This window comes from Ruegeria sp. CDSA079 (genome assembly GCF_059612245.1).
Genome location: NZ_JBXWQF010000021.1, coordinates 1 through 55,114, shown reverse-complemented (window position 1 = coordinate 55,114; position 55,114 = coordinate 1). Strand labels below are relative to the sequence as shown.

62 protein-coding genes (1 of these 62 cut by a window edge) are annotated in these 55,114 nt (G+C 57.0%); 23 read left to right on the top strand and 39 right to left on the bottom strand.

Annotated elements, in window-relative coordinates; translation table 11 throughout:
* Both AC2FJZ_RS18435 and lpxK read left to right on the top strand, forming a co-directional pair.
* On the top strand, nt 1-328 hold the final stretch of the coding sequence (locus tag AC2FJZ_RS18435) for a 3-deoxy-D-manno-octulosonic acid transferase (RefSeq protein WP_496779464.1). It extends 911 nt beyond the left edge of the window; the window shows 328 of its 1,239 coding nt (coding positions 912-1,239); its start codon lies beyond the left edge, outside the window; it ends in the stop codon at nt 326-328.
* Nucleotides 315-1,316 (top strand): tetraacyldisaccharide 4'-kinase, encoded by a 1,002-nt coding sequence (gene lpxK / locus AC2FJZ_RS18430; protein ID WP_496779462.1) that lies wholly within the window; start codon nt 315-317, stop codon nt 1,314-1,316. Before AC2FJZ_RS18435 ends, lpxK begins: the two co-directional genes overlap by 14 nt.
* 36 nt (nt 1,317-1,352) lie before the next feature.
* Here the strand turns inward: lpxK and AC2FJZ_RS18425 are convergent, their stop codons facing one another.
* Nucleotides 1,353-2,015, bottom strand: coding sequence for a DsbA family protein (locus tag AC2FJZ_RS18425; RefSeq protein ID WP_496670077.1), 663 nt, complete (start codon nt 2,013-2,015; stop codon nt 1,353-1,355).
* A gap of 13 nt (nt 2,016-2,028) precedes the next feature.
* Nucleotides 2,029-2,535, bottom strand: coding sequence for a DUF721 domain-containing protein (locus AC2FJZ_RS18420; protein ID WP_050604914.1), 507 nt, complete (start codon nt 2,533-2,535; stop codon nt 2,029-2,031).
* A gap of 81 nt (nt 2,536-2,616) precedes the next feature.
* Here AC2FJZ_RS18420 and mutY point away from each other — a divergent pair, with 81 nt between their 5' ends.
* Nucleotides 2,617-3,672 carry an A/G-specific adenine glycosylase gene (gene mutY / locus AC2FJZ_RS18415; RefSeq protein ID WP_496779460.1) on the top strand — a complete coding sequence of 352 codons (1,056 nt, stop codon included), beginning with the start codon at nt 2,617-2,619 and terminating at the stop codon, nt 3,670-3,672.
* Nucleotides 3,673-3,733: 61 nt separating this feature from the next.
* Complete coding sequence (locus tag AC2FJZ_RS18410; protein ID WP_496779458.1) at nt 3,734-4,870, top strand: alkane 1-monooxygenase; 1,137 nt, start codon at nt 3,734-3,736, stop codon at nt 4,868-4,870.
* Nucleotides 4,871-4,949: 79 nt separating this feature from the next.
* On the opposite strand, the gene AC2FJZ_RS18405 is transcribed toward AC2FJZ_RS18410, so the two are convergent.
* From AC2FJZ_RS18405 to AC2FJZ_RS18390, 4 genes are all read right to left on the bottom strand, one after another.
* A complete protein-coding gene (locus AC2FJZ_RS18405) occupies nt 4,950-6,332 on the bottom strand; it encodes an adenylate/guanylate cyclase domain-containing protein (protein WP_496779456.1) in 1,383 nt (460 codons plus the stop codon).
* Nucleotides 6,333-6,472: 140 nt separating this feature from the next.
* On the bottom strand, nt 6,473-7,573 hold the full coding sequence (locus tag AC2FJZ_RS18400) for a site-specific DNA-methyltransferase (RefSeq protein WP_050604910.1): 1,101 nt from the start codon (nt 7,571-7,573) through the stop codon (nt 6,473-6,475).
* Between the two features lie 107 nt (nt 7,574-7,680).
* A complete protein-coding gene (gene rnhB, locus AC2FJZ_RS18395; protein WP_050604909.1) occupies nt 7,681-8,298 on the bottom strand; it encodes a ribonuclease HII in 618 nt (205 codons plus the stop codon).
* A gap of 109 nt (nt 8,299-8,407) precedes the next feature.
* Entirely contained in the window at nt 8,408-8,866 is a 459-nt protein-coding gene (locus AC2FJZ_RS18390; protein WP_496670082.1) for a hypothetical protein, read from the bottom strand.
* Between the two features lie 176 nt (nt 8,867-9,042).
* Between AC2FJZ_RS18390 and AC2FJZ_RS18385 the strand changes: the two genes are divergently transcribed.
* From AC2FJZ_RS18385 to AC2FJZ_RS18375, 3 genes are all read left to right on the top strand, one after another.
* On the top strand, nt 9,043-9,330 hold the full coding sequence (locus AC2FJZ_RS18385; protein WP_496670083.1) for a hypothetical protein: 288 nt from the start codon (nt 9,043-9,045) through the stop codon (nt 9,328-9,330).
* Nucleotides 9,302-10,003 carry a winged helix-turn-helix domain-containing protein gene (locus AC2FJZ_RS18380; RefSeq protein WP_496670084.1) on the top strand — a complete coding sequence of 234 codons (702 nt, stop codon included), beginning with the start codon at nt 9,302-9,304 and terminating at the stop codon, nt 10,001-10,003. Before AC2FJZ_RS18385 ends, AC2FJZ_RS18380 begins: the two co-directional genes overlap by 29 nt.
* Before the next feature lie 104 nt (nt 10,004-10,107).
* Nucleotides 10,108-11,685, top strand: a complete 1,578-nt coding sequence (locus tag AC2FJZ_RS18375; protein ID WP_496779454.1) for a DUF427 domain-containing protein — start codon at nt 10,108-10,110, stop codon at nt 11,683-11,685.
* An 81-nt stretch (nt 11,686-11,766) separates the two neighbouring features.
* On the opposite strand, the gene AC2FJZ_RS18370 is transcribed toward AC2FJZ_RS18375, so the two are convergent.
* The 6 genes from AC2FJZ_RS18370 to AC2FJZ_RS18345 all read right to left on the bottom strand — a co-directional run bounded on the left by AC2FJZ_RS18370 (nt 11,767) and on the right by AC2FJZ_RS18345 (nt 15,376).
* A complete protein-coding gene (locus tag AC2FJZ_RS18370) occupies nt 11,767-12,561 on the bottom strand; it encodes a DUF1217 domain-containing protein (protein ID WP_496779452.1) in 795 nt (264 codons plus the stop codon).
* Nucleotides 12,558-12,959 carry a flagellar biosynthesis repressor FlbT gene (gene flbT, locus AC2FJZ_RS18365; protein WP_496779450.1) on the bottom strand — a complete coding sequence of 134 codons (402 nt, stop codon included), beginning with the start codon at nt 12,957-12,959 and terminating at the stop codon, nt 12,558-12,560. Before flbT ends, AC2FJZ_RS18370 begins: the two co-directional genes overlap by 4 nt.
* Entirely contained in the window at nt 12,959-13,333 is a 375-nt protein-coding gene (gene flaF / locus AC2FJZ_RS18360; RefSeq protein ID WP_496779448.1) for a flagellar biosynthesis regulator FlaF, read from the bottom strand. The genes flbT and flaF overlap by 1 nt, the downstream gene beginning before the upstream one ends.
* Before the next feature lie 77 nt (nt 13,334-13,410).
* Complete coding sequence (locus AC2FJZ_RS18355; protein WP_496779446.1) at nt 13,411-14,640, bottom strand: flagellin N-terminal helical domain-containing protein; 1,230 nt, start codon at nt 14,638-14,640, stop codon at nt 13,411-13,413.
* Between the two features lie 208 nt (nt 14,641-14,848).
* Nucleotides 14,849-15,208, bottom strand: coding sequence for a flagellar biosynthesis protein FlgN (locus AC2FJZ_RS18350; protein ID WP_496779444.1), 360 nt, complete (start codon nt 15,206-15,208; stop codon nt 14,849-14,851).
* 21 nt (nt 15,209-15,229) lie between these two features.
* On the bottom strand, nt 15,230-15,376 hold the full coding sequence (locus AC2FJZ_RS18345; RefSeq protein ID WP_496779489.1) for a rod-binding protein: 147 nt from the start codon (nt 15,374-15,376) through the stop codon (nt 15,230-15,232).
* Nucleotides 15,377-15,586: 210 nt separating this feature from the next.
* Here AC2FJZ_RS18345 and AC2FJZ_RS18340 point away from each other — a divergent pair, with 210 nt between their 5' ends.
* The 3 genes from AC2FJZ_RS18340 to AC2FJZ_RS18330 are packed head-to-tail and all read left to right on the top strand — an operon-like array spanning nt 15,587 to nt 18,404.
* On the top strand, nt 15,587-16,819 hold the full coding sequence (locus AC2FJZ_RS18340; protein WP_496779442.1) for a flagellar hook-length control protein FliK: 1,233 nt from the start codon (nt 15,587-15,589) through the stop codon (nt 16,817-16,819).
* 3 nt (nt 16,820-16,822) lie between these two features.
* Complete coding sequence (locus AC2FJZ_RS18335; protein ID WP_496779440.1) at nt 16,823-17,485, top strand: flagellar hook capping FlgD N-terminal domain-containing protein; 663 nt, start codon at nt 16,823-16,825, stop codon at nt 17,483-17,485.
* Nucleotides 17,486-17,510: 25 nt separating this feature from the next.
* The gene (locus AC2FJZ_RS18330) at nt 17,511-18,404 is read left to right on the top strand and encodes a phosphotransferase family protein (protein WP_496779438.1); all 894 of its coding nucleotides are present in this window, start codon (nt 17,511-17,513) and stop codon (nt 18,402-18,404) included.
* 9 nt (nt 18,405-18,413) lie between these two features.
* Here the strand turns inward: AC2FJZ_RS18330 and AC2FJZ_RS18325 are convergent, their stop codons facing one another.
* The 5 genes from AC2FJZ_RS18325 to AC2FJZ_RS18305 all read right to left on the bottom strand — a co-directional run bounded on the left by AC2FJZ_RS18325 (nt 18,414) and on the right by AC2FJZ_RS18305 (nt 23,708).
* A complete protein-coding gene (locus AC2FJZ_RS18325) occupies nt 18,414-19,718 on the bottom strand; it encodes an NAD(P)/FAD-dependent oxidoreductase (protein WP_496779436.1) in 1,305 nt (434 codons plus the stop codon).
* Nucleotides 19,715-20,533, bottom strand: a complete 819-nt coding sequence (locus AC2FJZ_RS18320) for an ABC transporter permease (protein WP_050604896.1) — start codon at nt 20,531-20,533, stop codon at nt 19,715-19,717. Before AC2FJZ_RS18320 ends, AC2FJZ_RS18325 begins: the two co-directional genes overlap by 4 nt.
* On the bottom strand, nt 20,530-21,420 hold the full coding sequence (locus AC2FJZ_RS18315; protein WP_050604895.1) for an ABC transporter permease subunit: 891 nt from the start codon (nt 21,418-21,420) through the stop codon (nt 20,530-20,532). The genes AC2FJZ_RS18320 and AC2FJZ_RS18315 overlap by 4 nt, the downstream gene beginning before the upstream one ends.
* Nucleotides 21,420-22,547, bottom strand: a complete 1,128-nt coding sequence (locus tag AC2FJZ_RS18310; RefSeq protein WP_496779434.1) for an ABC transporter ATP-binding protein — start codon at nt 22,545-22,547, stop codon at nt 21,420-21,422. Before AC2FJZ_RS18310 ends, AC2FJZ_RS18315 begins: the two co-directional genes overlap by 1 nt.
* A 75-nt stretch (nt 22,548-22,622) precedes the next feature.
* Entirely contained in the window at nt 22,623-23,708 is a 1,086-nt protein-coding gene (locus AC2FJZ_RS18305) for a polyamine ABC transporter substrate-binding protein (RefSeq protein WP_496779432.1), read from the bottom strand.
* Between the two features lie 140 nt (nt 23,709-23,848).
* Between AC2FJZ_RS18305 and AC2FJZ_RS18300 the strand changes: the two genes are divergently transcribed.
* Nucleotides 23,849-24,532: a GntR family transcriptional regulator gene (locus AC2FJZ_RS18300; protein WP_496779430.1), complete on the top strand. Its 684-nt coding sequence runs from the start codon at nt 23,849-23,851 to the stop codon at nt 24,530-24,532.
* A 75-nt stretch (nt 24,533-24,607) separates the two neighbouring features.
* Nucleotides 24,608-26,005 (top strand): aspartate aminotransferase family protein, encoded by a 1,398-nt coding sequence (locus tag AC2FJZ_RS18295; protein WP_496779428.1) that lies wholly within the window; start codon nt 24,608-24,610, stop codon nt 26,003-26,005.
* A gap of 403 nt (nt 26,006-26,408) precedes the next feature.
* On the opposite strand, the gene AC2FJZ_RS18290 is transcribed toward AC2FJZ_RS18295, so the two are convergent.
* The gene (locus AC2FJZ_RS18290) at nt 26,409-27,725 is read right to left on the bottom strand and encodes a lytic murein transglycosylase (RefSeq protein WP_496779426.1); all 1,317 of its coding nucleotides are present in this window, start codon (nt 27,723-27,725) and stop codon (nt 26,409-26,411) included.
* A 63-nt stretch (nt 27,726-27,788) separates the two neighbouring features.
* Complete coding sequence (locus tag AC2FJZ_RS18285) at nt 27,789-28,502, bottom strand: helix-turn-helix transcriptional regulator (protein ID WP_496779424.1); 714 nt, start codon at nt 28,500-28,502, stop codon at nt 27,789-27,791.
* Between the two features lie 84 nt (nt 28,503-28,586).
* Here AC2FJZ_RS18285 and AC2FJZ_RS18280 point away from each other — a divergent pair, with 84 nt between their 5' ends.
* Both AC2FJZ_RS18280 and AC2FJZ_RS18275 read left to right on the top strand, forming a co-directional pair.
* The gene (locus AC2FJZ_RS18280) at nt 28,587-29,282 is read left to right on the top strand and encodes a glutathione S-transferase family protein (protein ID WP_050604891.1); all 696 of its coding nucleotides are present in this window, start codon (nt 28,587-28,589) and stop codon (nt 29,280-29,282) included.
* Nucleotides 29,279-29,665: a DUF1801 domain-containing protein gene (locus AC2FJZ_RS18275; RefSeq protein ID WP_496779422.1), complete on the top strand. Its 387-nt coding sequence runs from the start codon at nt 29,279-29,281 to the stop codon at nt 29,663-29,665. Before AC2FJZ_RS18280 ends, AC2FJZ_RS18275 begins: the two co-directional genes overlap by 4 nt.
* Here the strand turns inward: AC2FJZ_RS18275 and rnr are convergent.
* The 4 genes from rnr to dapE are packed head-to-tail and all read right to left on the bottom strand — an operon-like array spanning nt 29,656 to nt 34,095.
* Nucleotides 29,656-31,914, bottom strand: a complete 2,259-nt coding sequence (gene rnr / locus AC2FJZ_RS18270; protein WP_496779420.1) for a ribonuclease R — start codon at nt 31,912-31,914, stop codon at nt 29,656-29,658. The genes AC2FJZ_RS18275 and rnr overlap by 10 nt on opposite strands.
* A 47-nt stretch (nt 31,915-31,961) precedes the next feature.
* Complete coding sequence (locus tag AC2FJZ_RS18265; protein WP_496779418.1) at nt 31,962-32,537, bottom strand: TIGR04282 family arsenosugar biosynthesis glycosyltransferase; 576 nt, start codon at nt 32,535-32,537, stop codon at nt 31,962-31,964.
* Nucleotides 32,534-32,959, bottom strand: a complete 426-nt coding sequence (locus tag AC2FJZ_RS18260; protein WP_496779416.1) for a GNAT family N-acetyltransferase — start codon at nt 32,957-32,959, stop codon at nt 32,534-32,536. The genes AC2FJZ_RS18265 and AC2FJZ_RS18260 overlap by 4 nt, the downstream gene beginning before the upstream one ends.
* Complete coding sequence (dapE, locus tag AC2FJZ_RS18255; RefSeq protein ID WP_496670106.1) at nt 32,956-34,095, bottom strand: succinyl-diaminopimelate desuccinylase; 1,140 nt, start codon at nt 34,093-34,095, stop codon at nt 32,956-32,958. Before dapE ends, AC2FJZ_RS18260 begins: the two co-directional genes overlap by 4 nt.
* Nucleotides 34,096-34,305: 210 nt before the next feature.
* On the opposite strand from dapE, the gene AC2FJZ_RS18250 reads away from it, so the two are divergent.
* Entirely contained in the window at nt 34,306-35,364 is a 1,059-nt protein-coding gene (locus AC2FJZ_RS18250; protein WP_050605028.1) for a transporter substrate-binding domain-containing protein, read from the top strand.
* On the opposite strand, the gene AC2FJZ_RS18245 is transcribed toward AC2FJZ_RS18250, so the two are convergent.
* Nucleotides 35,361-35,705: a DUF8846 family protein gene (locus tag AC2FJZ_RS18245; RefSeq protein ID WP_083445326.1), complete on the bottom strand. Its 345-nt coding sequence runs from the start codon at nt 35,703-35,705 to the stop codon at nt 35,361-35,363. The two genes, AC2FJZ_RS18250 and AC2FJZ_RS18245, sit on opposite strands and share 4 nt — an antisense overlap.
* A gap of 116 nt (nt 35,706-35,821) precedes the next feature.
* On the opposite strand from AC2FJZ_RS18245, the gene AC2FJZ_RS18240 reads away from it, so the two are divergent.
* Nucleotides 35,822-36,157, top strand: a complete 336-nt coding sequence (locus tag AC2FJZ_RS18240; RefSeq protein WP_050604885.1) for a cupin domain-containing protein — start codon at nt 35,822-35,824, stop codon at nt 36,155-36,157.
* Between the two features lie 221 nt (nt 36,158-36,378).
* Nucleotides 36,379-36,684, top strand: coding sequence for a hypothetical protein (locus tag AC2FJZ_RS18235; protein WP_496779414.1), 306 nt, complete (start codon nt 36,379-36,381; stop codon nt 36,682-36,684).
* 135 nt (nt 36,685-36,819) lie between these two features.
* Here AC2FJZ_RS18235 and dapD read toward each other — a convergent pair whose 3' ends face one another.
* From dapD to AC2FJZ_RS18220, 3 genes are all read right to left on the bottom strand, one after another.
* Complete coding sequence (gene dapD, locus AC2FJZ_RS18230; protein ID WP_496670108.1) at nt 36,820-37,647, bottom strand: 2,3,4,5-tetrahydropyridine-2,6-dicarboxylate N-succinyltransferase; 828 nt, start codon at nt 37,645-37,647, stop codon at nt 36,820-36,822.
* 108 nt (nt 37,648-37,755) lie between these two features.
* Nucleotides 37,756-38,355 carry a GntR family transcriptional regulator gene (locus AC2FJZ_RS18225; RefSeq protein WP_050606136.1) on the bottom strand — a complete coding sequence of 200 codons (600 nt, stop codon included), beginning with the start codon at nt 38,353-38,355 and terminating at the stop codon, nt 37,756-37,758.
* A 44-nt stretch (nt 38,356-38,399) separates the two neighbouring features.
* Nucleotides 38,400-39,311, bottom strand: coding sequence for a threonine/serine dehydratase (locus AC2FJZ_RS18220; protein WP_496779411.1), 912 nt, complete (start codon nt 39,309-39,311; stop codon nt 38,400-38,402).
* Nucleotides 39,312-39,390: 79 nt separating this feature from the next.
* Here AC2FJZ_RS18220 and AC2FJZ_RS18215 point away from each other — a divergent pair, with 79 nt between their 5' ends.
* Both AC2FJZ_RS18215 and AC2FJZ_RS18210 read left to right on the top strand, forming a co-directional pair.
* Complete coding sequence (locus AC2FJZ_RS18215) at nt 39,391-40,233, top strand: LOG family protein (RefSeq protein ID WP_496779409.1); 843 nt, start codon at nt 39,391-39,393, stop codon at nt 40,231-40,233.
* Nucleotides 40,234-40,236: 3 nt separating this feature from the next.
* On the top strand, nt 40,237-41,334 hold the full coding sequence (locus AC2FJZ_RS18210) for a cystathionine gamma-lyase (protein ID WP_496779407.1): 1,098 nt from the start codon (nt 40,237-40,239) through the stop codon (nt 41,332-41,334).
* Here the strand turns inward: AC2FJZ_RS18210 and AC2FJZ_RS18205 are convergent, their stop codons facing one another.
* Nucleotides 41,335-41,718 (bottom strand): hypothetical protein, encoded by a 384-nt coding sequence (locus AC2FJZ_RS18205; protein WP_050606132.1) that lies wholly within the window; start codon nt 41,716-41,718, stop codon nt 41,335-41,337.
* 160 nt (nt 41,719-41,878) lie between these two features.
* Here AC2FJZ_RS18205 and AC2FJZ_RS18200 point away from each other — a divergent pair, with 160 nt between their 5' ends.
* From AC2FJZ_RS18200 to AC2FJZ_RS18190, 3 genes are all read left to right on the top strand, one after another.
* A complete protein-coding gene (locus AC2FJZ_RS18200; protein WP_496779405.1) occupies nt 41,879-42,799 on the top strand; it encodes a DnaJ C-terminal domain-containing protein in 921 nt (306 codons plus the stop codon).
* Nucleotides 42,796-43,134, top strand: a complete 339-nt coding sequence (locus AC2FJZ_RS18195) for a hypothetical protein (RefSeq protein ID WP_496670114.1) — start codon at nt 42,796-42,798, stop codon at nt 43,132-43,134. Before AC2FJZ_RS18200 ends, AC2FJZ_RS18195 begins: the two co-directional genes overlap by 4 nt.
* Before the next feature lie 63 nt (nt 43,135-43,197).
* The gene (locus tag AC2FJZ_RS18190) at nt 43,198-44,856 is read left to right on the top strand and encodes a U32 family peptidase (protein ID WP_496779404.1); all 1,659 of its coding nucleotides are present in this window, start codon (nt 43,198-43,200) and stop codon (nt 44,854-44,856) included.
* Between the two features lie 6 nt (nt 44,857-44,862).
* Here the strand turns inward: AC2FJZ_RS18190 and AC2FJZ_RS18185 are convergent, their stop codons facing one another.
* The 4 genes from AC2FJZ_RS18185 to AC2FJZ_RS18170 all read right to left on the bottom strand — a co-directional run bounded on the left by AC2FJZ_RS18185 (nt 44,863) and on the right by AC2FJZ_RS18170 (nt 48,022).
* Nucleotides 44,863-45,483 (bottom strand): cytochrome P460 family protein, encoded by a 621-nt coding sequence (locus tag AC2FJZ_RS18185; RefSeq protein WP_496779402.1) that lies wholly within the window; start codon nt 45,481-45,483, stop codon nt 44,863-44,865.
* 305 nt (nt 45,484-45,788) lie between these two features.
* On the bottom strand, nt 45,789-46,976 hold the full coding sequence (rlmN, locus tag AC2FJZ_RS18180) for a dual-specificity RNA methyltransferase RlmN (RefSeq protein WP_496779400.1): 1,188 nt from the start codon (nt 46,974-46,976) through the stop codon (nt 45,789-45,791).
* 175 nt (nt 46,977-47,151) lie between these two features.
* Complete coding sequence (locus AC2FJZ_RS18175) at nt 47,152-47,319, bottom strand: hypothetical protein (RefSeq protein ID WP_172677935.1); 168 nt, start codon at nt 47,317-47,319, stop codon at nt 47,152-47,154.
* Between the two features lie 166 nt (nt 47,320-47,485).
* Nucleotides 47,486-48,022: an invasion associated locus B family protein gene (locus AC2FJZ_RS18170; RefSeq protein WP_496779398.1), complete on the bottom strand. Its 537-nt coding sequence runs from the start codon at nt 48,020-48,022 to the stop codon at nt 47,486-47,488.
* Nucleotides 48,023-48,200: 178 nt separating this feature from the next.
* Between AC2FJZ_RS18170 and AC2FJZ_RS18165 the strand changes: the two genes are divergently transcribed.
* Nucleotides 48,201-49,199, top strand: a complete 999-nt coding sequence (locus AC2FJZ_RS18165; RefSeq protein WP_496779396.1) for an asparaginase — start codon at nt 48,201-48,203, stop codon at nt 49,197-49,199.
* A gap of 5 nt (nt 49,200-49,204) precedes the next feature.
* On the opposite strand, the gene AC2FJZ_RS18160 is transcribed toward AC2FJZ_RS18165, so the two are convergent.
* The 7 genes from AC2FJZ_RS18160 to AC2FJZ_RS18130 all read right to left on the bottom strand — a co-directional run bounded on the left by AC2FJZ_RS18160 (nt 49,205) and on the right by AC2FJZ_RS18130 (nt 54,907).
* Nucleotides 49,205-49,525, bottom strand: coding sequence for a YciI family protein (locus AC2FJZ_RS18160; protein ID WP_050606124.1), 321 nt, complete (start codon nt 49,523-49,525; stop codon nt 49,205-49,207).
* 22 nt (nt 49,526-49,547) lie between these two features.
* Nucleotides 49,548-49,976 (bottom strand): SRPBCC family protein, encoded by a 429-nt coding sequence (locus tag AC2FJZ_RS18155; RefSeq protein ID WP_496670120.1) that lies wholly within the window; start codon nt 49,974-49,976, stop codon nt 49,548-49,550.
* A complete protein-coding gene (locus tag AC2FJZ_RS18150) occupies nt 49,964-50,293 on the bottom strand; it encodes an ArsR/SmtB family transcription factor (RefSeq protein ID WP_496670121.1) in 330 nt (109 codons plus the stop codon). The genes AC2FJZ_RS18155 and AC2FJZ_RS18150 overlap by 13 nt, the downstream gene beginning before the upstream one ends.
* Nucleotides 50,294-50,334: 41 nt before the next feature.
* Nucleotides 50,335-51,213, bottom strand: a complete 879-nt coding sequence (gene serB, locus AC2FJZ_RS18145) for a phosphoserine phosphatase SerB (RefSeq protein ID WP_496779395.1) — start codon at nt 51,211-51,213, stop codon at nt 50,335-50,337.
* Nucleotides 51,214-51,248: 35 nt separating this feature from the next.
* Entirely contained in the window at nt 51,249-51,977 is a 729-nt protein-coding gene (locus AC2FJZ_RS18140) for a metallophosphoesterase (RefSeq protein WP_496779393.1), read from the bottom strand.
* A gap of 121 nt (nt 51,978-52,098) precedes the next feature.
* The gene (serA, locus tag AC2FJZ_RS18135) at nt 52,099-53,694 is read right to left on the bottom strand and encodes a phosphoglycerate dehydrogenase (protein ID WP_496779391.1); all 1,596 of its coding nucleotides are present in this window, start codon (nt 53,692-53,694) and stop codon (nt 52,099-52,101) included.
* A 58-nt stretch (nt 53,695-53,752) separates the two neighbouring features.
* Nucleotides 53,753-54,907 (bottom strand): phosphoserine transaminase, encoded by a 1,155-nt coding sequence (locus AC2FJZ_RS18130; RefSeq protein WP_496779389.1) that lies wholly within the window; start codon nt 54,905-54,907, stop codon nt 53,753-53,755.
* Between the last annotated feature and the right edge of the window lie 207 nt (nt 54,908-55,114).

Genomic DNA, 55,114 nt, shown 5'->3' with positions numbered 1-55,114 from the left:
CTTCTTGGCCAGTTCGTTGGAGCGCGGAGCGGGTGGGCGTGATCCGTCCGAATCGATTGCGTTGGGATCTGCTATCATTCACGGACCGTTTGTACATCGCCATGACGCCTTGTATTCTCAGATACGGCAGGCGGGTGCTGCCAAAGAGGTCAAGACGGCAACCGAGCTGGGCGATGCCCTTGTACAGCTCCTCGCGCCGGATCTTGCTGCTGATATGGCACTGGCAGGATGGCGGATGATAACCGAAGGCGCACCGCAGGCGGATGCCCTGATCGAAATGGTTCAGGATATTCTGGATCAGCGGAGTGCGGAACATGCGGGAACCTGACTTCTGGAACACCTCGCCGGATCAACCGGACCTGAGGGCGCGTCTGCTGGCGCCACTTGGGCATCTTTATGCGGCGGTGACAGCCCGCAGGGTCGCCTCGGAAACCGGGGATAAGCCGGGTGTACCGGTGATCTGCATCGGCAACCTCAATGCCGGTGGGACCGGCAAAACACCCACCGTGATCTGGACCCTAGAACAGCTCAGGAGTGCATGGCACGAACCGCATGTTGTCACACGCGGACATGGGGGGTCTTTGGAAGGCCCGGTGCAGGTCGATCCGGCCAAACACACAGCCGCCGAGGTTGGAGATGAGCCGCTGCTGTTGGCAATGTTCGGCGAAGTCTGGGTGGCCAAGGACCGGGCAGCAGGCGCCCGTGCGGCTGCAGCAGCGGGCGCGACGGTGATCGTTCTGGATGACGGGTTTCAAAACCCATCCGTCGCCAAGGATTTCTCGGTCATCGTTGTCGATGCGCAGCGCGGGTTTGGAAACGGCCTGTGCCTACCCGCTGGCCCCTTGCGTGAACCCGTAAGCGTCGGCCTGCAACGCGCCGATCTGGTTTTGTCACTTGGCGACGAGACCGCGCAAACGGTCTTTGCCGAACAATATAAAGACCAACTGACGATTCCTCATGTCACCGGGGCCATCGAACCATTGCAAACCGGTATGGACTGGGCGGGAACGCAGGCGCTGGCCTTTGCGGGTATCGGGCACCCGGAAAAGTTCTTTCAGACCCTGCGCCGTCTGGGCGTCGATCTGGTGCGGGCCGAAGCACTGGACGATCACCAACCCCTGACCCAGGCCCTGATGACACGGCTGGAAAACGAAGCACGGCAGCTGGGAGCTCAGATGATCACGACCGAGAAAGACGCCGTACGCCTGCCGGCAGCTTTCCGTAACAAAGTGATCACTCTACCGGTCCGGCTTCAGATACCGGAAGGCGATAGGGTAAAAGAGATGCTGCTGCACGCAGCGCCATCGCCAAAATAGGTCCGGTCGACCCACATAAGGCCGACCGGTAAAGAATTAGCTGCCAAGCTCGGCTTCGATCAGCTTTTTGAAATCCGCGTAGGGCTGATTGTCGACCTTCTTGCCGTTCACAATGAAGGAAGGGGTTGCCTGAATACCATCACGTTCAGCGTTTTCCTGATACCATGCGGCCAGCGTGCGTGCCTTGGTGCCATCTTGCAGACATGCTTCAAGCTGGTCGCCATCGACACCGGCCAAACGACCAATCTTACGCAATTCATCAACGATCTCGGCCGGTCCGCCCGCGCGTGTCCATTCGGACTGTTTCTGATAGATTACGTCGGTAATGCCAAAGAATTTTTCGGGTCCGGCGCAGCGGGCAACCATCGATGCCCACAGGCCGTAGCGGTCAAAATACACTTCACGATAGGTGAACTTGACCTTTCCGGTATCGATGAAGTCTTTCTTGAGCTGCTTATACGCGCTCTGATGGAAAGTCGCGCAATGCGGACAGGTGTACGAGGCATATTCGATGATCTCGACCGGCGCGTCCTCAGCCCCCTGCACCATTTCGATGATGGTCGAGGTATCAATATCCGCCTCTTGCGCCTCGGCAGTACTCACCAGCAAGTTGGACGAATTGGAATTTGACAGCGACAGCCAATAGCCGCCTGCGGCTACGGCGACGGCCGCACAGATTACGGTTGCAATACGGCTCATTCTCAGCCCTTTCTCAGCGTTTCTGTTTGGATAGAACGTTGCGCCCCAGACGTTCAAGGGCCGCGCGCAAATCTTCATCATTCACGTCGCGTGACACTTTGTCAGCCTCGGCAACAACGTCAGGTGCAATCTCGGGTTTTGCTTGCTTCGGTTTGTGGTCGAAACTGGCCTGCCCCTCGGCAAATCCGGTCGGAGCGGTCTGGGTGATGCGAACCCGGCTGATGGCGTTGTATCCGTAAACCGCGTTTACCTTGCCGCGCAGTTGCTCTTTCTGCATTTCCAGCATCGGTGCCTGCGGACCTGTGGTCAACACGGTCAGGGTCGCACCAAAGCCGCCCTTGCCATAACCTACATTGACCGGGCGAGCGATGGCAGCGGTGTCCTGACCCACAATCTCGGCCCAATGAGTCAACAACCGCGACACGGCAAAGCCCCGGCTTTCACCGGCGCGCCGGATCTGATCGTTCAGCAAGGACGCGGTGCGTTTGAACCCGCGGGTCGAGGAACGTCTGCGTTGCATCTGGTTTCCCACTCTTACACCGCTATTGTAATAGGCAGACCATCGGGTGCCAGCGAAACCCGACAAGGAGATGAATAAAACTTGCGTGATTCCCCTGAATTCACCGTCAGCGCCGCGCTTTTGGAGTGGTACGACCGCCACGCCCGCGACATGCCATGGCGCGTCGGCCCCGTAGATCGGGCCGTAGGTGTACGCCCTGACCCCTATCAGGTCTGGTTGTCCGAGGTTATGTTGCAGCAAACCACTGTTGCCGCCGTACGCGACTATTTCCTGCGCTTCACAACACGCTGGCCAACAATTCAAACGCTGGCCGCCGCGCAGGATGAACACGTGATGGGGGAATGGGCCGGTCTTGGATACTATGCGCGCGCCCGCAATCTGCTGAAATGCGCCCGTGCAGTTGCGCAAGACCACGATGGCCAGTTCCCTAACACCTATAGCGCTTTGCTGGAACTGCCCGGCATCGGCCCCTATACCGCTGCGGCGATCTCGGCCATTGCGTTTGATCAGCCCGAAACGGTTCTGGATGGCAATGTCGAACGGGTTATGGCCCGCTTTTATGACATTCACGACCCTTTGCCTGGGTCCAAACCGTTGCTGAAAGAAAAGGCCGAGGCTCTGACGCCGTCCACCCGCCCTGGAGATTATGCTCAGGCGGTTATGGATCTGGGGGCCACGATCTGCAGCCCCAAATCTCCGGCCTGCGGCATATGTCCGTTGCGTGACCCCTGTCAGGCCCGCATCGCGGGAACCATGGCGGATCTTCCCCGAAAGACGCCGAAAAAGCCCAAACCCACCCGCCTTGGCCACGTCTATATTGCACGCAGGGCAGACGGGGCCATGGTGCTGGAACGCAGACCGGACAAAGGTCTGCTGGGCGGAATGCTGGGCTGGCCCGGATCACAGTGGAACGATGACCCATCCGAACGCGCGCCCTTCCCGGCACAGTGGACGATCCTGCCGGCCGAGGTGCGCCACACCTTTACGCATTTCCATTTGATCCTCAGAGTTTGGGCCGCCGATATCGAAGATCAAAGCATCCCCCAACACCTGACAGTGCTGGACAAGCACAGTTTCAAACCCAGCGACCTGCCGACGGTGATGCGCAAAGCCTACGATCTGTGGAGAGAACAATGAGATCGCTGTGCATTCTTTCGGGTCGCGGCTAGGCTATGCCCGAAAATTCGGAGCAGAGAAGATGATCGCAACAGGCACATTGTCCCGCTGGCAATCCGCATCCCCTTTCTGGGTGTCTCTGTTGTTGATCCCGTTGATCTGGTTCACAGCATTTGCCGGGGGATGGTGGGTCCTGTTGATCCCCCTTTCGACCTGGTGGGCGTTTGCGGTTCTGGACCGGATCACCGGCCTGAACGAGCAGAATGCGGATCCGGATACAACCGACGATATGCTTCAGTGGTACATCCTGCTGACCAAACTCTGGGTGCCGCTTCAATTCCTGACGCTCTTTGGCCTGATCTGGTATGCAACCCACACCAACCACCTGTCGATGCCCGCAAAGATTGGCCTGTTCTTCGGTATGGGCGTCCTGTCAGGCACAATCGGAATCAACTACAGCCATGAGCTTATGCATCAGAAAAGCCGGGGCGAGCGCTGGCTGGGCGATATCCTTCTCGCCATGGTTCTGTATTCTCATTTCAGGTCCGAACATCTGCTGGTCCATCACCGTTACGTGGGCACCCCGCGCGATCCGGTGACGGCCCGGTACAACGAAGGGTTCCACCGCTTTTATCCACGCGTATTATGGCAATGCCTGGTCTCGGCCTTCAACGCCGAGCGCGATAAACTGGCGCGCAAAGACTGTCCCTGGACGGATCGTGCCAACCCGTTTTGGCGATACTGGACCCTGCAAGGCGCAATGCTGGCGCTGGCAGTACTGATCGGAGGCTGGTCTGGCCTGGCCCTGTTTCTGCTGCAAGCCGGTGTCGCGATCTGGCAGCTTGAACTGGTCAACTACGTCGAACATTACGGCCTGACCCGAAAACACCAGGGCGATGGGCGGTATGAACATGTCTTGCCGCGTCATTCCTGGAATGCGGCACATAAGGCATCAAACTGGTTGCTGATCAATCTTCAGCGCCATTCCGACCATCACTACAAACCCAACCGTCGATTTCCGCTGCTGCAACATCATACCCCAGACTCGGCCCCACAATTGCCGTACGGCTATCCGGTGATGACCGTTGCGGCGATGATCCCTCCACTGTGGCGGCGGGTGATGAACCCACGTGTCCGGGAATGGCGACGCCACTACTACCCTGAGGTCACTGACTGGCATTCCTACAACAAGGCTTTGAACCCGATGCCCAAAGCGTGACCGCAGCGCGCACCAGCGCGCTGCCTGGCCCAACTGTCAGGACGGCATCTTCGATGCTGATCTGATGGGCGGGAGGCCCTCAGTCTTTCATCACCCAGATATTCATCGGAGCCTCTACCCCGCGGACAGGTTGGTTGGGATGGGCAATGAAACCGTCCATCGCATCTGGCGCCGTAGGGTTTTCTTCAGCAACCCGTTCCCGCACAGCATCGCTGACAACGATATTCGCCTGAAACTCGCGCGTCAGCGCCTCTAATTTTGCCGCAACATTGACCGCATCACCAATCACAGCAAATTCCAACCGGTTTGCACCAATGTCCCCTAAAACGACCGAACCGTAATGCACCCCGATCCCGACATGGATTTCAGGTTCACCGGCACGCCGACGATCCAGATTCCAGCGGTCGATCACCTTTATCATCGCACGCGCGCAGCCCAAGGCATTGCTCGCATCCAGGGGCGTTGGCACCGGCGTACCAAAGGTCGCCATCAAACCGTCGCCCAGATACTTGTCCAACGTACCGTGGTGCCGGAACACCTCGGTCTCCATACGGGCGTGGAAACCTCGCAGCACCTCGATCACCTCATAGGGATCACGCCCGGCGGCGTATTTGGTGAAACCGACGATGTCGATGAACAAGACCGCCACGTTCTCTTTACGAACTTGTTTCAGTGGCTCGTCGTTCTGGCTGAGTTCATCCACCACATTGGGCGAAAAATACCGCGACAGGTTGGCCCGTTCCCGTTCCAATCCCGCATTGTTCATCACCAGTTGGTTCAGTCGCCGCATCGAAATGCCCAGAGTCACCGCCACCATGACGAACACGATCACTTGCTGGATGCGTTGAGGGGCCATGAAACTGTTGGGATCCAGCAATTCGGCCACATCCGGATAGCCCTGCAAGGCCTCGGCAACGCTTTCGCTGATTCCCGGAATAGGGGTTGCCACCCACCAGGCAATGATCCAACCCGCCGTCCACATCATCGCGGTCCAGGATCCGATGGCAATGACCGTCCGCCAGGAATAAGCCAGAGTCCCGGCTGCCAGAATGATGAAGAAATACTGGAAGTTGTCGAACCGATATTGCATCGCCAGCGGACGAACATCATCGCTGAACGGGTTAGGCACGATCATCCCAAGCGTCATGATCAGCAAATCGACAAAAATCAAAAACAGCTCGGCCCGGGATTGCCCTACTCGACCGGCACGACGGATCAGCCATCCGTTGCCACAGATCAACAGCAGGATGAAATGATACCAGAGCACGTCCCATTGCGGGTTCAGAAAAATCAACAGCACCCCGGTCAACGCCATCGCAACCCAGCGCGCGCGCACGGCCAGTTCCAACCCTTCCCGCTTGTGCCGCTCTAACGCGGCCTCGGTGTACTTGTTGTCCAGATCGAACGTGTCGGGTTGCGTGAAAAACAGGCTGCGGCGGGGCTGCGCGGTCGTCTCGGTCATGGCCGTGATCTTTCTTGCAGTGTCAGGGTTATCGTCATGCAATCACTGTTGATGCCAAAACAAAAGACCCCGCCGTAGGATCGGCGGGGCAAGGCTTAGTGCCTTGTGTCAGGCCACAGGCACCGGCGGTGTTCGTGAAATCAATTCATCTCGGCCCGGATCTGCTGGCGCAGCACGTCGATGGGCACAGTTTTCCCATCACGCTTGAAGCACCAATATGTCCAGCCGTTACAGGACGGCGCGTTTTCCAGATGCGCGCCCACCTGATGGATCGAGCCTTTGACATTCTGCCCAACCAGCGTGCCATCGGCGCGTACTTTGGCCTTGTGGCGCTGATTCATGGAATACAGCTCTTCGCCCGGGCGCAGCATCCCACGCTCGACCAGCTGGCCAAAGGGTACGCGCGGCTCGGCGCGTTTGCTGGCGCTGACCTCCAGCGCCTCGCGGTCGAACTTACGGACCTTGGCGATGCGTTTCTCGGCAACCTTGCGATAGCTATCTTCGCGCTCGATCCCGATGAATTCTCGGCCCAGCATCTTGGCGACAGCCCCAGTGGTTCCGGTGCCAAAGAACGGGTCTAAAATCACATCGCCCGGATTGGTCGAGCCAATCAACACGCGGTGCAGCAGCGATTCCGGCTTTTGTGTCGGATGCGCCTTGTCGCCGTTTTCGTCCTTTAGACGCTCATGCCCGGTGCAGATCGGCAGCACCCAGTCGCTGCGCATCTGCACGCCTTCGTTCAGCGCTTTCAGAGCCTCGTAATTGAACGTGTATTTCGCGCCTTCGCGTTTACTGGCCCAGATCATCGTCTCATGCGCGTTGGTAAAGCGCTTGCCCCGGAAATTCGGCATTGGGTTCGATTTGCGCCACACAACGTCGTTCAGAATCCAATATCCTGCATCCTGCAATGCCGAACCGACCCGGAATATGTTGTGGTAAGAGCCGATCACCCAGATCGCGCCGTTCGGCTTAAGCAGACGGTGCGCCGCCTTCAACCACGCGCGGGTGAACTGGTCATAAGCCCCAAAGCTGGAAAACTGATCCCAGTGATCATCAACCGCATCCACCTGGCTGTTGTCGGGGCGATGCAACTGACCTTTCAGCTGCAGATTATAGGGCGGATCGGCGAAAATCAGGTCAACCGACGCCTCGGGCAGACTGTTCATCACATCGATGCAGTCCCCGGATAGAATCGTGTTTAAAGGGAGCGCTTTTGCGCTCTTTTTGGTGGTCGTTGTCATATCACTGCCTCAAGTATCCACGGCGCTTTTGCGCTCATTTGGTTGAGACAAGGATGAGTCAAAGACGATTCGCCGTCAATTTCTTTTTTGAATCAGCGACTTGCGATTTACTCTTGATACAAGATATTGTGCACCGGCTTGAACGAACGTCTATGGTGTGGGGTCACGCCAAGATTCTGCAGGGCTTCTTTGTGTTTTTTAGACGGATACCCGGCGTTGGTTTCCCATCCATAACCCGGATGCTGTTGCGCCAAATCCACCATCACCTGATCGCGCCAGTTTTTCGCAAGGATCGAAGCGGCTGCAATCGACACCGAACGGGCATCCCCCTTCACAACGGCCTGCGCCGGGATTTTCATGCCACGCGGAATCATGTTGCCGTCGATCAGCAGGAAATCTGGGGCCGGTGACAGTGCCTCGACCGCGCGCACCATCGCCAGATGCGAGGCCCGCAGGATGTTCATCTCGTCAATCTCGGCAACCGTGGCTTCGGCCACGGCGAATTCGGCGCTGCTGCGAATCTCTGCGTCCAGTGCGGCCCGACGTTTGGCGGTCAGCTTCTTGGAGTCATTCAACCCCTCGGGAATATCATGCGGGTTCAGAATCGCGGCAGCGGCCACAACCGGCCCTGCCAGCGGACCGCGCCCGACCTCATCCACTCCGGCGATACGGATATGGCCCCGCTGCTGCAGCGCCTGCTCAAGTTCGAAATTCGGCATTGTCATTGCACTGGAAAAACGTTTTTCACGCGACACCGCAAGAAAAAAGAGAGGGCGGCCCACACCCCCCTCTTTCTCGCGGCGCTTCTTTGGCACCGCTCCTGCTCAGCCGATGTTACTGATAAACGACGCGGTATCCTTTCTGGCGCAGGCACGCAGGTTCATACGCCCGCTTGACCTTTTTGCCGTTCCAGAAACCAACCTTGCACTCTTTCGGCAGGCTATTGGCATGTTTGTAGTGTTTCTTGAGGCAATTCGGACCCAGCAACAAATGATCCTGTGAATACCCGTTGAATGTACGAAGGCAGCGCTGGGGCAGATCGTATCGCGCCACGCGCGGCGGCAACGGACGCACCGGCTGCGGCTTGTAAGGTTCCGGATTATACGTCTGATGACGTGTTGCCCGATCCTTGTTCTTTTCCTTGTTATAGTAGTGAACTCCGGCGCCGATAATTGCGATGGCCGCCAGACCACCCAGAATGTCCTTGGCATCTGCCGCCTTCGCCTGAGAGGCCGAGACGCCGGTTATTGCAACAGCGGTCGCAATGATCAGAGCGATGAATTTCTTGTGCATGATGCGTGTCCTTCTGATTGTATGGGCGACCGTGTGACAGACCGCGTTCTGATTGCCCTGACACTGGGGGCGAGCGGTCCAGACAAGCAATAACGGCCCGGTGTTATCGGATATCAGAACCCGCAAACCCCTTGGGTTATTGAATATCGCGGCAACTCATGCGCAGGATGCGGCCTATGAAACAGATCATACCTTCTCTGACCTTTGCAGCCCTGATATCGCTTGGCTCTGCCGCGTCTGCGGCGGATTGCTATGCGGATTACAAGGCCAAGAAAGACAACCCGCTGCGTCTGCATTATGGGGTCATTCAGGTCTCGGCCTGCGATAAGGGCAAGGCCCGAACAGAAATCGCCCAGCGCCTGAGCGCGTCAGGCTGGACCCTGCTTGAGGTTCAGTCCATTTTTGGACCGGAAGGGTTGGATCAGAGGAAAGGCAATGCCGGACAATTCTATCTCCGTTTCTGATGCGCGCCGGTCGGGTGTCCGGCTGGTTGTGCTGGGCATAGCCGCCATCGTCGTTATTCTGATCACCGCTGCCGTTTTCCTTTTCTGGACCCTGCCGGACGCCAACGCGTTCAACGCGCGGGTCGAGCGGCTGTTTGTCGAGGCCGACCTGACCTCGCAAACAGAAATCCGGTTGCTTGAGATTCTGGCCCAGTCCGGCACCGCCTTTGCCGACACCTTGTCCAGCTATCGGATGGTCATTTATGTGCTGCTGGTTTTTGCCAGTGCGATGATGATTTCGGCGCTGGTGTTTCTGGTTATGCTGGTGCTGCTGAACCGCCGCATGGCACAGATCGAACGCACCGGCATTCAGGTGACGTCCCTGCTGATCAGCCGCGAGGAAAACACAGTCTACCTCAACAACATGGATTTCAAGCTGACACCCGCAGCCATGGAAACCCTGTCCGTTCTGGCGGAATCCCGGCTTGATGACGAGGTTCTGTCCGGTGCCCAGATCGAGGGCATGATTTCCGGTCGCAATGCCGCCGATTGCGACGAAGCCGCGGGCGCGACGCGGATCAAACGGTTGCGCGATGCGCTTGGAAATCAAATGGTCAGCGAATTATTGGTCAAGAATATCGCAAAAAAAGGCTATATGCTGTCGATCGAAAAAGACGTCATTCAGATGATCTAACTACCCGGCTCCTCGCTCGCGTGCGGTAAATTCTCGTTGCAGCCTCTTGGAATGTTGGATGCGAACGCCCATTCTGAAAACATTGAAGGCAAGGGAGGTCGCTTATGAACGTCCACGCCGCACCAAAAAAAACGAATGGATATGGAATTTCGGTTGAGCCACTCGCCGGCAAAATAGCCATTTACCGCGATGACGTCCTTTTGGCAGAAAGCACCGACGCCAAGGTGATGTATGAAACGCGCCTTCCGCCCACGATTTATGTCCCGCGTGAGGATATTTGCGTTGATCTGAGTTCAGAGACCGCCCTTCAAACCTTTTGTCCGTTCAAGGGCACCGCCACTTATCACGACATCAGCCTGCCCGGCGAAACACTGGCAAGCTCTGTCTGGGCCTATGAAGACGCCCTGCCGGAAAGCAAAGCCATTCAAGGCTGCATCGGGTTTCTGCCGAATGCCTACACCCGAATTGATCTGGGCGACAATCGCCTGCGCGCGCCTGATGACGGCAATATCAGCGGACCGCTGATCGACTGGCTTATGCGTGGTGCGTCAACAGCGACAACACCAGAAACCTTTACCAAAGCACTGGCCGAAAAGATGCTGGAGCATGGTATCGCCATCCAACGCCTGAGTATTCTGGTCTGGTCCCTACACCCTCTGATCGCGGGCAAACACTATATCTGGGAAAAGGATGAAGGCGAGATTCTGACCCACGCTCCGACTTACGAAATCCACGATCACCCAGCCTTCATCAACAGCCCGCTGCGGCACGTTTCGAACGGATTGGGCGGCGTGCGGCAAAGGCTGAACGAAGACAACCCGCAAAACAGCTTCCCGATCATCGAGGATTTACGGGCCAAGGGTGCGACCGACTACGTCGCAATGCCGCTGCCCTTTTCCGATGGACGCACCAATGTTCTGACCCTGACCTGCGATCACCCGGATGGGTTCACCACCGAAAACCTGGGGCTTGTATTCGAGTGTTCATCGGTTATCGCGCGGTACTACGAAGTGTTCATGCAGCGTGAAAACGCGCAGGTTTTACTGGAAACTTACGTGGGAAAACGCACGGGCGCACGTGTGCTTGGGGGTGAAATCCGCCGCGGAGATGGGGATGAGATTGATGCTGCGATCATGTTCTGCGACCTCCGCAATTCGACAAGTCTTGAAGAGAAATTGGGGCGTCACGACTATATCCAGGTGCTGAACGCGTTTTTTGAAACGGTCTCGGGCATCGTTCATGACAATGATGGGGAAGTTTTGAAGTTTATTGGCGACGCTGTATTGGCCGTTTTCCCTGCGTCAGGTGAGAATGCCACTACAGCCCGCAAGAACGCCCAACGTTCGGCAATTCAAATCGTGGAAACTCTGGGGGAACTGCGCAAAGGCGGAACAGATGTGCATTGCGACTGTTCGATCGGGGTTGCGTATGGGCGTGTGACCTATGGCAATGTGGGTTCTCAAGAGCGCCTTGATTTCACAGTCATTGGTCAGGCCGCTAATATTGCCGCGCGCCTTGGAGAGTTTGGGAAGACCAAGGGGCATCGGATTGTCGTGTCTGAAGACATCGAACCGGCCTGCTCCAATGCCCTGCCTTTAGGCGCGGTCGAGCTGCACAATGTGTCTAAACCCGTTGTTTCATTTGCTTTGCGCACCGAAGCGGACGAGATATTGGACAGATGAGGTCCTTGATTGACCAAAGGCACGTCATCCATCCAGAATTTAGAGCCGCCCGTAACCGGCAACATGCAGGCTGCTTACGTTTCAAATAGCTCCAAGCAAGATCAACGCAGTTTGCGCCGGTGAGACTGTGTTCTGCAGTTGGGCGATCTGGCTTCTGGCAAGGTATGTATCGGTTAGTTTTTCGATGGCATCCTGATCTGAAAACTGTGCCAGATCCGCCGACCCGGTCAGCTGAAACATCCTGTCTTTGAATTCGATAAGTTGTTTATCGATATCCAGTTGAGCAAACGACGAGGGCAAACCAAGCGCCGTTTCCATCATGCTACGCAGGGGCGGAAGCCCCATCAGATCTAACCACTTGGTATCTGCGCTCGAGGCACTGTTCGCCAATTCCGCAAGCTCCCGCTGTGCGTAAAGCGAGATACGCATCGTTTCATCCGAGCCGCCAACAGCGATTTCAAAACGCGCGGTCAGATTGGCCTGGGCAATCTCTTCCATGTTGGTTTTCAGCGCTGTTTTCCTGACGGCCCCAGGTCCAAACCCGAACGCGTCAGAGAACTCGCGATACCGTTTGTCCGCCAGACGATTGGACAAGGCGTCATTGGACTGCGTGCCGTCTTCCAGGATCTTCTGGGTAAAAAACCGGTTGTCCAAATCGCCTTCCAACCCAAATGCGCCCAAAGCGACCTGCAACAATCTGCGATCTGAAACCAGTTGTTCGGCGGATTGAACTTTGCCGATGTTCTCCAGAAAATACTTCGTCTCTCTCTCATTCACTGCCGACGATGAATAACTTTGAAACTGCCCCTCATAGGTTCGCTGCAGAAATCGCCAGCCCACGATCCCGCCGGTTGAAATGACAGGTTGGAAAATCATTGCTGATAGGCCATCAACCGTTCCTCTCGCGGCAGAAGTGAGCGCAGAGATTTAAGGCATTTGTAGTAATGTTCTGCCACCAAAGCATCCGTGGCCTCAGACAGAACTCGGCGGCTGTCTGTATCGGTGAAGACCTGACTCAGCTCTTCGACCCGGCGCAGCAGTTGTTGGCGTGCCTGCCCTGGTTCCAAGTCACCCGACAGGACAAGCTGCGCAGCGTAGCAGACCCGCCTTACCGGTGTATTGGCTTCGTCAGGATGGATCGCATCCCGCAACCGCAGAACGTTGGCTTGCGGTGTCATTATGGAAAACCTGCTTCTGCGATCTCCGTTTTCGATCACCACGCCGTTTATCAAAACCCTTTCTTTTGGGGCAAGTTTCAGGACCAGACCACTCATCAGCTTGCCCCCATCTGACGCAAGCCGCGCAGCACTGCAGTGTTGATTTCCAACAGCGGTTCAACAGCGGCACCGTCACGCAAAATGCGGCTGCTGTGTTGTTCTGTAAACTCGGCAAGATAAAAGATACGTGCCCGCAGGTCGTTCGGAAGGGCATTGGCGGAATCTACAACGCCCGTTGCCAGCACACCCCAAAGACGACGGTTTTCATGCACAGCCTGAACGAATCCCGAGAAGTCAGTTGCTTTTTGGGCCGTTGCCGCTTTGAGCCGTCGCGTGATTCTGGAAATCGCTTCATATTCCGTATCGCGAGGTGTTCGGGTGGGCGCGGCGGATTGCGCATAGGGGCGCTGGGCTAGCGTTTGCGGTGTCACTTGAAATCCTTCCAAAAGGCCGTTGTCAGGCGGTCAAGGCCGGGGCACGAAAACCATGCCCCGACCAGCTTTGTGATTTAGCGGAACAGCGACAGGATTGACTGCGGTGCCTGATTGGCGATCGACAGCGACTGGGTTGCCAGCTGCTGCTGTACATGCAGCGCCTGCAGCGCCTGCAGCGCCTGCAGACGCGCCGAGGTCTCTTCCATGTCGGCATCCACCAGTGAGCCGATACCTGATTTGAACGAGTCAGCCAGGTTCGAGATGAACTCTTTCTGGGTCTCGATCCGGCCCTGCGACGACCCGAAAGCAGCCGATGCGTCAATCGAGGTGTCGATCAGCGTTTCGATCGTTGCCAAAGCGGCGGTTGCGCCAGCGCCGGTCGAGACGTCAATACCGGTCAAAGCACCCAGACCACCCGAGCCAGCGTTCACATACTGAGCCGAGAACGAGATGTCGTCGCCGGTCGCATTGGTGACAGACAGGGTGCCTTGAGTGCCGGAATCGTAGTCAACGGTCAGGCCGGTAATCCCCAACTCCTCGATCTTTGCCTTCAGCCCTACGGCAACCAGATCGCCCGTCGTGGTCGCTGCTGCATGGGCTGCGGACACTGTGTACGACACAACCTGATCGTCAATTGCGACAACTACCTTGTCTCCCGCTGCGAAGGCCCCGCTGGATTCATCCGTAACAAGCGCCGTTGCCGATGTCGCACCGTTATCGATGGTCGCGCCTACACGGTCGTTGCCAGTCGACGCTCCGGTCGAACCGTCAAAGACCTGAGCCGCAGTGTAACCACCGGTAGACAAGTCTTGTCCGGTCACGGTGATTGATGATGCCGTGACGTTGCCAAGGTTGTCCCGATCCAGAGAAGCGAGGATCGAGGCAGAACCTGCGGACTCGTCCACCAGATTCAGACCGTTGAACTGCGCCGCACTGACGACCGAGTTGATCTGACCTTTCAGGGCAGTCACGTCGTCGTTGATTTTGCCGCGGTCAACGTTGTCTTCCTGCGCCGCAACGATCTTTTCTTTCATCTGGGTCAGCAAATCGGTCACGGTTTCCGACGCGTTCCGAGACACAGCAACCGTCGATTCACCCAGCGCCAGGCTGTCCTTGATGGCATTGAAGCCTTTGACATCCGATTCCATCACTTTGGAGATCGCCCAAACCGCCGAGTTGTCCTTGGCCGTCGCGACATCCTTACCAGTCGAAATCGCGTTCTGCGTCATCGCCAGGTTCTTGTTCACCGACTTCAGTGTTTGCAGCGCAACCATCGCGCCGTTGTTTGTCAGAATACTGGACATAGTTTCATCCTTTTCGTTCGGGTCGTTTTCGCCCATGTTCAACCCACACGATCTGCGGGCATTGGTGTCTTTCTGACCTGTGCGATGCGCCGCTTGGCAGTTCGCGCCACCTGCTGTTTCCAGGTGCGCCACCACTCTGGAACCAGATCCCCTAACGGAGTGCTAAAACACCCGAACCGGAAACTTCGTATTTGAATCAAACTCCTGGCTATGCTCTTTTTTCCAGCTTCACATTGCTGCGCACGGCAAATACACTTCGCTGTCCGTCCGCGCCATAGGTACTGAATTCCTGCCGAACCCGACGTAGTTCTGCCATGCGGCTGGCCACGGCGCGGATGCCGTCGGCCGCACTGTTTAACAATACCTGATTGCGCTCGACCTTCTGCTGAACCCGAATCAACGCCTCGCTGTCCATCACCTGAAGATCGTTGATCGCGCCGATCAGTTTCTCTTTTTCCGGAACCATATGCGTCAGACGATCTAGGTCGCCCTGTACAAGCGCCGCACGCTCAAGATCCAGAACCTCTTCCAGGGACTTGATCAGCGTTATGTTCGCCTCAGATGTCATTGGCTTTCTCCATCAGTGACTTCAGCAGAATTTCAGACAGCCCCACCCCCCCCCGGACCGAGCTAACTGTTGCGCCTGATGCTGAATAAGAAGCGACGAAAACTGGTCTTCGCCTGCACCACCCCCGAAGCTTTGGCGGGTCTTTCCCAGCCCGGCAGATTTCAACATTTCGCTTAAGAACGCAGCCTCCAATTCAACAGCGGCATCTTTTAGGCGGGTAGGCGTTGGGGGTATTTGCCCCCCTTGTGGATTGGTGGGAATCTGCATGGAATTCTCCGAAATTTGCTTCGAACTTTCCTGATCAAAGGCGAAAGCGGTTAAAATAAACGTAACTTCCTGCGGGCAGAGTTCCGGACAACCACACGGAGCCGGAGCAAAATGCCCAACCCACTTATGCTGGCCACCACACCATCAACAGCCACTGCGAAACCCGCGTCATCCCGACACGAGGCGGAGCAGGCAAGCGATGGAACAAGCTTTGAAGATATCCTGAAACAGGAGGAGAACGCCAAGGATCAACCCGATGCCCAACTGTCCGCCACAGCCCCCGAGATTGAGGACACGGGTGCTGAAACCGAGATTGTAGATGTTGATTCACTCGAAGCGGCCCCGATGGCCGAACCGCTTTCTCTTTCGAAACTGGCCAGCAATCCCGCCGATCTCCCCACGCATGGGGGCGTAGTGCAAATGCCTGAAGGAGAATCGAACCCAACTGCGTCCGCGCAACCCGGTCTTCCAAGTTTATTCGCCAACGCTGCGCCGGAACAGGCGCTTGCTTCGATACCTGTTGATCCAGACACTCACACCGACCCGCACGTGCCCATCGTTGTGCGACCAGTGGAAGGACAATTGCAGGCTGTAATCGCCCGACAGGTTCAACCAACAAAAGTTGCTGAAAATGGTTTGTCGGTGAAGGACGTGACCATGCCTGAAGGCAAAGTGGCCATGCTGGAAAACGGAACAGCCTCAAACAGCGGCAAGAAAGCACCTTGGCCAGAAGCCACACTTGCACCGATCAAGCCGACAGTACCGGATCGTGCACCTCCGGTTGCGCAGCTTCAATTGATGGCAGCCATGGTTGAGAACGAACAGGGGACCCTCGGTCAGGACGTTGAAGCCGTGGCAATCACCAAGGACGAACCATTGCATCAGGCAACACGAGAACCAACACCACAATCGACGCCACCAACTACCGCTGCCCGTGTTGAAATCGCCCGTGCAATCGCCAGTCAACTTGCAATGTCAGTCCAGACGCGCCCGGGATCCGGGGCAATGGAAATCGCTTTGAATCCCGAAGAGCTGGGGCGTGTTTCAATAATTTTAAATGGGCGTGATGATGGAATGCATATGACCATTACGACGGAACGTCCGGAAACTCTGGACCTTATGCGACGCCATTTATCCGTACTTACCGAAGAGTTTCAGAAACTGGGTTACGGTGAGTTTAGCCTTGATCTGGGTACATCCTCCGATGCGGGCACGCACGGGGCCGACACCGATAAGACCGAGGACGGACCTGCCTTCGAACCTCGACAGGGCGAACCAGACCCTCAAACCATTTCACTTCCGCAAACTCCGGGCTCGCTCCGGGGCATCGACATGAGGTTTTGACACATGATTACTCCCGTCACCACCACGCCGACTTCTGGGGCGCAGCAATCCACAGCAGCCTCGCAGACATCGGCAATCACATCGGATTTTGAGACATTTTTGCAGATGCTCACGGCGCAGGCTCAGAATCAGGATCCGTTGGAGCCTATGGACTCGACGCAATATACATCACAGTTGGCACAATTCTCGATGGTGGAACAACAAGTTCAGACCAACGGTCTTTTGTCGAATCTGGCCAGCACGCTGGGCAGCGTCAACCTGAACGAGCTTGCAGGTTGGGTGGGCATGGATGTTCGATCAACATCCGCGTTTCATTTTGACGGCAATCCCAAAACACTGTTTGCCCAACCTGATCCCCAAGCCGACACCACCAAGCTGGTGATCCGTGACAAAAGCGGCACTGTTCTCGACCGGATCACAGTGCCCTCGACAAAATCCGAGTTTGTGTGGGCTGGCGTAACCTCGTCGGGCGATCCGATGAGTGCCGGAAACTACACGGCGACGCTGGAAAACTACAAGGGCGGAGATTTGCTGTCTCAAACACCTGCGGCTGCCTATAACCGCGTCGTTGAGGCGCAAGTTGGGGGCGACACTGTGATGTTGACCTTAAGCGGCGGCCAGGTGATTTCTGCGGGCGATGTAAGCGCCGTCCGAACTGGTGCTTGATCTGCCGCGCAGGACCGTCCAAAGCTTGGCAAATCGACTCGCCAAAAGAAGTGACGAAACCCTGTCCGATCAGCCTTTCCCTCCTCGCGATCTGGTTGACCAACTCCACATTGAAGGGTTGGTCAGCATACACCCGCGGTTTGAAACGCTTTATGGTGGCCGTACCAATAAGGTTTGGAAGGTTCTGGAAGACGACGGCGACAAAGTGCTGAAGCTATACAGCACGGCCCTGCGCAATCCTTTGTTTCGCAACGACGCGGGATTGGAGGCGCAATGCCTCAAGGCCCTCGGGCCAGAAGGGTTCGTGCCGAGGCTGCGCGCCGCAGGCCGCTACAAGGATGCACATTGGGTCTTTTATGACCACGCCCCTGGAACACCCTGGCAGGAAGAAGCCGGCAAGGTTGGTTCGTTGCTGCGCAGGTTGCATGACCTTACGCTTTCCGTTCCGGCTCCCGCTGGATGCAACGGCAGTGAGGATCTAAAAGCCCACGGGCTTCGTATTCTGCAAGGCTGCTCTTCTGAGGCGCGAGACAGGTTGTTGGAACGGCAACCCGTACAAACGGTTGCGCCTGCGGAACAGACATGCCTGATTCATGGCGATCCCGTAGCCGGGAACATTCTGGTTGCAGGGAAAAACCTGACTCTGATCGACTGGCAGTGCCCGGCCCATGGCGACCCAACCGAGGATTTGGCGCTGTTTCTATCTCCGGCCATGCAAAGCCTGTACCGCGGGACGCCTTTGACAAAAGCCGAGGAAAAGCAGTTTTTGAATGCCTACGGGAATCCCGAAATCGCGGCCCGTTATCGACACTTACAACCTTGGTACGCCTGGCGAATGGCAGCCTATTGCCTGTGGCGCGCTGAAAACGGTGCGCCGGATTATGCAGAAGGCTTGAGGCTGGAAATTGCGGCTCTGTAATCCTTGGCCTCACCTTAGATCCGCAAGCGCCATCAGGGCGTAGGCCGGCGGCATGAGCGCGCGACGCCAGCGCCCTAGAGGAAAGCGTTTCGGTGTTTGCGTCATCGGCAAAGGCAATTCAGCGTCCTGCCCCAGAGCAAGCCTAGCAAGGGCGCGCCCGCTGTAGGTTCCCATCGCAACACCGTTTCCGTGATACGCGAAACCCGCAAACACGCCCGGTTGCTCGGGTATTGGCCCGACAAAGGGCGTCAACACACGCGACATACACACCATACCGGACCAGAGATGCGTGGCCTCGACCGCTGACCAGGCCGGAAACATCTTTTTGAAATCCCGCTGAACCTTTGCCCGAATGGATGCTTCTGACTGCACAGAGGACCGCAGCCCGCCCCGCATTCCAAACAAAAACCGCCCATCCGGCATCAAGCGGAAATAATGCAAAAGATTTCGCGTGTCGTAACACATCTGGCCCGAAGTCCATCCCTGCGCCAATTGCTCGCCATGGCTAAGCGGGCGCGTGACCATAATCGTCGACTGGGCAGGCATGTAACGCCCCGACATCCAATCCGGGATGTCTTCGCTGGAATAGCCGTTGGTGCAGACCAGTACCGCTTGTGCGTTGACCCGCCCAGTATGGGTTCTCAACACAAATCTTGACTCGGCTTTTTCGATACCCAGTACCGGACTGTTTTGAAACAGTTGCGCTCCGGAATCTTCTGCTGCTTTGGCAATTCCAAACAAGTACTTACGAGGGTTCAGGCCAAAACCAACGGGATGTGTGTACCCACCGAAAAAGGAACCGCCCATACCGAGCCCAGGTAAGTCAGTGACATCATGCAGCACCCCAATCTCATCTTGATTTCTGCGTAACACATCCATCGCGTGTTTCGAATGCGCCAACCGGGTTTCTCCGCTGGAATGTCTGTCCGCTTCTATCCCATGCTGATCAAGAAGATTGGCGACCAAGTTCACCGCATCTTCTTCCGCTGCGGCATAGGCCCGCGCCGCGGCGCGCCCGTGGCGACGCTCCATCATCGCTGAGCTCAGTTTGGACCCACCAAGACAGCAGAAGCCGCCATTGCGCCCTGACGCACCCCATCCCGGTGGACCGGCCTCGAACACCGCGACGGACGTGGTGTTCTCCGCCAGGTGTAAAGCGGCGGAAACCCCCGTAAATCCGCCGCCAATAATGGCGACGTCAACCTTCAAGTCGCCCTGAAACTTGGGCCAGGTCGGATGGGAAATCGTTTCATCCCACCAACAGCTGTCGCGTGGCGCGTCGCTATAAGCGTAGTCAGGAAATATCCGCTTCATTCGGTGCGCGCTGCGGCCAATTCATCTTGCCGCTGACGCACCATCGCACGTTTGGTCACAAGCGAAGCTGCGATGACCCCAACCGTCACCACGGCAATCATGATCGTAGACAACGCGTTGATTTCCGGACTGACGCCGAGGCGCACCGCCGAGAAGATCTTGATCGGCAAGGTCGTTGCCGACGGCCCCGAGGTGAAGGACGCAATCACCAAATCGTCCAACGACAAGGTGAAGGCCAGCAACCAGCCCGAGATCACCGCGGGTGCGATGATCGGCAGGGTGACAAGGCGGAAGGCTTGCGCGGGTGAGCATCCAAGGTCCAAAGCCGCTTCTTCCAGTGATCGGTCAAAGGTGATGAGGCGCGAGGATACAACAACCGAAACGAAACACATAGAAAAGGTCGTGTGAGCCAGAACGATGGTCAGAATGCCGCGATCCAGACCGATGCCGATAAACAGCAGCAACAGCGAAAGGCCGGTGATCACTTCGGGCATCACCAGCGGTGCGTATATCATGCCTGAAAATAACGTCCGGCCAAAGAACCGCCCGCTGCGGACCAGCACATAGGCGGCGGCTGTTCCTAAAATGGTCGCCAGTGTCGACGAAAAGACCGCGACCCGAATCGTGACCCAGGCGGCATCCAGAAACGCCTCGTTCTGCAGCAGCTCTCCGTACCATTTGGTAGAAAACCCGGCCCAGACCGTGACCAGTTTGCTTTCGTTAAAGCTGAAAATGATCAGGATGATCATCGGGATATACAGGAACGCAAAGCCCAGCGTCAGCGAAACCGTATTGAACCAGCTTAGTCTGTTCATCCCTCGGCCTCCGCTTGTTTCTGCTGGTTGCGCTGGAACAGCACAATCGGAATCACCAGGATCAACAGCAACACGATGGCCACAGCACTGGCCACCGGCCAGTCACGATTCGAGAAGAACTCCTCCCACAGAACCTTGCCGATCATCAGCGTACCCGAACCGCCCAGAAGCGAGGGAATCACAAACTCACCGATCACGGGGATCATCACAAGGAAGCAACCCGCGATGATGCCGGGTTTGGAAAGCGGGATGGTCACGAGCCAGAAGGCTTGCAAACGGGAACAACCCAAATCTTCGGCCGCCTCGATCAGCGACCCGTCCATGCGTTCCAACGCCGAATAGATGGGCAGGATCATGAAGGGCAGATAGGTGTAAACGATGCCGATATAGACAGCGGTCGAGGTGTTCAGGATCGTCAGCGGGGTCGAGATGATACCTGTCCACAGCAAAATCTGGTTCAGGTACCCTTCATTCGACAGAATACCCATCCACGCGTAAACCCGGATTAGAAATGAGGTCCAGAACGGCAGGATCACCAGCATCATCAGTGTTGGTCGCCATTCCTGGGGTGCCCTGGCCATGCCATAGGCAATGGGGTAGCCGACCAGAAGGGTAAAGAAGGTCGAGATCAGAGCGATCTTGACGCTGGACAGATAGGCTTTCCAATACAGGTCATCTTCGGTCAGCCAGACATAGTTCTCAAGATCCAGCTGGCTGAAGAAGTCCTTGATCCCGGCCCAACCGGCAGACAGGTCCAACGTCGGAGTATAGGGCGGAATAGCTAGCGCGGTATCCGACAGCGAAATCTTCAGAACAATGAAGAACGGCACCAGAAACAGTGCCAGCAGCCAGACATAAGGTATGGCGATCAGGACGGCGCGGCGCATCAGTTGGCCAGCAGAACAGCAGCCGTCGCTGTCCAGGACAGCCAGACTGAGTCTTCCCAGGTGAAGGAGCGGCGCGAGATGCGGCGGGTGTTGGCCGTCTGTGCCTTGATGATTGTGCCGTTTGCCAACTCGACGTGATAGGTGGACAGATTGCCCAGATAGGCAATGTCATGAACCTTGCCCTGAACAACGTTGACCGCTTCGGCAGGTCGCTCGGCAGAGATTGTCACTTTCTCGGGGCGGATCGCCAGATGACAGGACTGACCGTTTGCGAATCCGGTTGATGATGAAGCCGTCAAAGGGGCCTGACCTTCGGCCCAGTCAATCTGATAGGCGTCCTCTCCGGATGGTGTGGCCCGACCTTCAATGATGTTCACATCTCCAATGAAATCAGCGACATAAATAGAAGCAGGGTTTTCATAGATCCGATCCGGGGTGGCAACCTGCATCAATTGCCCCTGATCCATCACCGCTACACGGCTGGCGACGGTCATGGCCTCTTCCTGATCGTGGGTAACGATGACGAAGGTGGTGCCGGTCTTCTCCTGAATATCCATCAACTCAAACTGCGTATCCTGACGTAGCTTTTTGTCCAAAGCACCCAGCGGTTCATCAAGCAACAGAAGCTTAGGTGCTTTGGCCAGTGAACGGGCTAGTGCCACACGCTGCCTTTGACCGCCCGAAATCTGGTGTGGTTTGCGGCGGGCAAATTGTTCCAGACGGGTCAGGCGCAGCATCTCTTCAACCCGATCTTCCAGATCGTGCTTGGGAATGTTGTCCCGGCGCAGACCAAAAGCGATGTTTTCCCAGACGCTGAGATGGGGGAAAAGGGCATAGGACTGGAACATCATGTTCACAGCCCGCTTGTTCGGCGGGATCGGGTCGATATCCTGACCGCCCAGCAGGATATGTCCTTCGGTCGGCGTCTCGAATCCGGCAAGCATCCGCATCATCGTTGTCTTGCCGCATCCTGACGGGCCAAGCAGAGCAAAGAACTCACGTTCGAAAATATCCAGCGACAGGTTGTCGATCGCCGTGAACTCGCCAAAGCGCTTGGTCACGTTCTGGAACTGGATCAAGGGTTTCGCCTGTGGGTCATCCCACGGCGTAAAGACGTCAGTATTCAAAGCAGCCCCCGCTTGGTCAGTTTGGACAAGAGTGCGACGGGGCGGTCATCCGACCGCCCCGCGCCGTTAACCGCATCAGGTACCTGACTTGATCTTGGTCCAAAGACGGGTCACGACACGCTGCGTTTTCGCGGGATATGGCGTCGTGATGTACAGGTTCTGCATAGTGGCATCATCCGGGTAAATTGCCGGATCGCCAATCACGTCTTCCTCAAGGAACTCTTGCGAGGCTTTGTTGCCGTTCGCGTAATAGACGTAATTGGACGCAGCAGCCATGTTGTTGGCATCCAGAATGAAATTCAGGAACTTATGCGCGCCTTCCGGATTCGGCGCATCCGCTGGGATCGCCATCTGGTCAAACCACATCAACGAGCCTTCCGCGAACGGATGGTATTCGATGTTTACACCATTTTCAGCTTCGGCTGCGCGGTCCCGCGCCTGAAGGATGTCGCCTGACCAACCCACGGCCACACAAATATCGCCATTCGCCAGCGCGTTGATGTATTCCGAGCTGTGGAACTTCTGGATATGCGGACGAACGCTTATCAGAACGTCTTCGACCTTCTTGATCACATCCGGATCGTGGCTGTCGGGGTCCTCACCAATATACTGCAAAGTCATCGGTATCATTTCGGCTGGCGCATCAAGGAAATGAACACCACACGAAGCCAACTTTTCCATGTTCTCTGGTTTCAGAACCAAGTCCATGCTGTTCAGGGCCACGTCATCCCCCAGGGCTTCTTTCACCTTGTCGACGTTCACGCCGATGCCCGTAGTGCCCCACATGTAGTTAATCGAATAGGCGTTGTTTGGGTCATACCCTGCGGTCCGCTCTTGAATAACGTCCCAAAGGTTACCGGAGTTTGAAAGTTTGGCTGCATCCAGTTCCTGAAACGCGCCAGCCTGAATTTGACGCTGAAGAAATGTCCCCGATGGCACCACCACGTCATATCCGGACCCACCGGCCAGCATCTTAGTTTCCAGAACCTCATTGCTGTCAAACACGTCGTAGATGAGCGTCAGGCCGGTTCCTTCCTCAAACTTTTTTAGCAGCTCTTCGTCGATGTAGTCAGACCAATTATAAACACGCACCTCTTCGGCGAAGGCCGCCGAAGTCCCCAATGCGATGACCGCTGTCATGGTCAGCGTTTTGATTGTCATTTTCTTCTCCCTGCAAATGTACGGCTATTTTCCCGTTTTTTTGGATTTGATCAAGTTTTGCGTTTTCCCTCGATCCAGCGTATGGTTCCACGAGGTCTGTCCCCTGACAAGTCAGGGTTAGTCGAAATGGGAAGAACCAATTGGATTTGATCAAAAATAAGGCATCTTTGTCGTTGGCCGACAGCGGTAAACAACCTGTGCACGAGCAGGTTTACCAAACCCTCAGATCACAGATCCTATTCGGCGAACTCGTCCCAGGACAGCCCGTTACCATCCAGGGATTGACTGATTCGCTGGGTGTCGGAATGACCCCGGTGCGTGAGGCAATCCGTCGACTGATTTCAGACGGAGCTTTGGTGTTCCAAGGCAATCGGCGCGTCAGTGTTCCGCTTTTGAACCCCGGCGATATTCAGCAGATGATATTCGCAAGAATATCAATTGAATCAGAGCTTTCCCGGCGCGCGACCGCAAATTTGCAGGCGGATGATATTGACCATCTCGAAGGTATCGACAAGAATCTGGACCGGATGATCGCCGATGGGGACGTGGGGGGTTACTTACGTTTGAACCAAGCGTTCCATGAAACGTTATATTCCTATGCCAACGCTCCGATTCTCAATGATCTTGCTGAACGATTGTGGTTGCGGTTTGGCCCATCTCTACGTGTTGTGTGCGGTCGTTTTGGGACGCAAAGCCTTCCTGATCGACACAAGGACATCATCACCGCTTTGCGCAATGGAAACGCGGAAAAGGTGGCAAAAGCCACGGCTCAGGATATTGAACAGGGCATGGAACTGATATCCGAGGCCCTCTCATCGACCTAAAACAGATCGATTCGATTGACAGTACAAAATTTGATCATATTGTACCCAACAACTGCTTTTATGGGAGAGTCGCAGATGTCTACCATCACCAACCATATGCCGACCGCCGAATTACAGGCGCTGGATGCGGCCCATCACATACATCCTTTTTCCGCCAATGGCGCGCTGGGTCAGGAAGGGGCGCGCGTGATCACCCGAGCCAAAGGGGTTTACCTGACAGACAGCGAAGGTGAAGAGATCCTGGATGCGATGGCAGGTCTGTGGTGCGTCAATATCGGTTACGGCCGGGATGAACTAGCTGAAGTGGCCGCGCGTCAGATGCGTGAACTGCCCTACTACAACACCTTTTTCAAAACGACCCACGTTCCGGCCATCGCGCTGGCGGCAAAAATTGCCGAGCTGGCGCCAGGCGATTTGAATCACGTTTTCTTTGCTGCGGGCGGGTCCGAGGCCAACGATACCAATATCCGTCTGGTGCGCACCTACTGGGCTGAAAAAGGCCAGCCGGACAAGAACATCATCATCAGCCGCCACAACGCATATCACGGTTCATCGGTCGGGTCAGCGTCGCTGGGTGGTATGGCAGGCATGCACGCTCAGGGTGGCATCCCGATTCCAAACATTCACCACATCAACCAGCCAAATTGGTGGGCGGAAGGTGGGGACATGTCGCCCGAAGAGTTCGGACTGGCCCGCGCACGTGAACTGGAAGAGGCCATTCTGAAACTCGGCGAAGACCGCGTCGCCGCCTTCATCGCTGAACCCGTACAGGGCGCAGGTGGCGTGATCGTCGCGCCGGATACGTATTGGCCGGAAGTCCAACGCATCTGTGACAAGTACGACATCCTGTTGATCGCAGACGAGGTTATCTGCGGATTTGGCCGCACCGGAAACTGGTTTGGCTCGCAAACCGTTGGGATCAAGCCACATATCATGACCATCGCCAAGGGCCTCAGCTCGGGCTATGCGCCTATCGGCGGATCAATCGTGAATGACGAGATTGCCGAAGTGATCGGCGGTACCGAATTCAACCACGGCTACACCTATTCCGGCCATCCGGTCGCCGCTGCCGTGGCGCTGGAGAACCTGCGCATCCTTGAAGAAGAGAAGATCGTTGAACATGTGCGCGACGTTGCCGCCCCTTACCTGAAGGAAAAGTGGGAGGCATTGGCCGATCACCCGCTGGTGGGTGAGGCCAAGGTCGTCGGCATGATGGCCTCGATCGCGCTGACACCAGACAAGCCCAGCCGCGCCAAATTCGCGTCTGAGCCTGGCACCGTCGGCTATATCTGCCGCGACCGATGCTTTGCCAACAACCTGATCATGCGCCATGTCGGCGATCGGATGATCATCTCACCGCCACTGATCCTGACCCCTGCGGAAATCGACGAGATGTTCGTGCGGATTTACAAGTCATTGGACGAAGCCCAGGCGGAGATCATCGCACAGGGGCTAATGAAAGCTGCATCGTAAGCCTTTCGTGAAAACACGCAGGTAAGGGACGCCATAAAAGCGTCCCTTATTCAGTTTAGTTTCGATATTCTATTTTACTGTTTTAAAGCAACAAGATAGAATCAACGTATTGTCGCTGTCGAGAAATCTTTCGTCCGATGCGAACAAGTAAAAGCATTCTCGCGTAAATTAAAATTTTCCGCGCGGCAAATAACTTGATTTAGTTCCTTTTGGATTCAAGTATTCGAATGCGAATCAGGTCTCATATTACCTCGGCCTGTGTCGCGGCCCGCTGTTACTCTGGGTCTGCCTCCTGTCTATCGAAGTGAGTGGCGATAGACAGGAGGCTTCGCAGCCCTGGCTTGTAAATGTCTGAATGAGTGATGCGTTGTAGATTTAAGCGATATCAGAGCTTACTTCCTTCTTATCGCAGCCGATCCAATAGCCTCACTGTCGGATACCCGTCCGGCCGCAACCCCTGTGCCAATTGATACGCCCGCACCGCGTTGATCGTGTTTGGCCCGGTGCGCCCATCGATACCCTTTGTGTCGAACCCAGCCTCGGTCAAACGGAATTGCAGTTCCTTTTGCTCGCTAAAACTCAACACCCGCTCAGCACGTGGCCAGTCGGAAAGAAACGGTGCGCCACCCGTAAGCCGGTCGGACAAATGCCCGATGCCTATGACGTATGCATCGGCCCCGTTATACGCCTCGATCACGCTGAAATTGTCGAAGATCATCAGCGCAACGCCCTGCCCTCCAGCAGGAAGCAGGATCGCGGCCCGACCGTGATCAGGGACTGGCGTTCCGTCGCGCCCTAACACACCGTGCGCGGCCCATTCGGACGGCATCCGGGTAAAGTCTCGCCGGGCCGAAGCGTAGTCGAAATCTGCGGGCAATCGCACCTCAACACCCCAGGGTTGCCCCTTGGTCCAGCCATGTTGCGCCAGATACGACGCCGCCGAGGCCAATGCATCCGTTGGATCGTCTGACCAGATATCACGTCGGCCATCCCCATCAAAGTCGACCGCATGATCCAGATACGAGGTCGGCATGAATTGGGTGTGGCCCATCGCACCCGCCCAGCTGCCCAACATGTTTGCGGCGCTGACATCACCTGCCTGCACGATCTGCAGGGCGGCAATCAACTGCGTTTCAAAGAACTGAGCCCGTCTTGCATCAAAGGCCAGTGTCGCCAGCGACCTGAGCGTCCGGCTGCTGCCACGATACGATCCAAACGAAGTTTCCAGACCCCAAATGGCCGTGACCACTTCTTTTTCGACGCCATATTCGGCCTCGATCCGGTTCAGCACCTGCCGATGCCGTTGCATGGCGGCACGACCATTAGACAAGCGCGTATCTGAAACTGCGGACTCAAGATACTCCCAGATCGGTTTCGAGAATTCTGCCTGATTTCGATCTCGCTCTATGATGTCTTCGTCAAAGGTAAAGTCCGAGAACACCTGAGACAGCGTTCCTTTCGTAATTCCCTGCTGTTGCGCACGACCCTGAAACGCGCTCAGCCAGATCTGAAACCGCGCGACCGCTGCTGCCGACACGTGCAGCGCCTCAATCGATGGGCGTGGAACGGGTCGAAGCGAAACAGCCAAATCTGCCGAAGCCAGTTGTACCGCTTCACCAAGCGTATCGCCGCTCGACCAACTTCCTGTTTCTGTTGTGTCCGCCTGCACCATGGATGCCCATAATGCGACGGTCATGACGCCGCCTACGCATTTATGCATACCGAATTTTCCTGATCACTGCTCAACCCCAGGGTAGCGCAAAATCAGCAAATCACAAAGCACTCAGACCCCTGTTTCGCGCTCTTGTGCTTCCCGGTCCGCGCGGATGCGGGCCAGAACGTCGCGCAGCATCGGCACGCGGTTTGGTCTAAAGCTTTGATCCGTCACACGCATATCCTGCATCCGGTCCAGGCGAAAAACACGGAAATCCTGTCTCAGATGACACCAGCTTAGCAACACGTTCGAACGGTCCATGTAGACGATGCTAAGCGGATTTACGCGCCGAAGCGTAGCCTGACCCTTTGCATCCGTATACGAAAACTCCACCGCGCGTTCGTCCCAAGCCGCCTGCCGCAACGTTGCCGCGTCAATCGTCGGCGCCGGGGGGCGGTCAAACCGGGTAGCCGCCAGAATTGCGTGGCTCAGCCGGTGCGACTGACGCGGGGGCAAACGGCCCTGAAGCTTTCGAAGGGCAGCACCGGCGGCATCCGCCAAAGACGGATCACCAACGACTTGAACTTCGCGCAGGCCCAGAACCAGCGCCTCAAGCTCATCGTCGGTGAAACCCAGCGGGGGCAGTGTCGCATCCTCAATCAGTGTAAACCCAAACCCCGCTTCGCCGTCGATAACAGCCCCCAGACCACGCAGCGCATCGATATCGCGGTGGACGGTCCGGGCAGACACATCCAGATCCTGCGCCAGTTGTGCAGAGGTTTTGGGCGACGGGCCCGAACGCAGGGCCTGCATCAATTGGAACAATCGGGCGGTACGGGACATGATGCATTCTAGCTTAAACCTGATGACAGAAACTGTCATTAGCCCCGATTACACATTTTGCATCGCCAAAAACGGAGCACAGTGATGCTGACCCTTCTCACCTATCCTTCTGCCTTCGGCCTGTTTAGTGCCAGCCCATTCTGCGTCAAAACGGCTTTGATGCTGCAACACTCCGGTCAGGATTGGCAGCGCTCTGACATGCTGGATCCCCGAAAGATGCCGCATCAGAAACTGCCTGTGCTGCGTACGCCCGAACGTCTGATCCCCGACAGCGACCTGATCCGAGATTGGCTGGAAACCAATGGCGCAGATTTCGATCAGGGCCTGACAGATGTGGAAAGGGCGCAATCCCGCGCTTTGGTGCGCATGGCCGAAGAGCATCTGTATTTTCATATCGTTCTGGATCGCTGGGGCAATGACGACGTATGGCCAATCCTACGGGAAACCTTCTTTACCGGGATACCCGCCCTGATCCGCAAACCGGCGTCCAATGCGATCCGAAAATCTGTTCTGAAAGGGATCACATCACAAGGGATAGGGCGGTTCTCACTCTCTGAGCGGCTGGACCGGGTTGAACGCGATCTCGAGGCGATCTCGGCCTATCTTTGGCAATCCTCGTTCCTGTTGGGGGACCGACCAACATCCGCGGACATGAGTGTCGGCCCAATGCTGGCTGCAATGCGCGCGACGCCAGCAGATACCCCGCTGACCCGCCGCATCAAACAGGATAACCTGTTGAACAGCTACGTGGACCAGATGGAAAAGGCGATACCCGTTTGAGACCCTTTGATGATCCTCAAGTCGCCGCGGTATTCGAGGCCCTCCCCCCGCTCACGCGTGCGGGGGTTTTGGGGTTACGAGAGCTGATCTTTGACACGGCGACATCTCTGCCCGCCGCCAATCCTCTGCATGAGGAACTGCGTTGGGGCCAGCCCGCCTACCTTGCGCCCAAAGGATCAACGATCCGGCTTGGGGCTCACAAGTCGGCACGCTTCGCGCTGTTCGTGCATTGTCAGAGCCGATTGATGGGCGATTTCACCTCGGCCTTTCCAGGTGAGGATCGGATTGACGGGAACCGGGCCATCCTGTTCGATGACCCAAGCCAGATCGATGTAACCCGCCATGGCTGGCTGATTGCCCGGGCGCTTACCTATCACCTCTGACGGCGCTTGCGCTCCACCTTGCGCTTGATCTTGTCCTTCTTGCGCTTGGTGCTGACGGCCTTTCGACGGGTCCCCCGTTTTGCAGGCCCCCGCCCGCGCGGCAGCGCCTGATCATCGATTGACAAAAGTTCCAGTTCCAAGCCGCCGGTAACAGGCGTCGCTTCGGTCAGGCGCACGGTGACGCGCTGGCCTATGGCGATGATCAGCCCGCTGTCCGATCCCATCAGCGTCCCGGCCTCGCGGTCGAAATGAAAGAACTCGCGCCCCAAAGATCGCACTGGCACCAACCCGTCCGCTCCGGTTTCGTCCATCTTCACAAAGGCCCCGAACCGGGCGATGCCGCTGATCCGGCCAGAGAACTCATTGCCCACCCGCTCGCTCAGATAGGCGGCCAGATAACGATCGGTCGTGTCCCGCTCGGCCATCATGGATCGGCGCTCGGTATCCGAGATATGCGTGGCTGTCTCGTCCAGTCGCATAATTTCATCTTCGGTCAGACCGTCCTTGCCCCAGCCATGGGCCGAGATCAGCGCCCGGTGTACGATCAGGTCGGCATAGCGGCGGATGGGCGAGGTGAAATGCGCATAGTTCCGCAGCGCCAACCCGAAATGACCGAAATTCTCAGAGTTGTAATAAGCCTGCGCCATCGACCGTAGGGTGGTCAGGTTGATCAGCTCGGCATCCTCGGTCCCAGCAGCCGCGTTCAGCAGCGCGTTCAAGTGACGGGTTTGCAAAACCTGCCCCTTGGCGAGATTCAGCCCCGCCGCCTGCGCTGTTTCCCGAAGACTTTCCAGTTTCTCCGGCGCGGGTTCTTCGTGCACGCGGAACAGCAGGGGCCGACGCTTGGCGATCAGGGTCTCAGCTGCGGCAACATTAGCGAGGATCATAAATTCCTCGATCAGCTTATGGGCGTCCAGCCGGTCTCGGAAAGCGACGCTCGTCACTTCACCTGTGTCGGACAGCACGATCTTACGCTCTGGCAGATCCAGCTCCAGGGGTTGCCGCACCGCACGCGCCTTCTTCAACGCGGCATAAGCGGCGTAAAGCGGATTCAGAACCGGCTCTAGCAACGGCCCGGTTCGGTCGTTCGGATTGCCGTCGATAGCCTCTTGCACCTCGGTATAATTCAGCGAGGCAGCCGACCGCATCAGACCGCGGACAAAGCGATGGCCAATCTTGTTCCCATCCGCGTCGATCTGCATCCGCACGGCGATACAGGCGCGCGGCACGCCTTCGTGCAGAGAACACAGATCGCCCGACAGACGATCCGGCAGCATCGGCACAACCCGGTCGGGGAAATAGCTGGAATTGCCACGCTTGCGCGCCTCGCGATCCAGTGCCGTGCCTGGCTGCACGTAGGCAGCGACATCTGCGATGGCGACCCAGATCACATGACCGCCGGGGTTCTTGGGGTCGTCATCAGCATGGGCATAGCAGGCGTCGTCGTGATCGCGCGCATCCGAGGGGTCGATGGTCAACAAAGGCATATCCCGAAGGTCTTCTCGACCATTCAAACCAACTGGCTTGGCCTTGTCCGCCTCTGCAATCACCTTGTCGGGGAAATCATCCGGAATACCGTGTTGATGGATCGCGATTAATGACACCGCCTTGGGCGCAGTCGGATCACCCAACCGTTCAACAATACGTGCACGGGGCAAACCCATACGATTCTTGGGTCCTGCCTGTTCAGCCTCGACCAGTTCGCCGTCCTTTGCCCCCAAAACAGCGCCATCATGGACCAGCCACTCGGTGGAACCTGCCTTGTCGATGGGCACAATACGCCCGCCCTCGGCTCCTTTGCGAAAGATGCCGACGATTTTGTGCGGGTTGGTCCCGATGCGACGGATCAGGCGGGCCTCGTAGTTGTGGTCTTCTTCATGCACCACGGTCAGGCGGGCCAGAATACGGTCGCCCTCGCCCAATGCCGGATCGCTGGCGCGGGTTATGATCAGGACGGTGGGTTCAACCCCCTCGCCATGCCATTCCAGCGGACGCGCGAACAAATCGCCATCGGCGTTCGGCGCTTTCACCTGCAACACACTGACAGGCGGCAAGCGATCCGGATCGCGATAGCTGCGCTTGCGCTTTTCCAGATGCCCTTCCGCCTCAAGCTCTTTGAGGATGCGCTTCAGATCAATCCGATCCGCGCCCTTGATGCCAAAGGCTTTGGCAATATCGCGTTTTGACGTGAGGGTGGGGTTCGCTGAGATCCAGTCGAGGACCTCCTGCTTGGTGGGAATGCGAGTCATACTTTCGGCCTATCACGCGTTTGCGACCGCGTCATGACCAAAAAACCTCAGGGTTTCAGATCGGCGATCGTATCGACGTCGTGCAGGTGGTCCAGAAAGGACACACGGCAGCCGCGAATCGAGGTCAGCGTGTCGGCCAAAGCGTGTTCCGTCGACCAGCGTACATCCCGAAACAGACCTGTGCGCAAAGCCGCATAGCGCTGCGCCCCAACCAGCCAATAGCCGCCATCCGGCGCAGGGCCGAACACCATCTGAGATCGACCCAGCCCATCAAAAGCCCGGGCAATGTGAACGCGTGAAATTCCCGGAATATCGGCACCGATCAGGCAAACCGGACCTTTGGGCATGCCCCGCAGCATTCGTCCCATCCGGTCGCCCAAATCACCGCGCCCCTGTGCCGCGCGTGGCAAATCAGCAGGCCAGACCCGGCTGGTCAGACCCTCTGCATCCGGTGACACCGCCAGCACAATCTGCCAACGCGGATCACGCAGCCGCCGGATCAAGGACCGGGTCTGGTGCCGGAACCACCATGCCGCACCCACCATACCGATGTCGCGACCCAAACGGGTTTTCACACGACCTGGATGAGGCTCCTTCACCATGATCACCAAAGTACGCCTCACGGCAAGTCCCGCACCACGTCGCGATGCTCAATCCCGGCATCCAGATACACCGGACCCAAAGGAGTAAAGCCGAGTTTCTCATAAAACCTGACGGCGTGTGTTTGTGCACCGAGCTTTACTTTATTGATCTCTGGATCGGCTCGGGCAAGGTCGACCGCTTTGCGTATCAGGTCAGCCCCCAATCCCTGCCCCCGAGCCCGAGCCAGAACACAGACTCGACCGATCTTGGCCGTGCCCCTGTCGCAGACAATGCGTGCTGTTCCTAACGGCCCTTGCACGTCCCGCGCCAAAAGATGGATCGCTGCATTGTCCAGCGCGTCCTGCTCTTCCAATACGGGGACCCCCTGCTCGAGAACGAAAACCTGATGCCGCAGAGCAAAACAAGATGGTAAGTCTTGCGTAACTTCAATGTCAAAATTCATGCAAAAAAGTCCGTCAGGATGCGTGTATAGACCGCCTTGAGCTGTTCGATCTGCGCCACCTCAACGCATTCATCCACCTGATGCATTGTGCGCCCGACCAGTCCGAACTCGACAACCGGACAATGGTTCTTGACGAACCGTGCATCCGACGTACCACCGGTTGTGGACAGCTCTGGCGTGACTCCGGTTTCAGCTTCAACCGCATCGGCGACCAAATCCGACAAAGCTCCGGGCGGGGTCAGAAAGCTTTCCCCTGAAATCTTGATTTTAACGTCAACTTCAACGCCATACTCAGCAGAAACCTGATCCGCCTCTGACTTCAACCATTCACTCAAGCTGGCACCTGAGTGCAGGTCATTGAAGCGGATGTTGACCGCTCCGCTGCATTGCGCCGGGATCACGTTGGTGGCGGCGTTCCCGGTGTCTATTGTGACCACCGCCAATGTAGAAGCATCGAAATGGTCCGTTCCTTGATCCAGTTCGTGGCTAGCCAAACGGTCCATCAGCCGCGCAATGGCAGGCAAGGGGTTCTTGGCCCGATGCGGATAAGCCGAATGCCCCTGAACGCCCGTGACTGTAAACCACGCGGTCATCGAGCCCCGCCGACCGATCTTGATCATCTCACCCATCTTGTTCGGGCATGTGGGTTCTCCCACCAGACAGACTGACATGCGTTCATCCGCACTGTTCATGTAGTCGAGCAAGGCGGTGGTGCCATCCACCGCATCGCCTTCTTCATCACCTGTGATCGTCAAGATGATGGCTCCGTCCGGCGGCGTGTCGCGGACAAAGTCCATCGCCGCAGCCGCAAAAGCCGCAACCCCGGACTTCATATCTGTGGTGCCCCGCCCATACATCACGCCGTCCCGCACTTCGGCCCCGAATGGCGGCATCGTCCACGCCACCTCGTCCCCGACCGGAACAACATCGGTGTGACCGTTGAAGCCGAAACTGCGCGTGTGGCCTTTCTGGCCCCATCTGGCAAACAGGTTGCAGATGCCTCCACGATCAACACGCGTGCAGTCGAACCCCGCGTCCGACAGAACCGACTCGAGCAAAACAAGCGCGCCGCCTTCTTCGGGTGTGACCGATGGGCAACGGATCAGATCGGCTGTCAATTGAACGGGGTCGGTCATGCATTGGCCTCTGGAACAGTGTCTTTCGCGGGTTCGCGCACAGATTCAACGAATTGGCCGGTTTTCCAACCCCAATCCGCAAAAAAAACCTTCATCCGAATGACAAGATTTCAAAACGACACCCCAATGAATCAAAGCAGTTTACCCGGCGACCATCTTGCCGTGCACAGCACAATCGCGTTACAGGGCCGCGAAACAGGTGAATTGAATATGAAGCGCGCATTCTTCGCACTGATCAGCCTGACTTTCGCCGTTCTAGCACAGCAGAGCATGGCACAGTCCCTTACGGTCACTACGGTGACCCGCCCGCCGTTTTCCTATGTCGAGGACGGCACTGAAACCGGCTTTTCGATGGATCTGCTATCCGCATTGGCGGAGTCATTGAATTGGGATTACACGGTCAATCGCGTCGAATCCTTTCCGGATATGCTTGATGCAGTGCAGGATGGGTCTGCGGATCTTGCCATCGCCAATATCTCGATCACCGCCCAGCGGGAAACGCAGATGGATTTCACCCAGCCGATCTTTGAGGCGGGGTTACAGATCATGGTACCATCAGAGGCCGCCCGCCAGCCGTCCCTTCTGCATGCACTGCTTTCCAGAGAGTTGTTCATCGCCATTGGTCTGGCTTTTGCCATCCTCCTGGGTGGCGGCATGTTGATGTGGAGCTTTGAGCGGCGTGCCCAACCCTATTTCGACCGCAAGCTGAACGAGGCCTGGTTTCCTTCGTTCTGGTGGGCGCTGAACCTTGTTGTGAATGGCGGATTTGAAGAAAGGATGCCCCGCACCCCCTTTGGCCGGCTTCTGGGTGTGGTTCTGGTCGTTTCATCATTGTTCATCGTATCGGTTTTCACCGCCCGTATTACGTCGGTCATGACCGTGGACGCTATCACTGGCAGCGTGAATTCGGTGAACGACTTGTACGGTAAGACTGTCGGCACCATTTCGAATTCGACCGCAGCGAGCTTTCTGAACCGGCGCGAGATCGAATTCACTGGCTATACGGGGCTGGAACAGATGCTTGACGCCTTCCAGGCCAAGGATTTGGACGCGGTGGTGTTCGATGCACCCATCCTGTCCTACTATGCATCCCATGAAGGGCGGCGTATTGCGTCTATGACAGGCGGTGTTTTCCTGCGCGAGAACTACGGTATCGCATTTCCGACCGGTTCGCCCCTGGTCGAGGATGTCAACCAGGCCCTGCTTTCGCTGCGTGAAGACGGAACCTATGACGAAATCTATCGCAAGTGGTTCGGTGCCCGGAACTAGGCCTGCGCCTCGTCTCCGAAAAACGGCGTCATCTGCGCGACAATTACGGCGTTTTCATCCAGCGCACGCTGCATCAGGGCGCGTTCGTCTGGTTCGATATCGTGCCCCTGTGCTTCTCGCTCGGCCAAGGTGCCGTACCCGGTGACGTCCAGAGGCGCAGTATCAGCTTGTTTCAAAATAGCCACCGTCTCGCGCACGGCCTCGGCCTCATCTACACCGCTGGCATAACAGATAAGCGCTGCACCCGTTGCCCCCTCGGGCAACCCGTCGCCATCCTTGCGACCGATCTGGACCAGAAGGGTATAAACTTGCTGACGCGAGGGTTTCTTTTGCTTTTCCATGCATGGGGCCATAGCCGTGCGCCCGCCCACGGTCAAGCAGCCGGGAATTGCAGACAGGTAATCCAGAGGCCATAGTGCCGGGAGAAAACCGATCCAAGACGACACAGGACCATTTCATGACCTATCCAGATTTCATCACAGCCTTTCCCAGCCTCGACGTCCCGTTCCCGGAAGAAGTGGTTCAGACCGCTGTAATCCGGTCGGATGCGGGTTTGGTCGCGTTCTTTACGTTTCTCGAAGACTTTGAGTTGCCAGCACACTCTCACAGGGCTCAATGGGGTACAGTAATCGAGGGCGAGGTTGAATTGACCATCGGCACTGAGACCAGAACATTCGGCCCCGGCGACAGCTATTCGATCCCCTCAGGCGTCGAACACGGCGGCAAGATAAAGGCCGGAACACGTGTCATAGATGTATTTGAAGAACCGGACCGCTATCCGATCAAGGCATAATAACAAACGACTCACCAAACTTCATTTCTGATTTCGACTTTTAGTTGAGGCGTTTTGAAGCGCAAACTCATGAGCTGAATCCGGCACATTAATGCCACATTTTTTCCTCATTTTGGGCCAGTTTCTGCTGACCTCAGCGCCGCGTTCTTAATTCAAAATTGTTTTGTGGTGCGCGCTCTGCGCTTGAGCCACTGCATAAGTCATTTTACCGGAGAATTAAAATGAGTGTTCTGTCCAAATTAATGACGACAACAGCGAGCGTGATCGCGTTGGCCGGAGTACCTGCCGTAGCCATTCTGTCCTTAGCGACAGTAGATGCAGCATATGCTCAAGAAGCCGAAGGTAGCGGCGAAACCGAAGGTGGTGGCGAAACCGAAGGCGGTGGCGAAACCGAAGGCGGTGGCGAAACCGAAGGCGGTGGCGAAACCGAAGGCGGTGGCGAAACCGAAGGCGGTGAAGCTGAAGGTGATACGGAAACGAACGCAGGCGAATCAGAAGTTGACGCAATGCAGGGCGAAAACCGCTGATCCATCAGGGGTGGTTGTCTGGGCTAAGCCATATGTTCAAGATTGGCAGCTAACGCTTTCACTTCGCCCGATGCGACCCCTCAAAAAATACGGCCGGAGCGGATATGCTCCGGCCAATTCATTTTAGCTGAACGATCAGTCGCGCAGCAGCTCGTTGATACCAGTTTTCGAGCGGGTCTTTTCGTCAACCCGCTTCACGATCACGGCACAGTACAGGCTGATGTTGTTCTTCGAAGGCATCGAACCGGCGACAACCACTGAATAAGGCGGCACCTCGCCATACATGACTTCGCCGGTTTCACGGTCGACAATCTTGGTCGATTTGCCAATGAATACGCCCATCCCCAGGACCGAACCCTCGCGGACGATGCAGCCCTCGACCACTTCTGAACGCGCGCCGATAAAGCAATTGTCTTCGATGATGGTCGGACCCGCCTGCATAGGCTCAAGGACACCACCGATGCCGACGCCACCCGACAGGTGAACGTTCTTACCGATCTGCGCACAGGATCCGACGGTGGCCCACGTGTCGACCATGGTACCTTCATCGACATAGGCGCCCAGGTTCACGAAAGACGGCATCAGAACGGCGCCCGGCGCAATATAGGCCGACTTGCGAACGACACAGTTCGGCACGGCGCGGAACCCGGCGGCTTGCCATTGGCTTGCGTCCCAACCGGCGAACTTGCTATCCACCTTGTCCCACCAGCCGCCAGCCTGAGGGCCACCGGACTGGATTTCCATATCCTTGATGCGGAAGCCCAGCAGGACCGCTTTCTTGGCCCACTGGTTCACATGCCAGTCCCCATTCGCCTGCTTTTCAGCAACCCGCAGCGACCCGCTGTCCAGCGCGTTCAGCGTTTCCTCGATCGCTTCGCGCTGTTGGCCAGTGGTGGCGGGCGTGATTGTATCGCGCGCCTCCCAGGCGGCTTCGATGGCGGCTTCCAGTTGCGCGTTGGACATGGGGCGTCTCCCTACAGAATCTGTTCGTGTCGGTTTGGCCTATACGCAAGTGGAACCCATGGCGCAATGCGACGAACACGGGTCATTTTGCGTCCGAAACGACCGCAGTCAGCTGGCGCGACGTATATGGCGGGTCAGGATACCTCTTGCGGCGCTCAGATCCTTGCGCTTGAGCGCCTGAACAAGTGCCGCATGGTCCTTGTCTGTCTGCTGAACCCATTTCGACCGCCAATGCGCGAAAAGATGGCGTGCGCTTGCGATATGCAGGTCGTCGATAGCATGTAAAAGCCGAGGCAGCCCGCAAGGTGTCAGGATGGCGCGATGAAACGCTCTGTTCAAAGCTTCCCATTGGGGCATCGACTGCGCCTCATCACAGGCGATGCGCGCGCGATCTATCTTTTCCATCGCTACCGGCGACATGTTCTGCACGGATTGCTGTAGCGCCAGAGTTTCCAATGCCACACGCATTTCGATCACCTCACGCACTTCCGCAGGGTCCAGCGCAGTGACCCGCATCCCCCGGCGTGGCTCATGCCGCGCCAATCCATGCGCCTCGAGCCGCAATAAGGCTTCACGCACCGGCACGTGGCTGGTGTCGAAGTCACGGGCTATATGGTCTTGCCGAAGCTTTTCTCCGGCGACCAGTTCTCCGGTGATGATTTTCTGGCTGAGGTTTTTGTAAATTGTGTCGGAAATCGTGGCGGTCATAAATTATAGATAAAATCCGCCACGCTCATTCACAACCCGATAATTCACGCACCAAACGGGTCCGGTGCAATATTGGCACCGCAAACCAAAACGGCCACGCGTTCACCAGGCCCAGGCTGATAAACGCCCGACGTCAAAGCCGCCAGCGCCGCGGCACCCGCCGGTTCCACCAAAATACGATGCGCCTGCCAAAGCGCCTTTTGCGCATCTGCAATTGCATCATCTGACACAAGAACCGAGCTCATACCCCGCGCGAGGTCAAAACAGATCTGCCCGATCCGCCGCGCGCCCAATGCGTTTGCCGCAATGCCGGATACGGAAACATCGATCGGTTTACCGGCTTGCAACGCGGCATTCAGCGCGCAAGAGGTTTCGGGCTCGACCGCGACAACCTTGCGCGTGTCACCAAACCACGCCAACGCGCCAGCGATCAGACCACCGCCACCTACCGCAACCAGAACCGTATCAGCCTGCAGATTCTGCGCGTCCCATTCCGCAAAACAGGTCCCCTGCCCCGCCACCGTGGCCGGCGCGTCATAGGCGTGTATCTGCATCGCTCCGGTTTCGGCCTCGTAAGCTTGCGCCTGAGTCAGCGCATTTGCGTATTCGCCGGACACAACGCTCAGGTCTGCGCCGGTTTGCCGGATCAAAGCAATTTTCGACGGGCCTGCCAGCTCGGGCACGAATATCTTGGCCGGATAGCCCAGCGTCTGCGCAGCATAAGCTGCTGCCGCACCATGGTTGCCGCCGGACGCTGCAACCACCCCGGCCTGCGGAACATTCATGCTGAGCAACGTGTTGAACGCACCCCGCGCCTTGAAACTGCCGGTGTGCTGCATGTGTTCCAGCTTCAGGTCAATCGGGTAACCTGGAATTCGACTCTCGATAACCGGCGTCACTTGCGCATGTCCGGCGATACGATCTTGCGCTACTGATATTTCGCTCTTCCAATTCATTCTTGTCTTTCCGTGACTGGCACTCTGCCCGCGAACCCTATAGCTGTTTGTCAAACACGCAAGCAGGGATCGATCACCCATGAGAGAAGACCGCCACAGTCCGTTTCGCGATGCGCAGACCGACCGCTCGACCGCGAGTGAGGTTCCGGACACGCCGCAGACGCGTTCACCCGCCTATCGTCTTGCCTTCGCCGATGACGAATTCCTGTGCCGGGACGAACTGCGCCCGGTGCGTCTGCAGCTTGAATTGCTGAAGCCCGAGATGATCATGAGCGAGCGTGAGATCACCTCGACCATCGTCATGTTCGGCGGCGCGCGTATCCCCGAGCCGTCGCAGAAACACACCGCACGGACCGAAACGCTGGCCGGGTTGTCGCAATACTACGACGAGGCGCGTGAATTCGCCCGCTTGATGACCGTGAAGTCGAATGAGACCGGATGCCGCGAGAACGTGATCGTCACCGGCGGTGGCCCCGGCGTGATGGAGGCAGGCAACCGAGGAGCACAGGATGCGGGCGGCTGTTCGATCGGCCTCAATATTGTGCTGCCCCACGAGCAGGCGCCGAACCTCTATGTAACGCCCGACCTCAGCTTCAACTTCCACTACTTCGCCATTCGAAAGATGCACTTCCTGATGCGCGCCCGCGCCATAACCATTTTCCCCGGCGGGTTCGGCACAATGGATGAGCTGTTCGAATCCCTGACCCTGATTCAGACCGGCCGGATGGATCGCGTGCCCTTCCTGCTGTTTGGCCGCGAGTTCTGGGAAAAAGTCATCAACTGGGAAGCATTGGCCGATGCTGGCACGATCTCAGACGAGGATCTCGACCTGTTCTGCTTTGTGGACACGGCGCAAGAGGCGGTCGAGATCATCGAGAACTGGGAACCCGCCCCACCGCGCGACGAAATCCCGGGACGCTGAAAGATGGCACTCAAAACCGGAGAAATGCTGCACCTCCGCGGCAATGCGTTGAACAAGGGCGAGCCGGTGGCGCTGCCGCTGACACAAAGCAGCATGTTTCACTTGCCGGGCACCCCTGATGGGCAGGCCAGCTATGGGCGGGTCGACAACCCGACCTGGGGGCATCTGGAACATGTCCTGTCGCATTTGGAAGACGCGCCCTGCCTCAGCTTTCCCTCCGGCATGGCAGCGATATCGGCGGCCCTGTTTGCCACGGTGCAAGCCGGGTCGCGCATTCTGATTCCGTCGGATGGCTATTACGTGACACGCCTTTTGGCGGATCGCTTCCTGTCGCGACTGGGTGTGATTGTCGAGGAGCGCCCCACCACCGATTTTAACACCGGCGGTTTTGACGGGTTCGATGTGGTCTTTGTCGAAAGCCCCTCAAATCCAGGATTAGACATGATCGACCTGACGGCGGTAGCTGATCAGGTACATGCTGCCGGGGGCGTGACCATTGCGGACAACACGACGATGACACCTCTGGGTCAGCGCCCTCTGGATCTGGGCATTGATGTTGTTGTTTCCTCAGACACCAAGGCGATGGGCGGGCATTCCGACATGCTGATGGGCCATGTGGCCAGCCGCAGCAGCGACATCATGGAACGGGTCGAGGAATGGCGCAGAGTCTCCGGCTCGATCCCCGGACCGCATGAGGCCTGGCTGCTGCATCGCGGGCTTGAGACTCTGGATGTACGCTTCGACCGGATGTGCAGTTCAGCACAGGTATTGGCCGAACGATTGGCGTCACATCCCGCAGTGAAACAGGTCCGCTATCCCGGACTGGCCAATGACCCGTCGCACAAACTGGCGCAAGAACAGGCCACACGGTTCGGATTTCTGCTGTCCCTGACGCTGGAAAACGAAAGCAAAGCCGAAACTTTCATCAACAATTGCCCGCTTCTGCGCCCTGCCACGTCTTTCGGCGGCGTCCACAGCTCTGCCGAGCGTCGCGCCCGCTGGGGTGACGATGTTGACCCCGCCTTCATCCGCCTTTCGGTAGGCTGCGAGCCGGTGGGCGAACTGTGGCAGGCCATCGAGGCCAGCCTGAACGCAGTGTGATTACTTCTTGGCTTCGCGCAGTTCTTTGAACACGTAGATCGGCAGCACCACGCTGGCGATCAACGCCCCCAACCAGACCAACAACGTTGCCGCCAGCAGGTTCGAAACACCACCCACGGTCAGCCCAGCGGTGATCAGGTCGGTTACCAGCAGGCCCACAAAGGTCACGATCAAAGCGATCCCGCCTTTCAGCGCGGGTGCTTTCTTTTCGCCCAGCTTCAGGATCAGCGGCTCGGCAATCACCTGCACAACGGTGAAGACGATCACGACGATGATGAACGAGATCGGCTTGATCGCGAACCCTGACAGTATCAGCGAGGCAAGCAATAACCCAATGGCATTCCCGGCCAGCAGAGCCAGGGCGGACTTAATTCTGCGCGACATGCGGCGGTCTCCGTCAATCAACAATTAGAAACATGTAGATGTTAACAGAACTGCAGGATTTTTCGAGGCAATTCAATCGCCTCTTCCTTTTGCACCGTTGAAATCGCATGGTAGAACACATTCATCAAGATCAGACTTGCCCCTGACCCGTGAGAGTGAGATGAGCGACGATCCCTATTCTGTTCTTGGCGTTGTAAAAGACGCCAGCGCCGCCGAGATCAAGAAAGCCTATCGGCGCATTGCCAAGGAATGTCATCCGGACCTGAAACCCGGTGATGCCGAGGCTGAGGCGAAGTTCAAAGCCGCTGCCTCTGCATATGATCTGCTGAAAGATCCTGAAACACGTGCGCGGTATGACAATGGTGAGATTGACGCATCAGGGCAGGATCGCCCACAACAACAGTATTACCGCGAATACGCCGAGACGGCAGGTAACCCCTATCGCGGACGTCAGGCGGATCCTGACGACATGTCCGACATCTTCGCCGAATTCATGCGTGGCCGCGGTGGCTTTGGCGGCCAGCACGGCCAAGAGGTTCACGCACCGGGCCATAATCTGAACTATTCGCTGCAGATCAGCTTTCTGGACGCCGTGTTCGGCGCCAGCCATAAACTGACGCTGCCTGACGGTGACCGGATCGAGGTGAAAATCCCGGCAGGGATAACCGACGGCCAGACCATCCGCCTGCGCGGCAAAGGGGCATCGGGCTATGGCGAAGGCCCCGCGGGCGATGCCTTGGTGACTGTTTCGGTCGCCAAACATCCAGTGTTTGACCGTCAAGGCGACGACATCCACATCACATTGCCCATCACCATCGATGAAGCCATTCTGGGCGGCAAAGTCCCGGCCCCCACAATTGATGGCGGTGTGAACGTCAGCGTCCCGGCAGGAACAAGCAGTGGAAAAACTCTGCGATTGCGGGGCAAGGGGGTCAAGAAACGCGGCTCATCTGAACGCGGCGATCAGTTGATCGAACTGACCGTCTCGCTGCCCCACACAATCGATGACGACCTGAAACAGTTCATGGAGACCTGGCGCGAAACGCACAGCTATGATCCGCGGAAAGGAATGCCGTCATGACCCTGACCGAGAAGGAACTGATCGAAGCCGTTGCCCGACTGACCTCGGACCGGCTGACCGAGTATCTGGCGGCTGAAATTGTGATCCCCGAACAATCAGACCAAGGGCTGGTTTATCACAGCATCGACGTCGCTCGGTTGGAACTGGCCTGCGAATTACACGAGCAATACGACATGGAGGCCGACGCACTTTCGATGATGATCTCTTTGATCGATCAGATGCACGGGTTGCGGGCCGAACTGCGCGAGGTTCTGAACGCGGTCGAGGCACAACCCGAACCGGTGCGCCAGCAACTGGTTGAGGTGATTGCCACAGCGCGATTCCGTCGCAGATAACGGGGTTTTGGACTCTACCCGTTTGGCGTAGAAGGCCGCCTTGATCCTTTGCCAGGTGGCCATATGACCCAGTCCCGATCCGAATTGCTGATGCCTGCGGGCAATCTGCGCAAGCTGAAACTCGCCATCCTCTATGGGGCGGACGCGGTGTATCTGGGAACGCCGGATATGTCGCTGCGCACCAAGTCCGAATTTTCGCTGGAAGAGGTGATCGAAGGGGTCGAGTTCTGCCACAGCCACGGCCGACGCGCATACCTGACGCTGAACCTGTTTTCACACAACAAAGACATCCCGAAGCTGGATGAATACATCGACGCAGTGCGCAAAGTGAAACCCGACGGGCTGATCATCGCCGACCCCGGTGTGTTCCAATATGTCCGCGAACGCGCGCCCGAACTGCCGCTGCATATCTCGACCCAAGCCAATATCTGTTCCTGGCTGTCGGTGAAGTTCTGGCAGGATCAGGGTGCGGAACTTGTGGTTCTGGCGCGCGAAGTCTCGTACCCCGAGTTGGTGGAAATCCGCGAGAAATGCCCTGACATCAAACTTGAGGCTTTTGTTCACGGTGCCATGTGCATGACCTATTCTGGTCGCTGCTTGCTGTCGAATTTCATGGCGGAACGCGGCGCGAACCAGGGCAACTGTGCCAATTCCTGCCGCTGGAACTATGGGCTGAAGCTGCGTCTTAAAGACGGTACGCATCAGGAACTGCGCATTACCGAAGAAAACGCGGACCTGTTTGAGTTTCTGCTGGAAGAAGGTTGCCGCCCCGGTGATCTGATGCCTATCGAAGAGGATGATCGGGGATCATACATCCTGAACTCGCGCGACCTCTGCATCATGCCGAAGCTGGATGAATATTTGAAAATTGGTGTCGACAGCCTCAAGGTCGAAGGGCGCGGCAAGTCGGAATATTATGCTGCCATCGTTGCGCGGACGTATCGGATGGCCATCGACGACTACAATGCCGACCCTGAGAACTGGGATCCCAAACCCTATATGCGTGAACTCGAAACCGTCGGAAACCGTGGCTACACACTGGCCTTCCACGAGGGTCGCCTGACCAACTATGCACATGATTATGAACACACGGCCTCAATCGCGCAGTGGGAGTATGCAGGGATCGTCACCGAAGTGACCAAGGACGCCTTTCTGGTCGAGGTGAAGAACAAGCTGGAACCGGGCGACGTGCTGGATTTCGTCTCACCCATCTCGCGCGAAACAGTTCTGCTGCGGGTCTACGACTTCGAACGAGTGGGTGACGGTAAGCGGCTGGACGTGGTGCATGGCAGCACGAAAACTGTTATCCGGCTGCCCTTTACCCTATTCGACCACGAAGACATCGACGACCTGCGCGCGCGCTTCCCGGTTTATTCGGTCCTACGCAAAGAGCGTGCCCTGACCGATGAACACTGGAGCCGCATCCGTTTCGACAAACTGGTGCAGGGTTTGGAAACCTCCGGCCGCGACAACCCCAACGCCTATGCACGCCGCCGGGACGCGTTGGTCGAAAAGATCGGCGAAGATGGTAACGAACGCCGGTTCAAGACCAACCGTATCGGCACCGAAGGGTGCTGTGGCAAGGGGTGTAACGGGTGTCTGATCTTCTGGCAGGACGAAAAATACGCGCTGGCCCGCGAGGTTTTGTCAAAGCGCAAACAAGGCGAACAACTCAGCCGCCGCGAGGCGACAGAACTGAAGCTGCCAGGCGAACCGGCCTGATCCGGTTCATTCGCTCTTGCGATACTCTTCCGGCACGTAAAACGTATAGTCTCGATCCGCCACCTGTTCGTGGCAGACATGGCAATAGGCCACTTCACCGGCACGGTCACCCAAGGTATCGCCAAAAACCGAGCCATCCGGCAAGACCATGATGTATCGCCAATCCGCTGTGTCCGGGCTGGCACCTTCCGCCAGCTTCTCCATAATGAACATTGCGCCAGGATGTAAGCGACCTTCATCCGTTACTGTCATGCTGTCCTTGGCCAGAACCGATCCCATCGGCAGCTCTTCGCCCTCTTGCAACGTGCCGTAGTTATGCGCCATGCGGTTGGCATAGCTGTTCACAAACCGCTGGCCATGGGTTGCCGAAATATAGGGTGCATCGTTGAACAGCGGCCAGCTTTGATAGTTGAGGATCAGGTCCAGTTGCGCAGCGGCATACCCGCGCGCCATGCGCTTATTCAGCGAGCGATAGTGGGCCACAGCCTCTTCCTTGCTCAGTTCAGCGGGATTCTCTATCGCGATATGGGCATTTTCGCCGTCAGCCACCACCAACCCCGCAGTAAGCACAACAACAAGAAAAGCAGCCGCGCTTTGACGCAGAATTTTTTGAAGATTCGAGTCCATTACATTGACCCACCTGAAAATCAGTTCGCCCGAGCACGGCTTGGAAGCTCTTCTCTCACTCTATCGGCTTCGAAATAACTTGCCAGCTATGGTCCGGTAATCTCACCGCCTTGTGCGTCGAATTGAGAATACACGGGCAGTGCCGGATATCACAAACATAGCAAATTACGCATGTGGTTTCAGCACCTGAAACATTAAGTTTACAGGCACACCTATGGCGTGCAGAGAGTAACCCCGAACAAGCGAAGCGCGATCCGGTTACACAGCGGAAACCAGACGGCCACCCAGCTTGCAAGGCAGGGGGCTTACTTGCTCAAACCGGCTTCCGCCTCGATCTGCTTGCGCGATTTGCGGGCACGTTCCGTGGCAGATTTCAGTTGCCCACAAGCGGCCATGATATCCTCGCCCCGCGTCTTGCGGATGGGCGAAGCATATCCCGCGTGGTAGATGATATTCGCAAAGGCCCGGATGCGATTGTTAGAGCTGCGCTTGTACGGTGCGCCGGGCCATTCGTTGAACGGGATCAGATTGATCTTGGCCGGGATGTTGTGACGTCTGATGTGGTCGATCAGGCGGTGCGCGTCCTCGTCACTGTCGTTCACACCATCCAGCATCACGTATTCAAAGGTGATCCGTTCAGAGTTTGACACATTGGGATAACTGGCCAAGGCTTCCAGAAGTTCCTCGATGTTCCAACGCTTGTTGATCGGCACCAGAACGTCGCGGGTTTCGTCGGTGGTGGCATGGAACGAGATCGCCAGCAGGCAGCCGATTTCCTCGGCCGTGCGCGCAATCTCGGGCACAACACCCGACGTCGAAAGCGTAATACGGCGACGTGAAAGCGAAATCCCTTCGGGGTCCATGGCGATCTTCATCGCGTCACGGACGTTTTCGAAATTATAAAGTGGCTCGCCCATGCCCATCAGAACGATGTTTGATAACAGGCGGGTTTCATCCTTGGGCGCGCCGGGAACCGGCCATTCGTCAAGATCATCGCGGGCCATCATCACCTGACCGACGATCTCGGCCGCTGTCAGGTTGCGCACCAGCTTCTGCGTACCGGTGTGGCAGAATGAGCAGGTCAGAGTGCATCCGACCTGAGACGAGATGCACAACGTACCGCGATCTTCTTCGGGGATATAGACGACTTCGACCTCATGCCCGCCTGCGATACGGCACAGATACTTGCGGGTTCCGTCCTCGGACACTTGACGTGTCACAACTTCGGGAATTTCGATCACGAAGTGCTCAGCCAGTTGCGCACGATAGGCCTTGGCCAGGTTGGTCATCTCGGCAAAGTCACGCACACCCCATTGATAGATCCACTGCCATATCTGCCCGGTGCGCATATTGGCCTGTTTTTCTGGAGTGCCATGTTCGATCAGAACGGTACGCAACTGGTCGCGAGTCTGCCCGACAAGGTTGATCTTTCCCTCGGGCAATTTGCGGGGGATAGTCAGGACATCTTGAGTGATCGGCGCATTGGGCGACATTTTAGGCTCTCTGAGGCGTATCTCGAAGGATTCTGGCTTGGGATGCGCCTCTATATAGGAACCTGTGCAAAGATCAAAAGGATTCGTCACAATCGGCGGGCTTCTACAGAAAAGCCGCAGCAACAGAGTCACTGCGGCTTTTATCTTTTTTCAATCCGCGCAGATCAAAGCCCGTTCAAACACCTGCAGGCGGAACATAGCAATCTTCGGCGTCCAAAGTTTTAACCGGGTCTTCCGGTCCGCATTGTTCGCCGGTCACCGGATATGTCTCACCTTTGTTATCACAAGCGCTCAGCCACATGGCCGAGATCATCATGAGCGAAGCAAGAAATTTGTTCAGCATCAAGGCAACTCCTACGTTTCTTCTGAACTAATTAGTTCAGAAACGATCGGTGTTTGCTTTGATACGGATCAAATGCAGGCGCGGACGTTGCGTAAAGCTGGCATGCCGAATGGCATCAACACAAAAGCCCCGCCAGACGACGGGGCTTTCACCAGAAAACACCGGCTTAATTGGTGCAGCGCTTCTTGGCGTCGTCGATCGCCGCAGTAAAACCCAACAGTGAGAAGGTGTCTTTTGTCTGCGTCCCGCGTTCCGAGCGAGCAGTCAAAACAGCCTCGTTTCCGCTCTTCATCGCCTCGATGACTTTTGGCTCCTGCCCTTGCGTTGAAGGCCAGGCCCATTCGCCATCGGTGATGAATTCGAATTCGGATTCGTCGATCTTGACGTTGACGGTCGAGCCCGCCGCAAAGGGGTAGCCACCGGTGAATGACACCGTTCCGGTTACCTCATCGCCTGGTCGAAACACCACGAACAGCAAAATATCGCTACGCCGCACAGAAACCACGCGACCTCCGCGAGTGTTAACGGTTTCGTCCGGGGTTGCGACGCTCCAGCATTCAGCGGGGTCTTCTTCTACAAAGACGCTCCAATCTGTCTTGACCGCAACACGGTTGGTGCTGCTTGCCTGCTGAGCGATTGCGGTTGTCGCGACGGTCCCTGCCACTAACAGTCCCGCGATCACACGAACGAGCATTGATCCCATTTGTCCAGCCTCCTAGCTCGACCTATACCTCAAACCCATCGGACATGACTGCGAACCCTGCCGGTTCGTCTATTCCGTTGCGTATTCCGATGATTGCCGACATACACACACTAACGCAGGTTTCGCCACAGGCGAAAGGGCGATTGGCAGAATTTTGCGCATAATTTCGGAGGTCCAGATGACGCAGCCCGTACCGATGACAGAACTGTGGCGCGGGTCTCTGCTGGAAAGCCTGCATCTGGGTCACGCAGTGGTTTGCGATGACGCGGGTCAGATCGTGCACAGCTGGGGTGACCCTCAGGCAGTTATCTATCCACGGTCGTCCGCCAAGATGATTCAGGCGCTTCCGCTGGTCACATCCGGTGCGGCGGCAAAATACGGGCTGACCAGCGAACATCTGGCGCTGGCCTGCGCGTCGCATAATGGGGCTGCAATTCACACGGACCGTGTAACCGCCTGGCTGGATCACCTGGGGCTGAGCGAACACGACTTGCGCTGCGGCCCGCAGGAACCTGCAGATACGGCTGCACGCGACAGGCTGATTCTGGCCGACGATACACCCTGTCAGATTCATAATAATTGCTCGGGCAAGCATTGCGGGTTTCTGACGCTGGGCCAGCACATGGGCGCGGGCCCAGAGTATCTTGAAATTGATCACCCGGTGCAGCAAGCCTGCCTTTCGGCATTTGAGGAGACCACGGGTGAGACCAGCCCGGGTTACGGCATCGACGGGTGCTCGGCCCCGAATTTCGCAACATCACTAACCGGTCTGGCCCGGTCGATGGCTTGGTTTGCTTCAGCCGCAGACCGGTCCGACCGCTCCAGCGATGCGGCGGCGCAACTGGTTGCGGCCATGGTCAAACACCCTGAACTGGTCGCGGGTGAGACCCGCGCCTGCACCGAGTTGATGCGCGCGATGAACGGACGTGTTGCGATCAAGACCGGGGCCGAGGCCATGTTTGTCGCCATCATCCCGGAAAAACGTATGGGAATTGCACTGAAGATCACTGATGGCACCACCCGCGCCAGCGAATGCGCGATTGCCGCGATACTCGTCAGCCTTGGTGTGCTGGAGGCCGATCACCCGGCCACCCGCAAATTCATGAATGCCACGCAGTACAGCCGACGCGGGCTGGAATGCGGTGTGATCAAACCCGCGTCGGGATTTCCCGGCTAAGGCCCTTACATCTCGATCTCATGCACCTCGGCCACTTCAACCGAGCCCGAGCCATTGACCACCATCGGACATCCCTTGGCCATCTCGGTTGCGGCGTCGATGCTGTCGGCTTTGATCACCGTGAAGCCTGAGGCCGGGTTTGCGCCGCCATTGTCGACAACCCCGCTGCTGCTGACGGTATAGGATTGTCCGACCGGGTTGCCGGGGATGTCGAGGGCTTCGCCCAAATTTTGAAACCATGCGCCCCAGGCGGCCATGGTCGCCTCAATCTCGGCGGGGTCGGTTGGGGTGTGACCCCCGTGATAGACAAACAAAAATTGGGGCATGTCGCTCCTCCCTTATGAAAATCTATTTGCAAAGTGCTTCGAGTTTGCGCAGCGAAGAGGTCCAACCTTGATTGTGGTTCGCAGCCGCTTCGGCATCGACCAGTTCCCGGTGATTCAGCCTAAGTCGTGATCCGGTGCTTGTCGCCGCGACCGACAAGGTCACGTGGCTTTCGGCGCCACGCTGATCCTGATCATCATGCCACCCCCAGGTGAACCCAACCGATTTGGGCGGATCGACATGCGTGACGTGACCCGAGACTTTGTATTGCTGCCCCTCGCCGTTTTCCATCACCGAAAACCAGGGGCCGGTGCGTGAAAAATCCAGATTATGCTTGGGCACGTGCATCCCTTCTGGGCCCCACCATTGCAATAACCTGCTGCCGTCGCTGATCCATGCAAACAATTCTTCGGGGCTGACGGGGAATTCCCGTTCCAATTTCAGGTCGGCCATGAATTCTCCCTTTCGATAATATCACTCAGACGATCCAGGCTGCCTTCCCAGAATTGCCGCTTGGAAATGGTCCAGTCGGCAATCATTCGCAGCCCTTCGGATCGGATGGAATACATCCGCTGCGTACCTTGAACGCGCTGCTGCACCAGCCCTGCTTCGCGCAGAACCTTGAGGTGGCGCGAGATTGCGGCACCCGATACGCCGCGCCCTTCGATCAGGTCACCAGCGGGCAACTCGCCTTGATCCATCAATTGCTCGACAATCGAGAATCGGGTGGCGTCGGACAATGCTGAGAAGGTGGTCAGAAGCGTGCTCATGATTTTATTTAACACAAATGTTAAATAAAAGATAGCCTCGGTTATTCGCCTGAAAAATCAGCGTGGCTGTAGCCTTGTAGATAAAGCAGTGCCGTCAAGTCACCGTGATTCACCCGCACATCGCATTGGGCGGCAACCGAAGGCTTGGCATGAAGGGCAACCCCGGTTCCAGCCCGACCCAGCATTCCAAGATCATTGGCCCCGTCGCCCACTGCAATCACATCGTTTTCAGACAACCCAAGTCGGGTTGATATCTGTTCCAATGCTTCGATTTTGGCCTGACGCCCCAAAATGGGGCGCGCCACGTCTCCGGTCAGCTTGCCGTCTTTAGCCAACAGCGTATTGGCCCGGTTTTCGTCGAACCCAAGCATCTCGGCCACTCGCGCGGTGAAAGCTGTAAATCCGCCGGACACCAGCGCCGCGTAAGCTCCGTTCGCCCGCATTGTGGCCAGCAACACCTTGCCCCCTGGCATTAAGGTAATCCGCTCGTTCAGAACTTTGCCGATCACATGTTCATCCAAGTCCTTGAGCAACCCAACCCGCTCGATCAGAGCCCCCTCGAAATCCAGCTCTCCGTTCATGGCACGAGCCGTGATGTCCTTGACCCGGTCACCGACGCCAGCCTCATCCGCCAGCTCATCGATGCATTCCTGCTGGATCATCGTGCTGTCCATATCGGCCAGCAGCATCTGTTTGCGCCGCCCGTCTACAGGCTGCAGAATTAAGTCCACGCCCATCCCCTGCAGGTCGGCCCAAACATCCCAGCGATTGTAGGGCATGTCACTCAGTTCGAACTCTACCGCCTCATCCGGGCTGAGCCAGACGACATCCCCACCGCCCCACGCGTTGCGCAGCGATTCGGGCAAGGCGCGGTCCAGCGAAGGCGCGGCCGGGTTGGTCAGCAAAGTTGCGACATACATAATCTATCTCCAGTGTCTTACCCGAGCGAGGTAACTCAGGGCATCAATGGCAAGCGGCCCTGTTCGGTCAATTCCCAGCAGATCTGCCCTTCGAACACGGCAACGCCCACCGGGCGCCCATACCCGGCCCCAGTATCCAGGTTGACGCGATTGCCGTAATGCATCGCCTGATCCACGGGCGTATGGCCATGCACGATCAGCTTGGGGTGCGGGCCTTTATGTTGGTGAAAACCCTGCCTGATCCAAACCAGATCACTTGCCCGCTGTTCATTGAGCGGCACACCTGGGCGGATACCGGCGTGCACAAAGGCAAGCTCGGGCGTCTGGTGCATCAGCACAAGATCGCGCAGAAAGGTCAGGTGCGATTTCGGCACAGCCGTCTGCGCCATCTGATGCAGGTCTTCCAGTCGGATCCGGCCTTCGAATTCAACCCCGTAACTACGCAGGGTCTCGATCCCACCCAGCCGGTCATGCAGCCAATGGTACCCCACAAGCAAATGCGGATCGTGACGCGGGGTGTCCTCCATGAACCAGGCAAACATACGGTCGTGATTGCCCAGTATGGTGATCCAGTTCCGGCCAGCATCGCGCTCGGCGATCAGGTGATCAATCAAGCCCCGACTATCAGGGCCGCGATCCACGTAATCACCCAGAAACACAATCTGCGCATCAGGTCCGCCATCGCGTTGGATCAGAGACAGCGCACGCTCCAGTTCAGCAACCTGCCCGTGCAGATCACCAATAGCATAGACAGGCTGTGTCATAGACATCCTCCGCCGGTAAGGTTCAGGTCGCTTGTGCCTCAGATCCAGGTTTGAGAGAACAAAGGACCCGGGTCTTTGCAAAACCGGGTCCTGAACTGTTTCTCAAACTCAACAAGCCGCGTCAGGCGACATCAAACACCAACGGTTTGATCTGCGTGAACAGACCCGTTTCCGCCAGCTTGGCCCGCGCCGCAGCCGGAACCGGTTCGTCGACATAAAGCAATGCAATCGCCTCGCCTCCGGCCTCGGATCGGCCAAGGGTGAAGTTCGCGATATTGACGTCGTGCTCACCCATGGTCTGACCCAGAGCACCGATGATGCCAGGCACGTCTTCGTTGGTCGTATACAGCATGTGGGCACCGACCTCGGCATCGATATTGATGCCTTTGATCTGGATAAAGCGCGGTTTGCCATCACTGAACACGGTGCCACCGATCGAACGTTCGCGCTTGTCGGTCACAACGGTGACTTTGATATAGCCCTCGAACGCACCCGATTTGTCCTGATTGGTGGTCGAGATCTTGATCCCGCGCTCTTTGGCGACAACAGGGGCCGAAACCATGTTCACCTCGGGGTTGAACTTTTTCATGATCCCGGCGACCACGGCGCAATTCAACGCGGCGAGGTTCATTTCAGCGGCCACACCATCGTAAAGAATGTTGATCGCCTTGACCGGCTCATCCGTCATCTGACCGATGAAACTGCCCAGATGCCCGGCCAGCTTGATCCACGGACCCATGATCTTGGCTTCTTCTGCCGTCACACTGGGCATGTTCAATGCATTTTCGACCGCACCTGTCAGCAGGTAGTTCGAAATCTGCTCGGCAACCTGCAGCGCCACATTCTCCTGCGCTTCGGTCGTCGCCGCACCAAGGTGCGGTGTGCAGACCACGTTGGGCAAGTTGAACAGGGCGTTGTCTTTGGCCGGTTCCTCGCTGAAAACGTCAAACGCGGCACCGGCAACTTGACCGGATTGCAGTGCTTCGGCCAACGCATCTTCATCAACCAGACCACCACGGGCGCAGTTGATGATACGAACGCCTTTCTTGGTTTTTGCCAGGTTTTCACGGCTCAGAATGTTGCGGGTCTGGTCGGTCAGCGGCACGTGCAAAGTGATGAAATCGGCGCGCGACAGCAACTCGTCCAGTTCAACCTTTTCCACGCCCATTTGCGCGGCTTTCTCTTCGCCCAGATAGGGATCATATGCGACGACCTTCATCTTCAGACCAAGGGCGCGTTCGCAAACAATGCCGCCAATGTTCCCTGCACCAATGACACCGAGGGTCTTGTTGGTCAGTTCGATCCCCATGAATTTGGACTTCTCCCACTTACCTGCATGGGTCGAGGTGGAGGCTTCGGGAATCTGTCGCGCCACGGCAAACATCATCGCAATCGCATGTTCTGCGGTCGTAATCATGTTGCCGAACGGCGTGTTCATCACGATCACGCCTTTTTTCGACGCCGCATCCTTGTCGATATTATCCGTGCCGATTCCGGCGCGGCCAATGACCTTCAGCTTGTCGGCTTTCTCCAAGATGGTCGGTGTGACCTTGGTGGCCGAGCGAATGGCAAGGCCGTCATATTGACCGATCACCTCGGCCAGCTTGTCTTTGTCCTTGCCCAGATCGGGCATGAAATCCACGTCGATGCCACGGTCGCGGAAGATCTGCACGGCGGTTTCGCTGAGCTTGTCAGATACGAGTACTTTGGGGGCCATATTCTCTGGTCCTTGAATTATATGGAAGGTCCGGGCCTAAAGCGGCCCGGTGAAAAGGTCAGGCAGCTTCAGCTTGCGCCGCAATCTCGGCCTCGAAGGCCCATGCCAGCCAGGGCAGCATCGCCTCGATATCCGAGGTTTCGACCGTGCCGCCGCACCAGATGCGCAATCCGGGGGGTGCATCGCGATAGGCCCCGATATCCAGCGCAATACTTTCAGCCTCCAGCCGTTTGGCCACGGCCTTGGCAAATGCCGCACCGTCCTGAATTCGGGCGTCGGTGAACTTCAGGCACACGGAAGTGTTCGACTGTGTCGCCGTATCTTCGGCCAGATTGGCAATCCAGTTGTTCTGATCGCAAAAAGCGTGCACCGCTCCGGCATTGGCATCTGCACGGGCGATCAGCCCCTGCAATCCTCCGACCGAGCGCGCCCAATCCAGCGCAAACAGATAATCCTCAACCGCCAGCATTGAGGGCGTGTTGATCGTGGCACCGGTAAAGATGCCTTCAATCAGCTTGCCACCTTTGGTCAGGCGGAAAATCTTGGGCAACGGCCACGCGGGGGTGTAGCTTTCCAACCGCTCCACAGCACAGGGCGACAGGATCAGCATCCCATGGGCTGCTTCACCGCCCAGCACTTTCTGCCAGCTGAAGGTGGTTACATCCAGCTTGTCCCAGGGCAGGTCCATCGCAAAAGCCGCCGATGTTGCATCACAGATCGTCAGTCCCTGGCGGTCATCGGCAATCCAATCGCCATTTGGCACGCGCACACCTGAGGTCGTACCGTTCCATGTAAAGACAACATCGTTCGCGAAATCGACAGAACCCAGATCGGCAATCTGCCCATAGTCTGCGGTCTTGACCTCAGCATCGATCTTAAGCTGCTTGATCACATCCGTGACCCAGCCTGAACCAAAGCTCTCCCAGGCCAACATCTCGACCTTGCGTTCACCCAGTAGCGACCACAGCGCCATCTCGACCGCGCCGGTGTCCGAGGCGGGGACGATGCCTATGCGGTAATCCTCAGGAATACCCAAGATCTCGCGCGTGCCTTCAATGGCTGCCTTTAGCTTGTCTTTGCCGACAGCAGCACGGTGCGACCGCCCCAGGGCGGCATCGGCCAGTTTGGTCAAATCAAATGTGGGGGGTTTGGCGCAGGGGCCCGAAGAAAAACGCGGATTTGCCGGCCGCGTCGCCGGTTGTTCGATCGTCATGTGTATTACCCTTCCAGATACACGCCCCTCGTTGGGGAGGGGTGTCCCACGCACACGGCTATGGGTCCTTCGCACCCGCAGCAAGCGGAAAAGACGCTTCGTTGAGTGAAAACGACATCTAAAGAGGGCTCAAATCAGAACATGAGTTTCCGATTGGCGAAAACCCCGCCTGTTTTTGGCGGGGTTTTGTTTTTGCGTTTACTCGGC

Coding starts and splice junctions, on each gene's coding strand:
- AC2FJZ_RS18190 (WP_496779404.1), top strand. CDS start 43,198: ATGACCCAGTCCCGATCCGAATTGCTGATGCCTGCGGGCAATCTGCGC.
- AC2FJZ_RS18335 (WP_496779440.1), top strand. CDS start 16,823: ATGATTACTCCCGTCACCACCACGCCGACTTCTGGGGCGCAGCAATCC.
- AC2FJZ_RS18375 (WP_496779454.1), top strand. CDS start 10,108: ATGAACGTCCACGCCGCACCAAAAAAAACGAATGGATATGGAATTTCG.
- AC2FJZ_RS18295 (WP_496779428.1), top strand. CDS start 24,608: ATGTCTACCATCACCAACCATATGCCGACCGCCGAATTACAGGCGCTG.
- AC2FJZ_RS18165 (WP_496779396.1), top strand. CDS start 48,201: ATGACGCAGCCCGTACCGATGACAGAACTGTGGCGCGGGTCTCTGCTG.
- AC2FJZ_RS18405 (WP_496779456.1), bottom strand. CDS start 6,332: ATGACCGAGACGACCGCGCAGCCCCGCCGCAGCCTGTTTTTCACGCAA.
- AC2FJZ_RS18390 (WP_496670082.1), bottom strand. CDS start 8,866: ATGCACAAGAAATTCATCGCTCTGATCATTGCGACCGCTGTTGCAATA.
- AC2FJZ_RS18205 (WP_050606132.1), bottom strand. CDS start 41,718: ATGTCGCGCAGAATTAAGTCCGCCCTGGCTCTGCTGGCCGGGAATGCC.
- AC2FJZ_RS18140 (WP_496779393.1), bottom strand. CDS start 51,977: ATGACACAGCCTGTCTATGCTATTGGTGATCTGCACGGGCAGGTTGCT.
- AC2FJZ_RS18130 (WP_496779389.1), bottom strand. CDS start 54,907: ATGACGATCGAACAACCGGCGACGCGGCCGGCAAATCCGCGTTTTTCT.
- flbT (WP_496779450.1), bottom strand. CDS start 12,959: ATGAGTGGTCTGGTCCTGAAACTTGCCCCAAAAGAAAGGGTTTTGATA.
- AC2FJZ_RS18215 (WP_496779409.1), top strand. CDS start 39,391: ATGAGAGAAGACCGCCACAGTCCGTTTCGCGATGCGCAGACCGACCGC.
- AC2FJZ_RS18385 (WP_496670083.1), top strand. CDS start 9,043: ATGAAACAGATCATACCTTCTCTGACCTTTGCAGCCCTGATATCGCTT.
- AC2FJZ_RS18305 (WP_496779432.1), bottom strand. CDS start 23,708: ATGACAATCAAAACGCTGACCATGACAGCGGTCATCGCATTGGGGACT.
- AC2FJZ_RS18245 (WP_083445326.1), bottom strand. CDS start 35,705: ATGGAAAAGCAAAAGAAACCCTCGCGTCAGCAAGTTTATACCCTTCTG.
- AC2FJZ_RS18200 (WP_496779405.1), top strand. CDS start 41,879: ATGAGCGACGATCCCTATTCTGTTCTTGGCGTTGTAAAAGACGCCAGC.
- rlmN (WP_496779400.1), bottom strand. CDS start 46,976: ATGTCGCCCAATGCGCCGATCACTCAAGATGTCCTGACTATCCCCCGC.
- AC2FJZ_RS18400 (WP_050604910.1), bottom strand. CDS start 7,573: ATGACAACGACCACCAAAAAGAGCGCAAAAGCGCTCCCTTTAAACACG.
- AC2FJZ_RS18285 (WP_496779424.1), bottom strand. CDS start 28,502: ATGTCCCGTACCGCCCGATTGTTCCAATTGATGCAGGCCCTGCGTTCG.
- AC2FJZ_RS18320 (WP_050604896.1), bottom strand. CDS start 20,533: ATGAACAGACTAAGCTGGTTCAATACGGTTTCGCTGACGCTGGGCTTT.
- rnhB (WP_050604909.1), bottom strand. CDS start 8,298: ATGACAATGCCGAATTTCGAACTTGAGCAGGCGCTGCAGCAGCGGGGC.
- serA (WP_496779391.1), bottom strand. CDS start 53,694: ATGGCCCCCAAAGTACTCGTATCTGACAAGCTCAGCGAAACCGCCGTG.
- AC2FJZ_RS18325 (WP_496779436.1), bottom strand. CDS start 19,718: ATGAAGCGGATATTTCCTGACTACGCTTATAGCGACGCGCCACGCGAC.
- rnr (WP_496779420.1), bottom strand. CDS start 31,914: ATGACTCGCATTCCCACCAAGCAGGAGGTCCTCGACTGGATCTCAGCG.
- AC2FJZ_RS18355 (WP_496779446.1), bottom strand. CDS start 14,640: ATGTCCAGTATTCTGACAAACAACGGCGCGATGGTTGCGCTGCAAACA.
- AC2FJZ_RS18250 (WP_050605028.1), top strand. CDS start 34,306: ATGAAGCGCGCATTCTTCGCACTGATCAGCCTGACTTTCGCCGTTCTA.
- AC2FJZ_RS18380 (WP_496670084.1), top strand. CDS start 9,302: ATGCCGGACAATTCTATCTCCGTTTCTGATGCGCGCCGGTCGGGTGTC.
- AC2FJZ_RS18185 (WP_496779402.1), bottom strand. CDS start 45,483: ATGGACTCGAATCTTCAAAAAATTCTGCGTCAAAGCGCGGCTGCTTTT.
- AC2FJZ_RS18175 (WP_172677935.1), bottom strand. CDS start 47,319: ATGCTGAACAAATTTCTTGCTTCGCTCATGATGATCTCGGCCATGTGG.
- AC2FJZ_RS18340 (WP_496779442.1), top strand. CDS start 15,587: ATGCCCAACCCACTTATGCTGGCCACCACACCATCAACAGCCACTGCG.
- dapE (WP_496670106.1), bottom strand. CDS start 34,095: ATGACCGACCCCGTTCAATTGACAGCCGATCTGATCCGTTGCCCATCG.
- AC2FJZ_RS18220 (WP_496779411.1), bottom strand. CDS start 39,311: ATGAATTGGAAGAGCGAAATATCAGTAGCGCAAGATCGTATCGCCGGA.
- AC2FJZ_RS18155 (WP_496670120.1), bottom strand. CDS start 49,976: ATGGCCGACCTGAAATTGGAACGGGAATTCCCCGTCAGCCCCGAAGAA.
- AC2FJZ_RS18225 (WP_050606136.1), bottom strand. CDS start 38,355: ATGACCGCCACGATTTCCGACACAATTTACAAAAACCTCAGCCAGAAA.
- AC2FJZ_RS18370 (WP_496779452.1), bottom strand. CDS start 12,561: ATGATTTTCCAACCTGTCATTTCAACCGGCGGGATCGTGGGCTGGCGA.
- AC2FJZ_RS18425 (WP_496670077.1), bottom strand. CDS start 2,015: ATGAGCCGTATTGCAACCGTAATCTGTGCGGCCGTCGCCGTAGCCGCA.
- AC2FJZ_RS18410 (WP_496779458.1), top strand. CDS start 3,734: ATGATCGCAACAGGCACATTGTCCCGCTGGCAATCCGCATCCCCTTTC.
- AC2FJZ_RS18260 (WP_496779416.1), bottom strand. CDS start 32,959: ATGAATTTTGACATTGAAGTTACGCAAGACTTACCATCTTGTTTTGCT.
- AC2FJZ_RS18350 (WP_496779444.1), bottom strand. CDS start 15,208: ATGACATCTGAGGCGAACATAACGCTGATCAAGTCCCTGGAAGAGGTT.
- AC2FJZ_RS18290 (WP_496779426.1), bottom strand. CDS start 27,725: ATGCATAAATGCGTAGGCGGCGTCATGACCGTCGCATTATGGGCATCC.
- AC2FJZ_RS18345 (WP_496779489.1), bottom strand. CDS start 15,376: ATGTTGAAATCTGCCGGGCTGGGAAAGACCCGCCAAAGCTTCGGGGGT.
- AC2FJZ_RS18315 (WP_050604895.1), bottom strand. CDS start 21,420: ATGCGCCGCGCCGTCCTGATCGCCATACCTTATGTCTGGCTGCTGGCA.
- serB (WP_496779395.1), bottom strand. CDS start 51,213: ATGTATGTCGCAACTTTGCTGACCAACCCGGCCGCGCCTTCGCTGGAC.
- AC2FJZ_RS18170 (WP_496779398.1), bottom strand. CDS start 48,022: ATGGGATCAATGCTCGTTCGTGTGATCGCGGGACTGTTAGTGGCAGGG.
- AC2FJZ_RS18160 (WP_050606124.1), bottom strand. CDS start 49,525: ATGCCCCAATTTTTGTTTGTCTATCACGGGGGTCACACCCCAACCGAC.
- dapD (WP_496670108.1), bottom strand. CDS start 37,647: ATGTCCAACGCGCAACTGGAAGCCGCCATCGAAGCCGCCTGGGAGGCG.
- lpxK (WP_496779462.1), top strand. CDS start 315: ATGCGGGAACCTGACTTCTGGAACACCTCGCCGGATCAACCGGACCTG.
- AC2FJZ_RS18235 (WP_496779414.1), top strand. CDS start 36,379: ATGAGTGTTCTGTCCAAATTAATGACGACAACAGCGAGCGTGATCGCG.
- AC2FJZ_RS18210 (WP_496779407.1), top strand. CDS start 40,237: ATGGCACTCAAAACCGGAGAAATGCTGCACCTCCGCGGCAATGCGTTG.
- AC2FJZ_RS18240 (WP_050604885.1), top strand. CDS start 35,822: ATGACCTATCCAGATTTCATCACAGCCTTTCCCAGCCTCGACGTCCCG.
- AC2FJZ_RS18150 (WP_496670121.1), bottom strand. CDS start 50,293: ATGAGCACGCTTCTGACCACCTTCTCAGCATTGTCCGACGCCACCCGA.
- AC2FJZ_RS18195 (WP_496670114.1), top strand. CDS start 42,796: ATGACCCTGACCGAGAAGGAACTGATCGAAGCCGTTGCCCGACTGACC.
- AC2FJZ_RS18280 (WP_050604891.1), top strand. CDS start 28,587: ATGCTGACCCTTCTCACCTATCCTTCTGCCTTCGGCCTGTTTAGTGCC.
- AC2FJZ_RS18420 (WP_050604914.1), bottom strand. CDS start 2,535: ATGCAACGCAGACGTTCCTCGACCCGCGGGTTCAAACGCACCGCGTCC.